The following is a 57,671-nucleotide window of genomic DNA, read 5'->3' as shown; positions in this document are numbered from 1 at the left end:
CTAGCACGCTCACGACTGTTGCCATCATAGTCCTGAACTTCGACGCTATCAGCCTTGACGATTACCAACTCTTGGTCATGGATTTCCATGTATTGGTTGGTCTCACGAATCATAGCCATGGCATCTGAGCAGACCATGTTGTAGCCATCTCCAAGACCGATCAAGAGAGGTGATTTGTTCTTGGCCACGTAGATAACATCTGGATTTTCAGAGTCGATCAAGGCAAAGGCATAAGAACCACGGATGATGTGAAGAGCTTTTTTAAAGGCTTCAAGTACTGACAAGCCGTCTTCTTCTGCAAATTTCCCAATCAAGTGAACAGCGATTTCTGTATCTGTTTGTCCCTTGAAGTTGTGTCCTGCAAGGTATTCTTCCTTAATTTCAAGATAGTTTTCGATCACCCCATTGTGGACCAAGACAAAACGTCCTGTCTCAGAGCGATGTGGGTGAGCATTATCTTCTGTTGGTTTCCCATGAGTGGCCCAACGAGTATGTCCGATACCAGTTGTTCCCTCAACCCCAGCTGTCTTAGCAGACAATTCTGCGATACGTCCAACAGCCTTGACCAAATGGCTTTCAGCACCACCTAGAACAAAAATCCCCGCAGAATCATAACCACGGTATTCGAGTTTTTCAAGTCCTTGAATCAAAATGTCAGTTGCATTTGTGTTTCCAACAACACCAACAATTCCACACATAGTATATACGACACAGACCAGCTGTGCTTTCTCCTTAAAATTGGTATAGTCTGATTTTCTGTTTTTAGAATCAGCGAAAACAGTATATAATTGTTTCTTTCACTTGTCAAGAATAAAAATTGGTATAGTTCAATTGCTTTTAAACAGCAAACAAAAAACCATTCAAGAAACAGCTCTTGAACGGCTGGAAATTATAGTTGTTTTCAGTGTTATTATTGCAACAAATATATCTAAGATAAGAATTTTTACTAATGATTTCGTCCCAGCCCAAGATAGGTATAGGTTCGAGTACGTGGACAGTCTTTTTCCATCCTCACTCTAAAATAAAATCGATGTTCCCTTCCGTCCTTGGCATTTTCCTTGTTCAAGACAAAGTAGTTCTTTTGGTTAATGACCATGGTTCGCAGAATGTCGTCAATCAAGAAAGTCAAGGGTACATTCATGGCAGAGTATTTTTGGAAATCTTCCTCAAAACGAATATAGTCATCTGAAAAATAATCCATCTGCAGTTTGTTTTCATATAACTCTTTTCTAGTCATCAACTTCCTCCTGACACAGTTGGATTGCGAGAATATCATCTACCCTTATTAATCGATAGCCTTCATCCGTTCTAACAGAAATTTCTTGAGGAGATAATTCTCTTACTTCACCCAATATCGTGCTTTTATAATTTTTCTCCTTGACCATAAAAGAACCTTTTAGTCGTCCAACGTAGAGCTGGGAAAGCAGCAACAACTTCTCGACTGGATTCAAATCTGTTGATAAAGCAACACGATTTTTTTCTGCACTGAGTGAACTCGTATGCTCCGATAGAAAAAAGCCCATCCACTTCTGCATGCCTGGATCTTGATAGTCCTTCGCGGATTGAAAGGGCAAATAAGAGCGATCAATCATTTTAATCCATCTAATCCTCCAGCAGAGTGCCCTCCGATGAGCTTACTTCTGACAATACTTCTCGATGCATCCTCTAAGGCAGTCGCCTTCAAAAGAGAAGTAAAGCCGAATTGTTCTCGAATGGAATCAATGGCAGTCTGGAGCCTTTCTTCTTTTTCTACTTTATCAACATCATCAAAAAGGGAAATCAAACCAAAGGATTCGTCCACAAATCCTGAATAACTGACAGCAACACTCCTAACGGCCCCAGAAGTATATTTGCTATGGAATAATTTCAGTACATAACTGACTAAAAGACCGGTATTATTGGTCGGCTCCACCTTCATCTGGGTATGGATGGAGCGTTTTTGTTCCTGCTTAGAAAAACCAAGATGAATAGACACAACTGTCGTCTTCTTTCTGGCCCGTCGAAGCCTGATAGCCACCTGTTCAGCCATCTCTCGAAGGATAATTTCGATGTCTCGCTTCTTGACATAATCTCTAGGTAAAATTTGTGAATTGCCTAAGCCGTGAGATTTGGCTTTATAGGGCTTGTGAACATTACTCTCGTCTATTCCATTGGCATGAAACCACAAGCGAAGTCCAGCTTGGCCAAGTTCCTTCTTCAGGAAATCCGGATTGCTATTGGCTAATTCCTTAATCGAATAAATCCCCAAGCTATTCAAGCGCTTCTCCATCCGATGCCCAATCCCCCAAAAGTCGGTCATCTTTGGAATGGACCAGACCTTGTCTTCCACATCCTGGTAAGACCAATTGGCTCGCATAGTCGGTGTGTGCTTGGCTTCATTATCCAAGGCCAACTTAGCAAGCAGAGGATTGGCATTCGACATGCCGACCGTCGAGTAAATCCCCGTCTGCCGCCAGATATCTCTCTGGATCCGAGCCGAAAGCATATCTAGCTTATCTTTGCGAGAAATCTGCTGATCTGGGACAAAATAATTGAGCGAACTGGTTAGATCAATAAAGCCTTCATCAATGGAATAAGGATAAATATCATCTGGACTGCCATAATTCTGGAAAATGCGCTGAATTTCCATATTGACCGCGATATACTTATCCATCCGGGGAGGGACAATGACGGTCACCCGAGCCCAATCTTCGATAAATCTCACATAGGCTGGGTCTGTCCGTAAGCCTTGTTTTTTGGCATTATAGTAGGAAAATTTACGCGTCTTGATATCAAAGGGGAGGTCATAGGCACGCCCTACATTTGCTTTCCCAAAGACCTTTTTAAACATAGGTGAGGAGGCAAGAATAAGCCCAACAGAATTATCCGCCCGACTCATGACACAAAGGGAGGTTTTGAGGGGATGGAGCCCTCTTCCTACACACTCAACGCTAGCATAAAAGGACTTCATATCGACAAAGGCAATATCACTTTTGGGCTCTCTGGAATAATCAAAGTAGCCCATAGACTATCCCTCCATGGGTACAAAATTGCCCACGATAATACCCACAATCCGCGGATCTTCCTCATAAGAAATGTGAATATCCTTATATTTAGGATTGATAGAGACCAGACGCAGACCATCTTCTTCTCGATAGACTCGTTTGATATAGGTCTGGTTATTGCAAACCACTGCATAGACAGCACCGTCATAATCAAATCCGGTCTCTCGAATCAGAGCTACTGAACCATTCTGATACTTAGGTTCCATAGAATCCCCAGACACCCAGGAAGCAAAATCATGTGCCAGTTCTTCATTGAAGTAAACCGTATCAAAATTTCGATCATCATAAACCGAAGCACCGATACCAGCCGACATGCGTTCATAGACATGATACTCGTAGAGTTTTTCTGAAATAGCAGTCACCTTCTTGGCTTGTTCTTCTTGAGCCAAGTTGCGAGCATAGACTATCACCTTTTCTTTTCCTTTATTGGAAAGGCTATTATAGAGACGGACAATTTCGATTTGGGTGAAATAGCCTTTTGGTACTTTTAAAATCTCTTCTAGCTGTTTAACTTTTTCTTTAGAAGGCTCCTTGACTCCACGCTCCCAAGCCGAATAAGCCTGAAAACTAATGCCAAGCTGCTCTGCAATTTCTTTCTGTGTTAGCTTTAACTCTTTTCTCCGAGCTTTGAGTTTTTCTGGTTGGTACATATTTTACCTCCTAGCGTGATGCTTTCATCGTAGGTTGACTTTATTTTAAAAATTCAACCATTTTGGTTTAGTTTTATTATATAAAAAAAGTAGACGAATGTCTACTAGAAATGTTGAGTTTTGGCAAACGACTGGTAATGACGATGCTATAGATTCCTTATCTCAAATACTGCCGTATGAATCCACTCGTTATGCATTTGAAAGTCATTCTCTATGATTCTACTAAAGGTGAAACCATTTTTTAAAAGCACTCTCTGAGAGATCAGATTGTCCGTTGCCGTCCCTGCGATAATCTTATGTAAACCATAAGTAGTAAAGGCCTTTTCTAAAACGAGTTTAACCGCTTCGCTGGCATATCCTAAATTAGTAACATTTTCTCCGATCCTATATCCAAGTTCTGCTGTTTTTCGATCATCCTCTAAGACACTTAAATTGACTCTTCCGACCATAGTACCTTGTGAATCTCTAATAAGATGCATGTAGACATCATGATTCTCTTGTTCCCTTAACAATTCCCTTGTAATTTCTTTAAAACCTTCTAAGTCAAAATAGTGGGCTGGTCTAGGAGGTAAATTCCGCTCAAAATACTCCCGATTTTCTTTTTCAAAAGAATAAACATCTATGCTATTTTCTTCAGACATCAGCTCTAAACTTATCATTGTAAACCACCTCCTATCATTCTATAAATTCAAATATACTCATGTTCACACAAAGTGACATTTACAGAATTTACAGAGATATCTTAATTTATTCATATCGTATCTACATTATAACACAACATACTATGAAGAAAAATAATACCCGTCAAGGTCCTCATAAATTCCAACATCTTGCTAAACAGGCTGGAACGCCTATGGAAGCTATTTTTAAACCCTACTTACTTCATCTTCATAACATGATCATGACTCACAAATAAAGAAGAAAACCATCTCAAATTTGATGAGATGGTTAATCATTTAGTCTACTTTATAAAAAACTTGTTCTGATCTGGTTGGAGCTGCTTGACCAGCAATCAGCCTATTTTTAGTTAAATCAGTATCTAACCCATCCATAATAAGTCCAGCAGGATAAATACTCATTCCATAGCCTGAGATACCATCTCTAATGCTGAATTCAATCGTTCCATGGCTACCCATTCTCTTTTTTTCAATGTTTCCACTGTTTACTAGTCCATTTTTATCGAATGTAAACTCTTGCCCAAGTCCATTTCTCCATGTTCCAACTAGAGTCGAGAAATCTCCATTTAGAATGGCTTGCTCATCTATTTTTTGTGATTTAGCATTCGTTTGCTCTTCTTGTGTCGAGAGTTTTTCCTCAGTAGTCGTAACACTATCTTGGGTAGTCGTTAAACTAGTGGTTGTCGAACTAGTCGTAGCCGTACTAGTAGTAGAAACCTGTTCCGTTGTGGCATTCACTACTTCTGCATCTTGCTTCTTATGATTAAAGAAGAACACAAAACTTATCAGTACTATAGCACTTAAGCAACTAAACAGAATCAAAATCCAATTGATGCCTTTTCCTATTTTCATTTATAACTCCTTTATATTATTCGTATTTAATTATATCATACTAAACTGATACTAGGAAGAAATTGTATAAGACAAAGACTAGTGGTGTGATTTTTGGGGGTGAACTCTCTATTGAGGATTAAAAAAGAACACCACGAAAGGTGTTCTTTGTAAATATAGTCATTCTTTCGAAGAACGTCTACTAAATTGTAATACTTTACAAGCTTTTTTCAATCCTGGTTTGAAAAGTCTGGCTTTTAGGAAAGCTCAAAATCACTCGATAGCAACCATCAGAAGAGTTTCTTCTGATTTCGATTCCAAGAAATAGGAATAGAGATATCTATAATAGTGCAATTTCTTAACGCAAAACTTTCAATCCTATCCTCTTCCTTCTTATCCTAACAAAGTTTGTAATATTGGAATAACAACGATAAATAGAACCGTACTTAGAGTCACCACATTCGTAGAGAATTCCACATCTCCTTTGCCCTGATTAGCAAGGATCGGGAGAACAGCTAGAGCTGGTGTCGCGGACTGAATCATAAAGGTCTTAAATTCTACTGTCTCCATATTTGGTGCAAAGAACTTCAATACAAGAAGCATGATTAGAGGAGCTAGGATAAAGCGCCCAACTAAAGTGACAATTGTATCTTTATCAAAAGTAATAGTATTCAAGCCTGCCTTTGCAAGAACGATACCAATATAAATCAGAGATAGAGGAGTGACGATATTTCCAACATAGGTTAAGGTATTCGTTGCGAAATCTGGAATAGAGATTCGGAGAATCAAAAATAGCAGAGCCACAAGAAAACCTACAAGCGGAGCTGGTAGCAATTTCTTCCAGTCAAATTTACTTGTCTCCTTGCTTTGACCCGATTTACTGTCACTCGTCATCAAATACACGCCCAATGTCCAGGTGGAAATCGTGTTGGTGATATAGTAAATTAAGAAATAAGGAAGAGCCTGATCCCCAAAAAGAGCAACGTTTAAAGGTAAACCAATAAAAATAGTATTGGCATTCACAAAGGTATTAATCATGGTTCCTCGCCGTCCTGGACGAACCTTAAAAACCACAACTGCAATATAAGCTACAATATAGCCCAAGATAAAGGCCACAAATGTATAAAGGAGACCTCCAGAAAGACTAATTAGTTTATCTAGTGTTAGGTATTTCATCACCGACACAAAGATTGACGCTGGCAAGGCTACATTCATGATTAAACGAGATAGGTTAGGTCCAAAGGCATCTCCAAACCATCCCTTCACCTGAAGAATATACCCCAAAACAATGATAGCGATAATCGGAATGATACTCGTAATCGAGGTTAAAAAGAGTGACATAGGTATCCTTTCTAAATTACTTAAGTCCACAGCCTATACAAATCTGTCGCTAGTGAAGGATAGACAGCAACAATGAATTATTTATACTCTGGATACCACTTCAAATCACGAACTGCTTTGGCCATATCTGTTTCCTTAGCACGCGCAAGACCTTGCTCTTGTGCTTTTTTAGCGACTGCTTCTGCTACTTTAATAGAAACATCTGCTACATACTTGAATGGTGGCAAGACAGGAGCTCCTGGTTGGCCTGGATTGACAATACCACTCAATGAATGAGCCGCTGCTCCGATCATTTCATCAGTCAAAAGACTTGCTTCAGAAGCCAGCATACCTAGACCAAGACCTGGGTAAATCAAGGCATTATTGGCTTGACCAATCACATAGTCGACACCTTTATAAGGAACCGTATCAGCAGGAATTCCTGTTGCGACAAAAGCTTTGCCATCTGACCATTCAATCAAATCTTTGGCACTAGCTTCAGCTAGTTTGGTTGGATTTGACAAAGGGAAAATCATCGGACGCTCTGTATTTTCACACATAGCCTCTACTATTTCTTTAGTGAAGGTATTAGGCTGAGTCGAAGTTCCTACAAGAATGGTTGGCTTCACAGTCTTCACTACTTCAAGCAGGTCAGTCAACTTGTCTGCGTTACTAAAGTCAGCACGTTTCTTAGCAAATGGTTTTTGCTCTGGTGTCAAGTCATCCATGTCATCAAAGAGAAGACCTTGTTTATCAACCATAAAGAAACGTTTATAGGCTTCTTCTTCAGAAAGACCTTCACTTACCATTTCACGAAGAACACGAGCGGCAATTCCTGCACCCGCAGTACCACCACCATAGCAGAGATAAACTTGATCTGTTAATTTTTCACCACTAATATCCAGTGAACCAAAGATACCACCTAGGGTAACAATTCCTGTACCTTGAATATCATCATTAAAAGTTGGAATTTGTTTCCGGTATTTTTCAAGAATATTGGCAGCATTCGAGCGGCCGAAGTCTTCCCAGTGAAGGTAGAGTTTAGGAAAGAGACGTTCTGCTGTTTGAACAAATTGGTCAATGAAGTCGTAGTAACGATCTCCGCGAACCCGTTCGTGACGATTTCCTAAGTAATTAGGGTTGTTACGAAGTTCTTCACGGTTAGTTCCTGCATCAATAACTAAAGGAAGGACCATAGAAGGATCGATTCCAGCAGCACCCGTGTAGACCATCAATTTCCCAACAGAAATATCGACACCATTTGTTCCCCAGTCACCGATTCCAAGGATTCCTTCTGCATCTGTTACAACAATGAGACGAATCTCGCGATCCCCAGCAGCATTTTTCAAAGTGGCTTCAATATTTTCAGGATGATTGATATCAAGATATCCCGCATATTGGGGATCTACAAAGAGGTCACTATAGCCTTCAATGGTATCTGCAATGGTTGGATCGTATACAATTGGATTGAATTCCTCCAAATGTTGAGAAAAGAGGTAATAGAAAAGAGTCCGGTTGGTATTAAAAATTTCCATTAGGAAAAGACGTTTTTCCAAATCATTGGCTTTTGTTTGCATTTGTGCATAAGTTTGCGCCGCTTGCTCTTCAATCGTTTGAACATACGGTGGCAGTAAACCAATAAGACCTAGTTCCTTTCGCTCCTCTAAGGTAAAGGCAGTCCCTTTATTGAGGAAAGGGTTGTTTAAAATATCATGTGCAGTCATAGTGCAACCTCCTTTTTACTTCTATTATACCACTTAAAATGAATTGTTTGGAAAACTTTGTTGTTTAAAAAATACTATTGTGTACGCATATGTTATAATGAATCTACGAAGACAATTTTCTAATAAGCTCTTTTATACTTAAAACACTATTGTTAATGGCACTTTAAGTTATTATATTTTATAAAGTTCTGAACTCATAAAACTCTCGATGATCACTCTTTACTAAAAGTTTCGAGCAAAAGAAACTAATCATACAAATTGGCAATCCGAATTAAAATAAATATTATATAAGTTTGTTATACAATACTTTGTATTTTTTAAGATGTTTTTTTGTCATGCAAAACTTGTATTCTATTTATATGACGAATAAAAACTATTTACAACAATATATTTCCCAAAAAGTGAAATATTTTCGAACACAGAAAAAAATGAGCCAGGAAGAACTTTCGGAACAAGCGGGGCTCGGGCTTAAGTATATCAATCAACTTGAAAACCAAAATGTGAATCTGACCATTCACAGTCTTGAAAAAGTGATTGTCGCCCTAAAGATGACCCCAGAGGAATTTTTCAATTTTGATAGCCTTGAATCAACCTCTGATAAGACCGATAATCTTTCACTCAAAAGAATCAACATGAAGATTAAACAGCTCCCTATTGATAAACGAGAAAAGATGTTGGTCATTTTTGAAAGTATCTTAGATAACCTTTGATATCCCTGACTCACTTACATTTTAACCGGCGAATACTCGTATAGTCAAATTGTGGGATACGGATAAAAATTATTTATCTGGTGATTTCCACTTATTTTCCTTCTCCAACTAATGAAAGTGAGCCCATATGAATTTAAAAGATCTACAATATTTTTATGACCTCTGCCAGCTTCAATCCTATACGGAAGTAGCAAAACAACACAAAGTCAGCCAACCATCTATTTCTTATGCCATCAAACGCTTAGAGGAATCTTTTAATTGCAAATTGATTCACCACGATCCCTCGCATCGTTCCTTCAAACTAACTCCTCAAGGACAAATCCTTCTAAAGCATACAGAAAAGATCTTACCTGAGGTTATTTCTACTCGCAAAGAAATCAATCGTTCCTTGGCCCAATACTCTACTGTAGGATTTCCTCCTATTATCATTCAGTATCTCTTTGCTGCCTTAAACGAAAAAGATAAATTCGATTTTTTAAAAAAAGTACGCCCTATCCGCGGTGGCTCCGTAGAGTTATTAAATCTTCTCCTCAAAGGAGACCTTGATGCAAGCCTACTCGGCTTGATTAAACCACTCAATCATCCTTCAATAGAGACACATGAGCTCTTTCATAAAGAACTGTATGTCGTTTTATCTAAGAACCATCCTCTTTCTACTGCTCCTTCCCTCGCTTTTGAAGAATTAGTAGATCAATCTTTTATACTCTTAGACGAACACTTTGTTCACCTGAAAGCTTTTGAACTACTTAATCAAAAGCATCAAAACAAGGCAGAAATATTCTTCAAGAGTGACGACATTGTCATCATTAAAGAACTTTTAAAGAAAGGGATTGGCCTTAGTTTGCTGGCTGATATCGCACTTTCTGATGAAGATGATGATTTAATAAAAATCCCTCTAATACCTGAGGACCAGATAACATTTACAGTTTATTACGCTTATCTCAAATCGGCTACACTGTCATCAGAAGTAGAAGCCTTATTTAATCTCATTAAATCATATGAATAGAAAAAACTCTAACTATCAACTACCTGATAGCTAGAGTTTTTTTAAGACCTGGTTTGGAAAGTATGAATTTCAGTTGGACTAAAAACAGCGTAATATCAAGACTTTTCTCCGCTTTTATAAAAGCGTTTTTCCAATCAAATTCAACTAATTTTATCTAAATGGTGTGGATTTTACCCCCAAAATTACAGAGAATGGAGCTGATAAACACTAAACGTTCACACCATTAGTTAAATGATTTTTTTCATCATTTTTCTTAGATGATAGAACTTCTAATTTATTTCTTATTCAAGCAAAAACAACCTGCTATAAGTAAGAAAGAGGAAGATACAAGAAAAACACGGCGTAAAAACCGATTCAGTTCATTGTCCTCAATCCTTGTCTGCTTCATTTTCTTTTACGAGATCGTTTTGTGAATCTTTTTCAGAGAGTTTTTGATCAATATACTTGTCAATGTTTTCATAAAATTCCTTGGTCGCTTCACTATCTAATGTTGGCGAGTTCTGAACTTGATTCACTTTCAATTGAACAGATTGAATACCGTAAGAGGCTTGTTTTTGGTGGAGTGTTTCTAATTCTTCTTCTGAAATCGGATCTCCAACAACCGTCAATACCAATTCATTATTACTTGACTTGTAGACTTGATTAATGACCGTATGATTGGCGAATTCATTTCCTACAAACTGTTTGATTCCTTCTTTTCGCGCTTGATCCATCGTCAGAGTGACTGCTGAATAGCTAGCTGGAAGAATCAACAATACAATCAAAGAAATCAAGCCAATTCTCATTTTAATGCTCAGCTCTTTAAATGAAGTTAAAGGAGATTTTCTCATCAAAATTCTTGTTCCAACAATGTTGATTAGCATGATAAAGACACAGTTGATCAAGAAAAGATAAAGGGCCCCAAATAAAAATCGTACATTCCCATTAGCTAAACCATAGCCTGCAGTGCAGATAGGTGGCATCAGAGCTGTAGCAATGGCTACTCCTGGCACGATATTGTTTGCTTCTTTTTTCCTTGAACCGATCACACCAGCAATCCCACCAGCAATAGCAATGAGGACATCCCAAATGGTTGGAGAGGTTCGTGCAATCAACTCGCTACTTGCATAAGACAAGGGAGAAATCCAGAAATACAGAGTCGAGACAAGCAAACTGACCAACACTTGAGTCAATAAAACCTCTAGAGATTGCTTGATTAAACGCGTATCAAAAATAGCTAAACCGAATCCCAGTCCAACAATCGGTGTCATGAGAGGTGAAATCAACATGGCTCCTATAATGACAGCTGTTGAATTCATATTTAGTCCGATAGAGGCAATAAAAATTGCACACATCAAAATCGCTGTATCTCTCAATCGAACATGAAGGTCATCGTATAATTTCTCACGGTATTCCCGTGTTGAATAATTGGCAGTCATTTGTCCTCTCCTCTTTCCTTATTTAAATTGGTATAATAATTAAAAATAACAGCTGATAAACAGCCAAAAAATATGAGCCCATAAAGCGTCAAGAAGACACTGGTAATCCTTCCAATCAAGGTCACAGCTAGGAGATCCCCGTAGCCGACAGTCGTCGAAGTCACAAAAGCATACCAAAGACCGTCTCCGTAATTTGTGATAGCAGGTTCAACTAGGAAAAGCACGCCTCCTGACCCAAAAACAAAGGTCACAAAACTCAGAGCAAACCGAGTAAAACCCGTAACCTGCATAATATGCCATAACATTTTTAAACGTTTCATTTGTTCTCCTTATTCATACTAGCTCCTGACCGAGCCGTTTTTTTCCAATAATCAAAGTGAAGATAGGACATGATCTCCATCAGAGAAAGATAGACAAACTGATAGATCTGATTTAAGCTGATTATCAACTGATATTGTTTGAAAAATGACTGGAAGAAAGACCAGATATGACTGTCTTGAATCAGTCCCTTCTTAATATCAGACAGGATATTAGCTAAAGCTCCCAAGGACTGAAACGGTAAATCCTTGACATTTATATAGATCCGGTCCACCACATCATTCAGACTGGTATCTTGGATGGCATGAAATTCTCCAAAGAGAACTCCTGCCGCTCCAAGAGTAGAAACAAATTCCACCAAATAATTTCTGAGGAAATTTTCTCAACCTTTTCCCATAATGTGTTTAGTGCCATCCATAACGATCCCAACCAGAAAAAGGAAAGAAAACAAGCAAAGAAATTTTGCCGTAAATCCCAAAAAGCTTCAAGACTTGGTGTTGTTGGTTTTTCTAACTCTAAAACCAAGATGGTCATAATAATTGCTAGAACAGCATCTGTCAATACAATTAATCTGTCTTTCTTCATCGGATTGCATCCCCTTTCTTTTTTGTAACATTCTATCTTATCGCATAATATTGGATATTCTTTCATAATCCGACTACAAACAAAAATAAACCAAAAAGTATGTCCCTATTATACTATATTTAACTCTAGAAGTATTCATCCATCTAATTAATAAATATATCATATTTCACAATAAGTGAATACTATCAAAGATTCATCCCCTTTCACTTCATCATGTAGTGTTGCTTAGATTTATCAAAAACAACCAAATTTGTATTAATTTCAAGTATCACCTAGTTACAAAAATTTGGGGTGAACAGAAAAAGCATCCCGTATTTTTGATACGAAATGCTTTCAATAAGTTTAAATAAGTTTTAACGTTTACTAAATTGTGATGCTTTACGAGCTTTTTTCAAGCCTGGTTTGGAAAGTATGGATTTCAGTTGGACTAAAAACAGCGTAATATAACGGCTTTTCAGAACTATATCTACTAATTAATTTCATAAAATATGAATCAATATCTTTAAAATAGGGGAATAGTTTAGGTCTGTAAGAATTAACTTATACACTTACAAGGTTTATTCTGATCGACTTTATAACTGTCTACGAAAAAAAGACAGAAATGAGAGATTGAGTGTGGGGAAAAAACTATTAGGTGTAGTTTCAATACTTCTACTAATGCTTTTGCTTATATTTAATGCAAGTAAATAGTCAATTCGTCCGAGCATTTCCTTCTCCATCTCCGTAGCAGAAAGTTGAGTTTATTTAACAAACTGATAAAATAATAGAGAAACTAGTTATTTCGAGGCCCAATCATGAACCTATCAAACGTATTTCAAAAATTATCCCCAAATACTCCCATCTTACAAGCTACCTTTGGTCTGGAGCGCGAATCTCTACGAATCAATACTGAAGGCCGTGTCGCTCAAACGCCACACCCTGAAAAATTGGGTTCTCGCAGTTTCCATCCCTATATCCAGACAGATTATAGCGAACCTCAACTAGAGCTCATTACACCGGTAGCACAGTCGACCACGGAAGCTCGTCGCTTCCTCGGGGCCATCACCGATGTGGCTATTCGCTCAATGGATAAGTCAGAATATCTTTGGCCTTTATCCATGCCACCTGTGATTGTAGAAGAAGAGATTCAGATTGCCCAGTTGGAAAGTGACTACGAGTATCAATACCGAGTTGGTTTGGCAGAACGCTACGGCAAATTGCTCCAGTCCATATCTGGAATTCACTATAATTTTGGACTCGGCAAAGATCTGACCCAGCAGCTCTTTGAAGTCAGTGACTATGACGATTTACTGACCTTCAAGAATGCCCTCTATCTCAAGTTAGCTCAGAACTTCTTGTGTTATCGCTGGCTCTTGACCTACCTTTACGGAGCAAGCCCGCTAGCAGAAAAAGGGTTTTTGACAGATGAAATTGGTTGCGTGCGGTCGATTCGTAACTCCAACTACGGCTATGTCAATGCCCCCGATGTTCACATTTCCTTCTCTTCACTGGAGCAATACGTGACCGACATCGAAAACGCTGTTGGATCTGGGCAACTGTCCTCTGAAAAAGAATTTTACTCTGCCATCCGTTTACGCGGTGCTAAGACTAGCCGGGACTTTTTGACTAAGGGCATCTCCTATCTAGAGTTCCGCAACTTTGACCTCAACCCCTTTGAGCCACTGGCAATCAGCCAAGAAACACTAGACACCACCCACCTCTTTGCACTCGCACTCTTGTGGCTAGACGACATGGAGCAAGTCGACGAAGAATTGGCAGTAGCTGCTACTCTCAACAACCAAATCGCTCTCAGCCATCCCCACACACCACTTCCTAAAGAGGCTGACCCTAAACCTATCGTGACAGCCATGAAGGACATCGTCGCTCACTTTGGACTGGATGACTATTATAGCCAGCTTATCACTAAGGTGGAGGCCTCTCTTCTTGATCCACGTTTGACCCTTTCTGGAAAAATAGCAGAGCAGGTTGAAGAAGGGTCCCTTGAAAAATTTGGCCAACAACAAGGACAAGCCTTTCATGACTATGCTTGGACAGCACCTTATGCCCTCAAAGGCTATGAAAACATGGAACTCTCCACCCAAATGATTCTCTTTGACGCCATTCAGCTGGGCTTGAACGTAGAAATTTTAGATGAGGAAGACCAATTTCTCAAACTCTGGCATGGTGACCATGTGGAGTACATTAAAAATGGCAACATGACATCCAAAGATAACTACGTAATTCCACTGGCCATGGCTAATAAGGTTGTGACCAAAAAGATTTTGGACAAGGCTGGTTTTCCAGTACCTGCGGGAGCAGAATTTGCTAACAAGGACGATGCCTTGCGGTACTACGGACAAATAGCCAACTCTGCTATTGTTGTCAAACCCAAATCCACCAACTTCGGTCTGGGCATTTCCATCTTCCAAGAGCCAACAAGCCTTTCTGGCTATGAAAAAGCCCTAGACATCGCCTTTTCGGAAGATAGCCATGTGCTAGTCGAGGAGTTTGTGGCAGGGACCGAGTACCGTTTCTTTATCTTGGATGGAAAATGCGAGGCTGTCCTGCTCCGCGTCGCGGCCAATGTCGTAGGCGACGGAAGCTCAAGCATCCGAGAATTAGTCGAAAAGAAAAACCAAGACCCTCTGCGTGGTCGCGACCATCGCTCACCTCTTGAAATCATCAATCTGGGTGATATTGAATTACTCATGTTGGAACAGCAGGGTTACACACCTGATACAGTCTTGCCTAAAGGTAGCCAAACCTTTCTGCGTGGTAATTCTAATATCTCAACTGGAGGCGACTCCATTGACATGACTGACCAGATGGGCGAGAGTTACAAACAACTAGCTGCCGATATGGCGACTGCTATGGGGGCTTGGGCCTGTGGAGTCGATTTGATTATCCCAGACTACACCAAGCCTGCTAGTAAGGAGCTACCAAATTGCACCTGTATCGAACTCAACTTCAATCCTGCCATGTACCTGCACGCCTATACTTACGTAGGGCCAGGACAACGTATCACACCGAAAATTTTACGGAAGTTGTTTGGAGAGATATGAGAATAAGATCAGAGATTTTCTGAGCTTACTTTTTTATATTTGATAAATGGTAAAATATAGTGCAACAAAAAACTCATAGAGCCCAATCTCGTGTAAACTGTAAGTAACCACACTAAACAGAACACGGGAGAAATCTATAAGCTACCATCATATTACCATAATTGAGCGAATTAAGATAGAGACTTACCTAGAATTAGGTCTCAAACCCTGCCAAATAGCTAGAAAATTAGGCGTTCACAAATCAACCTTCTCAAGAGAATTAAGTGTGGTAATGACACTTACTCTGCACAAGCAGCACAAACACACAATGAACAATTGGCGAAGCAGAAGGGAAGAAAATCGAGTTAGACTCCTGTGAATTGAAGTAGGAAATTAAAGAGCGATTACAATCTTCATGGTCTCCAGAACAAATTTGTAGTCGTTATCAACTTGAAAATAGGTCCATGGTGTCCTTCAAAATCCAATTTGTAAAATTAAGCTAGAAAAAAGCATCTCGTATTTTTGATACGAAATGCTTTTAATAAATGTAAATAAGTTTTAACGTTTACTAAATTGTGTCGCTTTACGGGCCTTTTTCAAGCCTAGTTTGGAAAGTATGGATTCCAGTTGGACTAAAAACAGCGTATTATCAAGGCTTTTCAGAACGATATCTACTGATTAATTTCATAAAATATGAATCAATAGATTATAAATAGGGGAATAGTTTAGGTCTGTAAGTGTTAAAATAATACACCTAACTTTGGTCACCGTTTTTTAGTTATTCACTCTTTTTTCAGATAGTGTTTTTAAAGTTATGATGTAAAATGCCGCAATTAAAACACTATACATCATAATCGGAGGATAGAGAATTAAGGATAGAATCAATCCCACTCCTTTAATTATTAGGTCAGGTATCAATAACTTTCTATATTGTGCGGTAGCTTCAAGTAATTCTTTCTGATCTATATTGGGTTTATCAATTACTTTATGTAAAAACCAGTTTGCTACCGTAATAAATTAAAAATCGTCTACTTCTACCAACACGATTTTACAAAGAGCCAGTACTTACATCTCTTTTTCTCCTGTAAAACTATTATATCTTGATACTTTAAGGAGTTTCAATCATTCAATCTGTTAACCGTTATTTTTTGGATCTAAACGTAATAACATAGCATTAATGGCGACGATGACTGTTGACACAGACATTAGGATTGCTCCTAATGCAGGGCTTAATGTGATACCAATAGGAGCCAAAATTCCTGCAGCTAGAGGGATAGCTATAAAGTTATAACCAGCTCCCCAAAATAGGTTTTGTTTCATTTTACGAGTTGTTTTGTGTGCTAAATCAATGAATGATCCAATATCTCCTGGATCGGATTGAGTCAATATGACATCAGCTGAATCCAACGCAACTTGAGTTCCAGCACCTATAGCTATACCAACATCTGCTAAGGCAAGAGAAGGAGCATCATTTACACCATCACCTACCATGATAACTTTCTTTCCTTCATCTTTAAGTGTTTTAACTAACTCATATTTGTCTTGTGGAGATTGATTTGATCTATATTCAATCCCTAAATCTGCTGCCGCGCCTTGAGCCGCTTTTTCATTATCACCTGTTGCCATAATTGGTCGAATATTGTTCTTTTTAAGAGCTTTAATTAACTCTTTACTTGTTGGTTTTAATTCGTCCCCTAAAGCTACAGCACCAATGGCATCATCGTTTTCTACTAAGACACTAAGAGTTGCTCCTTTTGGAGTATCCATATCAAGATTACGTCCATAGGCTTTTTGACTGATTAATTGGTAACGGTGCCCACCTGCTTTACCCTCTACTCCAGAACCGGAAATCACATCAATCGAATCAAAAGATGCTGGACGTATATTTTGCTGCTCGGCGAAACTTACAATTGATTGAGCAATTGGGTGGCTAGATCCTCCTTCAATACCTGCCAATAAGGCAATGATTTCCTCTTTTGTATATTTGTCATTAAGAAGTTTTACATCTAATACTTTAAATTCACCAGTTGTTAAAGTACCCGTTTTATCTAAAATCATCACATCTGCATCTTGAGCTATTTCTAAGGCTTGGCGGTCTTTTACTAGTAAGCCACGGCTAGCTCCTAAGCTTGTGCTACGGGCGGTTACCAATGGAATAGCCAGACCCAATGCGTGCGGACAAGCAATAACTAATGTAGTAATAGTAAATATAACTGCCGTTGGGATATCTCCAATAATCATCCACACTACAAAAGCAATTAGCGCGACAATAACAGCAATATAGAAGAGCCACCCTGCAACCTTTTGCGCAATATTTTCTGCCCTGGAAGGCTGACTTTGAGCTTGGCTGATTAAATTCTGTACTTGAGAGATAAAGGATTGATCACCTGTCTCAAGCACTTTAATATAAAGAACCCCTTCTCCATTTGTTGAGCCCCCGATTACTTCATCACCAGGGCCTTTTTTTACTGCTTTTGACTCCCCAGTTAGAAGAGCTTCATTTAAACGTGATTCGCCACGATCGATAATCCCGTCTGCTGGCACATTTTCTCCGGCTTGAACACGAATTAAATCACCTACCTGTAAGTCAGCAACTGGTCGTGTTTCAATTGAATCGTCTTCTAATACAACGTGAGCATCTTTCGGCACTAACTTAGCCAATGCTGCTTGTGCGTCTCCTGCTTCTCCAATAGCTTTCATCTCAATCCAGTGACCTAATAGCATGATTAATAGTAATGAAGCAAATTCAAAGAAAAAGTCCATCAAGTGTTCACCCGTTACGTAGGTAATGATCACAGCATAAATACTGTATGAATATGAAACACTTAAACCTAAAGAAACGAGTGCCATCATTCCAGGTTCTTTTTGTTTAAATTCGTCAACTGCACCTTGATAGAATGGACGTCCACCATAAATAATTAATATAGTAGATAAAATAGCTACTACAATATCAGAATATGGAAAAGTAAACTGGAATGGTAGTTCAAATCCATGCAAAGGGACTAAGAGCATAATAATGATTCCTAGTGGCAATGACTTTAAGAAAAGTTCCTTAAAGCTTCCGTGATGATGGTGGGCATGCCCTCCGTGCCCACTGTGGTCATGCCCACTGTGCCCGCTGTGATTATGCCCGCTGTGATCATGCCCACTGTGATCATGCCCAGCATGATGTTCTTGATGTTTATCCTTATGGTCTCCATGTTCATCTGTGATTCCATGCTCGTGTTTTAACTTATCCATGTTGTCATTATTCATTTTAAATTCCTCCTTATGCTAAATGATGATGTAAATGACATTCGCATTGTCCTTCTGGACAATTGCAATCCACTTCTTCTAGTGCGAAAGATTTTTTCATCTCTAATATTTTTTCTAGTCGTTCTATATCATCGAAGCTTAAAACATGATCGTCAATGATACTTCTTATTACATTTCCGACTTTCTTATTGCAAATACGGTTAAAAATATCTTCTGCATCTGTGATATAAGTATTAAATTCTATTGTGCTCATTCTCCTTTCCCCCTAGTTGTCTACAGATGTGAACAAACATGTTCGAAGTAAGTTTACTATTGTAAACAAATTGTGTTAAGTATTTTTAACAAATGTAAGGAACGCTTATAGCTTTTTATCTCTCCCCTTCTATCTCATAATAATTTTCATAGTTTTTCCTATACTGAACAAGGTCAGAAAATTGTTCTTTTTTTCTTGCAATTTATCGAAGTTTGATAGTATTTCTTTTGTTTTTGGTAGCTTTTTATAGTTTTCTAAAATTTCTTTAGCGGCAATTTTATATACGGGAAGTTCGCTATAATACTCCTCTGCAAATTGTTTATCTTCAAGATTTTTCTTGTGGTATTTATAGATTTCACGATACTTATTTATAGTATTTATATTTTCCATATCTTGAGATAAACTCTTCATTTTAGTTTCAATGTTCTTTATTTTATCTAACAAATCTTGTCTATCATCGGCAGATTTTTTGATTAGATCATCGAGCTGGGTAATGGAATTAATGCCTTGTTCTCTTAATTTAATTATTGAATCTGCCATTGTTTCGATATTATGTTTCCTTGCCCAAACTTCATAACCTTTGGCACTGACCCCCGTAAATGAGAATTAAATAAAAACACCCAAAAAGTTAGATTTTCTGTCTAACTTTTTGGGGTCAGTACAACCATTTTAGAACCTATTCTTTGATTTTCAATAAGCGTAAACTGTTTAATGTTACAAGTAAAGTTGCTCCCATATCAGCAAATATCGCTATCCAAAGTGTTAACCAACCGGGCATGACCAAAAGTAATGCCACTAATTTAATCGCCAAAGAGAAGGTAATGTTTTGCTTGATGATTGCTAAAGCCTTACGACTTAATTTTATTGTATATGGCAATTTACTCAAATCATCAGACATTAAGGCGATGTCAGCCGTTTCTAAAGCTGTATCAGTTCCAGCACCACCCATTGCTACACCAACGGTAGATGCCGCAAGGGCTGGAGCATCATTCACGCCATCTCCGACCATCCCCACACTTTGATGTTTTTCTCGAAGTTCTTTAATAAAATTAAGCTTATCTTCTGGAAGTAAGTCAGCTTTAATATCCGAAACACCAACTTGTTTTCCGATGGCTGTTGCCGTTCTTTGGTTATCGCCTGTTAGCATCACTGTTTCGATTCCCATATTGTTCAACTTGCCGATAACTTCTTTAGACGATTCCCTCATTTCATCGGCTACGGCAATAAACGAAAGAATTTCTTTTTCTGTTCCTAACACCATCACCGTTTTACCTTGAGTTTGCATATCGGCAATTTTTTCTTTTTTATCGCTTGAAATGCTTCCGTGTAATTCCTCAAAAAGATTTTGACTTCCCACATAATACATTTCATTATTTATTTTGGCTTTAACGCCTTTACCTGTAATGGATTGAAAATCCTCTACTGTTACTTCATTGAATTTTAATCCATTTTCTTCTGCTTTTCGCATAATCGCTGAAGCAAGAGGGTGCTGCGATCCTTTTTCAATGGCTGATGTTATGGTTATTAATTCATTTTCATTTCTACCATATGTCACAATGTCTGTTACAGCTGGAATCCCTTTGGTTAATGTTCCTGTTTTATCAAAGGCTATCGCTTTTAAGTGTCCTGCTGCTTCTAAATGGATACCACCTTTAATTAATACACCATTTTTCGCTGCATTTCCTATTGCTGTAACCACAGCAACTGGAGTTGAGACTACTAAGGCACAAGGACAACCAACCACTAATACAGCTAATCCTTGATAAATCCATTGGCTCCAGTCTCCGCCAAATAATGGTGGAACTACTGCAATTAAAAGAGCTAGTATGACAATAGCTGGTGTATAGTATTTTGCAAATTTCTCGACAAACGCTTGAGAGGGGGCCCGTTCTGCTTGGGCTTCTTCTACCAAGTGAATGATTTTTGAAAGAGTGGTATCTTCAACTCGTTTTGTTACTTTAACCTCAAGTAACCCTTCTTCATTCAAGGTTCCTGCAAATACTTCATCATTTGTGATTTTCGTTACTGGAACACTTTCACCTGTAATCGCAGCCTGATTTAATGTCGATGTACCTTTAACCACTATTCCATCCATTGCTAACTTTTGACCGGGCTTAACTATCATGATGTCTCCAACTTGAATCTCATCAACATGAATCATCATTTCTTCATTGCCTCGTCGAATTAACGCTTCTTTTGGGGCAATATCCATTAAAGATTCAATAGATTGACGTGCTTTATCCATTGAATAACGCTCTAATGCTTCACTAATCGCAAATAGGATAACAACGGTTGCCCCTTCACCCCATTCACCAATAATTGCAGCTCCTATAATGGCAATAGTCATAAGCGTATTCATATCGAAATTTAATCTGCTTAAATTTTTGAGACCTTTAATAAATAACGAATATCCACCGATTAAAATGGACGCTGCATAACCAATTGTCGGTAGAACATGCTCTTCACCATACTGCTCTCCTAAGAACCAGCTAACTACAAGTAAAAGAGCTGATATATATACCTTAATGTTTTCTTTCTGCTTCCAAAAAGGTTCTCCTTCTACCCTTTGTTCTTTTTCATCTCGAATTTTTAAATTTTCAAATGCTCCTGCTTTTTCTAATTCTTCAATGGTTGTAGTCCCTTTAACATAAACTTTAGATGCTCCGAAATTTACTTTCGCATCCTGAACACCGGGAAGTTCTTTAACATTATTTTCAAAAATGGCTGCACAGTTCGTACAAGTAAATCCTTGAACACGATAGGCTTTCATTTCTTCTTCGAACTGTTTTGCTTTCCCACTAGACATTGATCTTCACCTCTTTCTTAAGTGCCAATGCAATCATCATAATTTGTCTGATATGCTCATCATCTAATGAATAAAATGCAAGTTTTCCCTCTTTTCGAAACTTAACAATCCCTTGCTTATGGAGCGTTCGTAGGTGATGAGAGGCATTTGCAACCGTAACACCTATAATATTTGCAATATCACACACACACAGTTCGTCATCTTGACACAATGCATAGGTAATTTTTGCTCTATTTTTATCTGCAATAGCTGTTAACATTTGGGCAACACTAGAAATATCTACTGTCTGTAAATTCCCTTGTATTCGATTGACCTTTTCTTCGTCATAACAATAAATTTCACAAGTATCTTTGTTAATCATATTCTCACCTCAATATCATTCAAGTATTTGCTTGAACATAGTATAACCCTTTTCATTAATTAAGTCAAGTGTTTTTTGGCACTGACCCCCGTAAATGAGAACTAAATAAAAACACCTCCAAGTTGGATTTGACACAATATAATCAAATGCACATGGAGGTGTCTTTTTATTAAATTCTCACTTTTTGGGGTCAGTCCCTTAAAACATGCTATTTTTATCATTGATAAATATTAATAGCTAACTTTCCGAAAAACAACTATTTTTTATACAAACAAAGTATAAATTTCTAATTATCTTTTTATATTTTCTTAAATGCTCGTAAAGCCTTATTCTATGTGCTTTCGAGTATTTTTACTGTAGGAAGATACTTCACGTTTCTTTGCATATTTCCTCATGTCTTAGCTGTCAGAAGTGGTAAATAAGTAGTAAATTCATTTGTACTACTAAGCAACAAGACGCTCCTGTTGCTTCTCTTTATTCAAGCGTTTCATTTCTGCCATTGCAGAATCGAATGTTGCATGTGCGTAATAGTTCAGCGTCATGGCTATATTAGCATGTCCCATAATGTACTGTAATGCCTTTGGATTCATTCCTGCATTTGCATAGTTGGTACAGAATGTATGTCGCAAACTATGTGGAGTGATGTGTGGCAATTTATCCTCGTTATACTTATTGTATTTCTTAACAAGACCTTTCATCATGCCGTTGTAATCACTTGCCACTTTTGGATAGTTCTTTCTATTAAGAAAGAGGAAATCACTATATCCATCAATCTCAACACGCTTATCATTCTTTCGATTCGCTAACACTCGCTTAAATGCTTGATAGGCTTCTTCAACCATAGGAACTTGACGTTCGCCACTTTTGGTCTTTGGTGTTTCAATGTAGTACCCAATTTCAGTATCTCTCAATAGCTGATGGTCTATATTGACAAGACGATTCTCAAAATCTAAATCTGGAAGTGTCAAACCACCAAACTCTGAAATACGAAGACCTGTTTTTAAGAGTATCAGAATTTCATCATAATTTTTGCTGTAGGTTTTATCAGCTTTTGCAAAGGCTAACAGTTTTTCTTCCTGTTCTTCTGTTAGTACGGTCTTAGGGACAGTATCATCATCAAGAACTGCTTTCAGTTGAAAGTCAAATGGATTCTTCCGAACACAATCATCTTGTATAGCAATATAGAATGAAGCCTTTAAAGAACGTTTGTAGTTATTGATGGTTTGATAAGCATAACCATTTTCACTCATTCTAATAGCCCATTCTTTAGCGTCTGATGGCTTAATACTGTCAATACTTCTTACACCTAACTTGTCTTTCTTCAAAATATCCATAAGATATTTGCGTCCAGTTTCAGTGTTTTTTCTAACCTTTGGTCTTTGAGCGTTCTGTTTTGCGTAAAGCTGGCAGAGTGTCATTTTCTTTCCTACAACATCAATACCATCATGAATGTCTTTCTGTAACTCTGCGATTTTCTCTCTAAGTGAGATACAATCACGCTTTCCTGCTGGTACTCGGTCTGTAGCCACAAGTTTCCACGAGTAAACAAATTGCGGTTCTCCAAATGAATCTATATATTTGTATAAGTATCTTCCGTCTTTTCGTTGGCTCTCTCCAGTCTTTAAGATTCGACCTTTATTGTCACGTCTTTTTTCTGACATGGCATTTGCTCCTTTCCTTTATGGAAAGAGCCTTGATACGACTTAATACTATTTTATCATATACAAGACCCTTTGGCGACGCTAGATTGCGTCCAATGTATCTATAATTTTTTCAAATTGTTTTCGTTTAATCTGAATACGATTGCCATTCATAATCAGCCAATTTGCATTTTTATTTTCCTCTGCCAAGCGTCGTAGCTTGTTTTCGCCAATACGAAAATATTTTGACGCTTCTTCAATGGTTAGGGTATAACGTTCCCAAATAGGAATGTCAGTCTGCTTCATAAAATCCTCCTTTCCAAATCACTTATTTGGATTTCATAAAAGTTGTTTTACCAGCAATCGAACAGCTTTAGCAAAGCTCACGGGAGTTCCACCCCTGCATGGTTCTCATGTAGCCATACTCATTGCCTGCGACGGTTTTATCACGCTCGGACTATTGACTGTATGGGAGTATCATTATCACGATAAGAATGTCGTTGCAGGCAATCCTGCTAAAGATTGCTTCTCGGATCACTAACATGAATCGCTCGCTATCTTTATAAGATAGGTCATGGCGGTTAGTTCCGTTGGCTCTTTTCTTATCGAAACGTATTCGATTACTTTTATTCAGTTTTCAAAGAACAATGGCTCGTTAGCCTATCAAAACACATTGAAAGCTCAATATGCTTTGGTGGAATAACAAACCTCCCTGTTCGGGAAGCGTGGAATGGTTTAGCACGCTTCCACGAAAGGAGAGAGGATATTACTTAATTTCAAATGACAAAATCTTTGTAATCAGTCTGGTTTCCATTCTTCCACGTAAGACTTCATCAACGACCATACTTTGATTGCCATATTCATCTTTCATAAGTCGTAGGGAACGCTTCGTTATGTACCCTCTGTAATGATGTAGAATCTGGTTAATCGCTTCGGTATCGCCATCTGTTGCCTTTACAATGAGAGGAAAGGGAATCATAGGATATTGTGTTTTCATTCTTCAAATTCCTCCATAAACTTTTTAATTAAGGCTAGTCCACTGGTTCTATGCCGATAGACAGTAGAACGGTTCAATTTCAACAGGTCTGCAATTTCTGAATCGCTCATGTCCATAAAGTAAAACAGCAGTAGAATTTCACGTTTCTTGTCTGGCAACTCACGTAATGCTTCACTCAACAAATCATTTTCAACGCCTACTGATAACCCATTGAGTGTAAAAATCTGAAAGTCAGTTGAATAGTTATCTGTTGTCGCAAACTGGCTAACAAGATAATCGCCAACATCCGAAAAGGACACCTCACGCTTTGCAATCCTTGAAAGATAAAGCATATAATTCTTTCGCTCGTCTTCCATAGCACGTTTACAGATATAGTCAAACTGATTTTCTATTGTGGTCTGAAAAGAAGATGGTTTCATGTTTCTCACCCCCTTTCTGTCTAGGAAAGGAAGTGAGCCTTGCTCGTTTATCTCCTTTCACTCTTAGTCCCAATGTGAAAGGGGGATTTGTTGCATTACTGATAAATAAACTTTGTAAAAAAGTTCTGAATAGCCAAAAAAGCATATAAACAGATTTATTTCTCTGTTTACATGCTTCTGTTATTCTATCTATATGATTTATAAAACCACATTGGTGGACGTACTTATCTATTGCAGATAGACGACTTTTTTTGACAAGAACCCAATGTAAGGAAATTTATTGTATATGATGTACTTCATGGCGACGTTGACCTCCAACAAACCGCCATTTGGAAGTAATATACAATATTTTAACAGCGTAAATAGCACTACCATATAACGGTTTTTTTTATTGGCGTTTAGTAGTGCTTTTTATTAAATATAAACCTATAAACCATATAACACGTTTTTCTATACCTGTTTTTAATTCAGTAGGAACAATAAAATGTATAGAGGTGGTCTACTATGCGTAAAAAAGAAGATAAATATGATTTTAGAGCCTTTGGTTTAGCCATTAAAGAAGCTCGATTGAAACGAGGTTTAACTCGTGAACAAGTGGGAGCATTGATTGAAATTGACCCACGGTACTTAACTAATATTGAAAATAAAGGGCAACACCCCAGCATACAAGTTCTTTATGACCTTGTATCGTTACTTCATGTTTCCGTTGATGAATTTTTCTTACCTGCTAATAACTTGGTAAAAAGCACCCGACGATTACAGATAGAGAAATACATGGATAGCTTTACAGACAAAGAACTATCCTTAATGGAATCTTTAGCCAGCGGTATCAACGAAGCAAGAAACATCGAAGACTAATTAAAAGAATCCATACATAACGGAAAGAGCCGATAAAATGAGATTGTATTAATCTCATTTTATCGGCTCTGCGTCTTTGCGTCTGGCTCTGTAATCACAGTTACTTTGAACTGCTTTATTTCAATTAAATTTTCTTGTCTGCATTTCGGACAATAGAGGGGGAATTTTTTTAATTCAGTATCTTCCCTTATCTTTAATCGTGTTTTATTTCCACATACAGGACACAATATCCACTTGTAGTTTATAATAACTATCTCCTCCTTTACACTTTAATTCAAATCTTTATTAAAAAATATTTCATCTTATTTAACAAGAAACCATATTTATATAACAACATAAAATACACTAAGTTATTTTATTGAACATATATCGTACTTTATCTATCCGACTATTTGGACGACGGGGCTGGCAAACAGGTTCACCGGTAGTAACATGGTACCCTTTTAACTCTGTTAAACAAACACTACGTCCATTTGTAAAGAAAGTTAAATCACTACGATATTCTTGAATACACCGAGCAGGGATTTCTCCACTAAGAATGACCTCATTATTTTTCAATTGAGTGTCTACGATGTTCGCACAATATTTAGGAGCATCGTTGTATGCTCGTGAAAGATATTCCTGTGGCGCATAAATTTTAAAACTAAGATATGGCTCTAACAATTCTGTTCCAGCTTTTTTTAAGACTTGTTCCAATACAATAGGAGCAAGCATCCGAAAATCTGCTGGGGTACTAACAGGGCTATAGTATAAGCCATACTTAAAACAGATTTTACAGTCCGTCACATTCCAACCATACAATCCTTGTTCACAGCCATAGCGTATCCCCTCCATAACTGCATTTTGAAACGATTGATTTAAGTATCCAAGAGAAACCGAGCTCTCATACTGTACTCCGCTCCCTAATGGAAGCTGTGCTACAGATAGACCAATGGAAGCCCAGAAAGGATTCGGTGGAACTTCGATGTGAATGGTATACTCTGCTTTTTTTAACGGTCTTTCCATATAAATGACTGTAGGCTCTTTTATTTCTATCTCCACATGATACTTTTCTTGCAGCAGAGCACAAGTCACTTCCATTTGTACTTTCCCTAAGAAAGAAAGTATGATTTCATGTGTCGCAGAATCCACATAATATCGCAGAAGCGGGTCACTGTCGGAGATTTCTAAAAGTGCATCAAGTAACATTTCCCTTTGTTGAGGTTTGCTCGGTTCAACAGTCGTTTGCAGCAGAGGGAGGGGATTTTCAATTCTCTCTCTCTGTGGCAATAGCTTTGTATCTCCAAGAACACTATTTAACTTCAAAAACTCATTCTGCAAAATAACAATTTCCCCGGAATAAGCCTTATCGATTTTACATAATTCACCATTTATTGAAGTATACATTTCTGTAATTTTTATTTTTTCCTTTTCCGATATTCTAACCGAATCTCGCAAATGCAGTACGCCACTATAAAGACGTATATATGCAAGACGCTGTCTTTTTTCCGAATACTCAATTTTGAAAACTTTTCCGCAAAGTTCAGACTGACCTCGATGTGTTGATGAATAAAATTTATTCGTAATCACTTCTATAAGGTTATCAATCCCTATATTACTTTTTGCACTTCCATGATAAAGAGGGAACAGAGAACAATTCTGAAATCTTATGCTTTCCTCTTGTTCGAGTTCCAATGCTTCTAATGATTTACCGGACATATATTTCTCTAAAAGGTCATCGTTTCCCTCTATTACCGTATCCCATTGTTCAGATTCGGTAAAGTTCGTCACACACATATTAGGATACAGTTCTACCTTCTGTTTGATTACAATTTCGGCAGAAAGTTTCTCTTTAATATCCTGATAAACCGTTGATAAATCAATTCCATTTTGGTCAATCTTATTGATAAAAAAGATTGTGGGAATCCCCATTTTCCTAAGTGCATGAAATAATATACGAGTTTGTGCTTGTACGCCATCTTTTGCAGAAATCAGTAGAATTGCCCCATCTAAAACTGATAATGAACGATATACTTCTGCTAAGAAATCCATATGTCCTGGCGTGTCTATGATGTTCACCTTCGTATTTTCCCACTGAAAAGAGGTTATTCCTGTCTGAATTGTAATTCCTCTCTGACGTTCTAAAAGCGTATTATCCGTCCTCGTTGTACCTTTGTCCACGCTTCCTAATTCTGTAATCGCTCCACTGTTATATAATAAGCTTTCTGTTAAGGTAGTTTTTCCTGCATCAACATGAGCTAAAACTCCAATATTAATAATTTTCATGTGATTTTCCTCCATTCAAAAACCCAAAAGGGCATAAAAATCCCAGTGATAAATACTTTTATCACTGGGATTTTTATGCATAACCATAGGTATACAAAGCATACAGATATTCTCTGGATACTTTAGAATCACATGATAAAGGTATTCTTAAACTGGGTACAAAAAACTAAGCCCTCCTAAAAAAGGACATCTAATTATTTGTTCCCGCTATCAAATTGACAGTTTATTTAAGAATACCTTGCCGCATATTTATTAACTCCTTTTAAATAGTCACTTAAATAATAGCACGTAAGAGCATATTTGTAAAGGAATCTCCAATTTTTTATCAAAAAGAGTACATGATTACAAAGTATCTGTAATCATGTACCAATATTTGTTATTTTACAATCTTCCAATTATCTTGTTTTTCTAATATCAACTCAAATTGCGAGATTTGGGTTGCCTTTGTTTCTTGATCTAAATATTTCACAGCGACATTCACGATTACTTGGTTATCTTTTCTGGTAAAGATAGGATTCACCAATTCCTCGAAAACATATTCCTTGTTAATCATAGGTAACACATGATTACTTACATAGTAAGTCAATTCTTTTTCTGTGGCGGTAGGATAGAGCTTGAAGAACGTCGTTAAAAACTCATTGATTTCATTGGTTGTAATGGAATCAACCGTCCCCTCACTTTCAATGGCTTTTGGTTTATAACTTGATTTCTTAGGTATGTTGGTAATGGTCGGATTCTTAACCAGTACCATATTTCCAGAACCATCTACATAGACACTCACTATATAAGCAGAGTGGACGGTCTTTGTATTTTCTCCCTCTGTAATGAGCTGGTCTACACTGTAGGTTACATTAAACTCATTGTCGCCAGTTGGCTCTACCGTCCATATCTGAAATCCTCTTACAGAAGACGATACAGGAATATCTTTGCGTACTGTATCAACATTGAGAGCTTGAAGTTCATCTGTCAGATAGCCTTTTAGACTTTCCATTCGATTATCAATGGACTTATCGGATTGCTCCCATGAATAGTAGACTTTCGCAAAGTTCTCTACAAAATTTTCTACATGATGAGTATCAACGTATTCCTTTTCTATGATAGTTGTTTCGTGAATAGTATGAGTATCTATAGCTGTAAAGTGCTTGAATATCGCAAAGCTGAAACTAAGCCCTAAAAGTACCCACAAGGCAATCACAACCTTTTTATGAGGATTGACCTTATAGACACGAGGTTTCTTTTCCTTTGGTATCTGTTTTTCTTTATTCTGATTTTTTCTAAATTTCATCATTAAATCTTCCTTTCTCATTGTTTGATTCGTCCTGCTCCCACTAAATGCTGTTGCCAGTAGGGGCTTGTTAAGTCGGCATAACCGATTGGGTCGCCTGCATGAAACATACGGTTATTGCCAAGGTATATCCCAACATGAGTAATATAAGAGCCAGCGTTATAGGTAGAATGAAAGAAAACCAAATCGCCAGCTTGTGCTTCCGATAGTGGGATATGCTGGGTCACATCATATTGCTGTTGTGCGGTTCGTGGTAAGTTAATTCCAGCTTTTCCATACGTCCATTGTGTCAGTCCGCTACAATCAAAAGAAGTAGTCGGGGAAGCTCCACCGTAAACGTATCGCCAGCCCTCATATTTCAGTGCTTCGTCCATGATGGCTTGTACCGTATCATCATCAAACTCTGTTGTGACAAGATACTGCGTTACCAGTTGCACATAAAACATATTGCCATAGTTGTATCGCCAGCCCCCATTGATAGGTATGGCTATGGGATTGGGGTAAGACACTTTTTCGCCACCTGAATACTCTTTTGAGAAACTTTGAGCCAGTTCAAAGGTATATTTATTTCCACGATTAGCCACATACCCTAAGAAACCACCACCATAATTGTAGGACTGGATAACCGATTCTAAATCTACACTGAGCCTTTCGCTACTGGCTAATAATTCACTGAAATACTTCACACCTTGCTTAATGGATTCTTCTGTACTCAATGAATTAGGTGGAAGACCGAGGGATTCCGAGGACTGCATAACATCTTCCGCAGTACCGCCCGATTCCACCTGTATAATCGCAAGAAGTATGTTGACATATTCTTCAACGCCATATTCTTTGGCATATTTTTCTACCATAGGCTTATGAGCCAGCACTTCTGCGGAAACATTCACACCTCCATAATGAATATTGGAAATTCCGCTGTCCTGTTCATCTGAAAATAAAATGGCAACAAACAGAAGCAGTGAGAAGACCATCAAGAATAATCCAGAACCACCAATCACTAAAGTTTTCAACTTCATGGTTTCTTACCGACTTTCTTAATGGTGGCGGTTTTGATTGGTGGTCTACTTCTTGTATTTTGTAGTGGTACTCTTTGAACAGTAGACGGACGTTCTTTTGTGATTGGACGTTGTGAAGTTCTATCTGCTGTAGTGGTTGAAGTTGCTGGCTTTTGAACGGTTTTTTCTTGAACGGTATTGCCTTGGCGTTCCACTTTTGGACTTGAAAAATCGGACTTAACTGCTGGACGCTCTTGTTTGGCTTGTTGAGATTCCTTATATGAAGTCTGAATATTAGACTGTTTTGAGGTCTGTTCATCATGATATTGTTCTTGTCTTGTAGTCGGTCTTTCATGAACAGAAGAAGCAGGCTGTTTTTTCTGTTTGACCTGTTCCATTTCAGAGCGACGCTTCGCAATGGTTTTTCGCCTTTGTTCCTGCTGTTCCTTGCGTCCACTGGCTCTGTCCGCTTTGGTTTGAGAAATACTACTGGTTAAATCACGGACATTCTCTTTTACTTTGGATTTTCCTTGATATACTGCATATCTTGCATTGGTCGGCAAATCTTTAACCTGTTCTTTCAAACCACTAGCAGTGTCTACCATTCTGTCTTTGGTATCAGCTACTGTACCGATGGTTTGACCGATACGTTTTCCAAGTGTTGATTTTTCCTTTCCGTCTGGTCGGGAGTGATCTGCTTGTGTCCTTGCAGAACTCCCCGAACCCGACTGTCCTTTTTTACCTGTAACAATGGCAGACCCAGCCCCTAGAGTAGTCATGGAACGTCCAAGTTTCCGCTGTAGACGGTGCATGTGAGCGTGCATAAGCATACGAGGTTTTCTCATCACACGACTTCCCACACTTTGAGAATCGTTACTCTGTAGAGAAAACATACTCATTAAATCGCCCAGCTTGAAGTAGATTCCTGCAAAGGTCACAATCTGTAGAAAAGCAATCAAAAAGAACGGATAACCAGCCGATAAGGTATAGAGCATGGTTGAAATACTAAATGCTGTCGTAATAATCAATGTGATTCCAGCTCGTGTCAAAATGGTATTAAAGAGCTTTGTTATGGCTCGTTTTGACATACCATCAAATGATGGAATCATGCTTAAAATAAAGCTCACAGGCAGAAACATAGCATAGATGATAAAAAGTACCTGCGAGAAAATCATGATTCCTGTTAATAGGAATACAAATATGGAAATCCCAATATTGAAGACAAATAGGAAGAAGACTGTACCTAAACGGTTAATGGTCTTTGTAATGGTTAGATTGGTATTGCTTCTGTCTTCAATTTCTTCCGCAACAATTTTTTCTCTGTCTTCGCCATTGTTGGAATCTGGGCTGGTGGAGAGCAGGCTTTCCACACGGTCAATACCGATACTTTCAATGTCTGAACTGTTGTATTGAAGCAGTAGCCACGGTTGCTGAACCTGTATGGAAAACAGGCTATCTCTGATTAAGTCCACGCTGTCCTTGCCTTGACTATCGGAATGGGGCATGACAATCTTCGTGCCAAGTGATAAACTGGCATTACTGATGTCTGATGAAAAGTCATTGATTTTTTTAATGTAGTCGGGAGCGTAGGCAATAAAGGAAGCCGATAGGATAAACACCAGCACAAAATTCATAATGGCATGAATTGCCTTTGTGGTTTCTCTCTTTATCAGTCCCGTATAGGCAACATAAACCCCAAGAACCAAAATCAAGAGTAAGAGGAATCCAACATAGAAACCCTCTGTTGAAAATCCGTTTGCACTCACACCAGCTAAGGTCTGCATATTCTTACCAATGGAATCTGCTGTAGCGGAAATGAAGTCTAAGGAATAGGCTTCCTGTACTAAGTAACCTGTCGCATTGGAAACATACAAACTGATTGTCCAAATAAAATTGGTAATGGCATATAGTCCATACATGACCTGTTTTCCAATCCCGTCCGACCAGTTCCACGGAAGCCAGCCCCAGCTATTATCCACATAAAAATCCAGTTGATAGTTTTCAAGTGGGTATCGGCTGTATTCATTTGCCACATTGACCGTATCATCTACCAAGCCCGCAGCTTGAACCACCGTTCCCAGCATGGCTAAAAGAAAAATGGCAATCACAAGTGTGAAAGCCACTGTCATTGCCACTTTACCTAGACGTTTCAGCGTCCAGTTTGATTTTATTCTGTTTACTATTGATGGTTTCACATTTACACCTCTTTTCGCACAGGTGGTCTGGTATCAAAGGCATGGAGCAGTTCTTCAAATACAGGGTGGAACTGTATCACACCGACACGACCATATAAATCACTGATAAGGCATTGCCCGTTTTCCAAATCACGCAATCGCTTCTGATTGTTTTCGTCCTCTGGGTCTACACCAAAAAAGGCTAAGGTCTTTTTAATCTCGTTAAGGTCAGTGGAACGAAATGCAAATTTTAAGCCGAGGTTATTTTTCAGTTTTTCATCTAAGAGGTCGTCTGTATTTTGGGTCACGAAATATACCCCAGCGTTCATAGCACGACCAGCCCGAACCAGCTTCATAGATAGTGTTTTTCCTTGTGCTACCTGTAAAAAGCTCCATGCTTCGTCTAAATCTACAATCTTGAAAATGCTTCGGTCTGTATGGATAAAGTCTAAAGCAAAGGTACTAATGACAATCAGCATAGCAACGGATAAAAGCTCCATAGTGGTATATTCCTCAAAGGAAGTTTCCTTGTCGGGAAGTACCAAGTCCGCAACCTGTATAATGTTCAGTTGTTTTTCTAAGCTGATAGACTGCTCCACATAACCATTACTGAATAATAAATGTGCAAAGTCATAGTCTGTAAAACTTTCGATATGGTCGGCTATACTGGTACTTAGTGGCGTATTCTCAACCCGTAATTCCTCAATCACTTTCATCAACCCTCGTACTTCACTATTGGTTACTGCACGAATGGCTTTTCTAAGGATTGGGAAGCGTTCCCCATCACGAGAGGAAATCCCCGTAAGGAATGTCAGAATATCAATAGCCAGTGATTCAGAATCTTTGGGATTTTTCATAATCACATAAGGGTCAAGTAAGCCTTTGTTTTTCTCATCAGAAGTCAGAGTGACGATATTGATTTCATGGGAAATCTCTGGCAAGGTTTCTTTCCATCTGCCACGTTCTGCTTTTGGGTCTACAATCACTGCTTGTGCCCCATAAAGCACCGCATAATAGACGATAAGGTTATTCGCAAAGGATTTACCACCACCCAGCGAACCAACAAAAGCCGACGCTAACGCATTGGTTACTGAACCCTTAACCCCTTGACTGGCAAGAGCAGGTTTCAGATAGACATTGCGTCCAGTATCTAAGCTGTAGCCAACATAAATCCCCTCATTTTCCCCCAGCATTTGAGTAGCACCAAAACCTAAACCAGCGAGGAAATCAGAGGTCACGTATTGAATATAATCATTCATATAACGCTTGCTGGCAGGTAAAAATTCTTCATGTAAGCCGAGCATATCCCCAAATGGTCGTACCAGTTTTACGCTTAAATCGTCATAAAAATCTTTCACTTCATTACAACGACGTTTGAGTTCGTCAAGATCATTTGCTGATACCCTTACCACATAAGACAGCTTGTACATAGATTCCTTGCTTTGGTCTAAATTGGTTTCCAGCTCATTCACACTTTCCAGAGCTTCCGCCACATTGGAGCTGGTTTCATTATCACTTTGCCAAGCGTGGTTATCCAAGTCTTTCAGTTCTTTCTTTTTATTGCGGACAGTAGATAGGGCTTTACGATTCGCTACAATTTCCACATTCATTGACGTATCAATCGGGAATGTAAATTGCTGTTGCTGGTAGTAGAAGATTTCAGAGGACGGGAAGTCCAGTTCTCCGACAATGCTGTTAATGGTAAAGTAAGCTACATAGACGGTTTCATCTTCCTGCTGGATTTTCAAATATCGCTGTTTTTCTTCCACCAAACAGCGAGTAGGCTTAATCAAGTCATAGTATTTAATCAGCGTTTCATTATCCAGCTTTTTCTTTGATAGATGGTACTCATACTCTTCATAGGCAGTGCCTGTCTGTCCGTAAAGGTGTTCAATCAGATAGCCGAAGTCGTCCTTATCTAACCTGCGGATTTTGAAACGACGAGAGATTTTATTTTCTAAGAGCTTTTCCATCTTCTGAAAACGCAGGATTTCATCATTACTCATACTAACAAAATCGCCCATCAGCTTATGGTTCACATCATAGACAAAATCAGACAAAGCATTTTTTGCTTCAACGGTAAGACTTTTCATAGAAAACTCCTGATCGTTGAGAAGCAACTTAAAGCCGATAAAGAAACGGTAGTTCACTTGATTTTCGCCAATCATGGATATTAAAGCGTCTGTCTGTTGGTCGATTTTGTCATAGGCAACCGCTTTGAGCTTGCCAGTGACTTCATTTTTGGAACGCTCTTGTGCAGAACGTATGCTGGATTCTGTACTGATTTGTAAAGCATGAATTTTGCCATCACGATTTTGTGCGATAAGCTGTCTGAAAGAATCATGCACTTGTATTTTCTGTTCTGGACTTAGAAATGAGTAATTGTAAAGAACAAGCTCATAGTAAGCATAACATTCCCCGTCTTTATTCCAGACGAGATTGTTTTCAATGTATTTAATTGGATATGCCATAAAATTCACTCCTAACTGCTGTAATGGCTTCTTGTGGCTGGTTTCTGCCAAGCGTTACTTTTTTTCCTGCATAGGTCAGCTTTGGTCGCAGTGCATAAGCAATGACAGACTTCAAAAATCCATAAGGCTTTTTACCATCAAAAGTTTTTGTAGACATAAACCATGTGAAAGCCACAGGAATCCCAAAGTATTTGAGAAATGCTCCCTCTATCATGGAAAGAGGGGGCAAGTTGCCAAGTATCATCACTGCAAAGAGTGACACGACAAACCATGTCATTTGCGTAAAGGTTATGGGAAACGGAAGTCTAAAATCATTGATAGAATACAGTACCTTTTCCACAGACCAGATACTGGTATAGCTTCGTATTTTCTTCATGTAATCAATCCTTTCATAAAAAATAGGGGTAGCTGATTGAGCCACCCCGTAAAATAGAAAATCTTCCAGTAGTAATGTACCGACAGATTTAATAGACGATTTCAAAAATCCCATGATTGGTTGAGATAAACGTTCCTGAAAGGTCTAAATCCCGACCATAGGCTTGATAATCAATATAGTTTTGAAGACTAGCTGGTACTTCGCCTAAAGCACCCGTTTCTTCAATGTAGTAGCGTGCCACGTCATACATATCATCACAATCGGAATGAATGATAATATCCTCTTGATGTTCGCTTAGTTCTTCAATGCTTGAAAAATGAGTGAGCAGAGCAGATAGCTCCGATTGTAATTCTTCGGGTAATTCCGATACCATTTCCCATAGTCGATTGAGTTCGCCAATGGAAGTGTATTCGTCAACCGTAAAGGGTAACTCGTAGTCATGAATGGCGTATTCCTCATATTCATCATTCAAGCCGATTTTCTCTTTGACTTCCTCAAAGTCAATGGGAAAGGTAAACCACGCACCGACCAATTCGCCCTCATTGTATTTGCCTAAATTCGCAATATAGACTTGCATATCGTCCATATATTCACGTCCTTTCTTTGTAGAGATTCAAAAATCCCTACCGCACTTCGTTTGGTGTACCATTCCTTTGCGGAACATAAGAAAACCACTTATATTCCACAAAAGAACGGTTTTATTTAAGCACCAATAATGCGATTGAATAGCTCTAGTAAAATGTCTTTTACTCCAGCAGCGTTGAAGACTAAGCCAACCGCAATAATCGCAATAATTAAAAAGCCAATCAGTTTGCTAAACTCACGCTTGAAGCCAAGATACAAGCCAATCACAACGATTGCTAAAAGCACCAGTGATTGAGCGTTTGATAGAAACCAGTTATAAAGGTTTTGTCCAAAATTCATAAAAATGTTCTCCTCTCTATATTCAATGAATTTGTATTTGAGTTATTTTTTTGGGGTATACACTTTCTGGTATGGATAGAGATTCCATGCCAGATTTTTTTATACAAAAAAGAGGACATTTGCTGTCCCCTCGTTATACAATCAATTCACCACAAAAATCATGAAAGAAGGTTAAACAAATGTCCCATAATGATTCTATCCTAAATATTCTTGGAATTAAAGATAAAAATATTAAAATTATTTCTGTTGAAGAAGCTGAACACAACAACGATTCTGTTAAAGAGTATATAACGCTAATAACAGCTACTCTTTCTTATCCGATTAATCGTTGTCGTAACTGTGGCTTTCCCACAGTTAATAAGGATGGCTTTCGCAAAACTCATGTACGACTGGCAAGTTTAAATGGGAGAAGATATGAACTAGAGCTTCGTAAACAACGCTATAAATGTAAATCATGCCATACTACTTTTGGTGCTATTACTAATTTAACCAAAGAAAATCAAACCTTATCCAGTGATCTCAAAAATCAAATCATGCTTTTAGCTCGTAAAGGCTTATCTGGTCAGCTTATTGCTGAAATGTGTCACTGCTCTCCTAGCAGTGTTCGTCGAACAATCTTAGAGCGCATGGAACCACACTATCGTGTGGCTAAGTTGCCTAAGCATCTATGTTTTGACGAGTTTCGTTCAATTAAGTCTGTGATGTCCTTTATCTGTTGTGACGCTGAAACCCACCAAATTGTCACAAAGTTACAGGATCGTCTATCACCTACCATTGTTGATTATTTTGAAAGTCGTTATTCAAAAGCCGAACGCGAATGCGTTCAATCAGTTGTAATTGATTTAAATGCTCAATATCAAAGTTTTATCTATCGCCTTTTCCCTAATGCCAATATCATTATTGATCGCTTCCACCTTGTACAATTAGCTGGTCGCGCTTTGGACAATTGTCGTATCTCTATCCTAAAGCAACTTGATAAACAGAGCCAAGAATATAAAATTATGAAGTCACATTGGAAGCTATTCCATAAAAAAGCTGAAGATCTTCACCCTGAAGAAGTAGTTTTTCTTCGCGGCGTTAAACAATATATGACTCGCCAAAATGCTGTTGATCTCATTACTAGTAAATTTTCCAAGTTCGCTGAAGTATACCAAACTTACCAAGATATCACGAAAGCCCTAAACGAGCGCAATAGTGAATTACTAGAGTCAACCATCTTAGACTACCAAAAAACCAATACAGAAATGGATACTGCTATTCAAACCCTTCGTCAAAACAGAAAATATGTCTTAAATAGCGCTAAATTTGAATACTCTAATGGTCCTTTAGAAGGCATCAATCGCAAAATCAAAACCCTAAAACGAACTTGTTATGGTTTTGCCAATCAAAAATTTTTCTTTTTAAGAATCGTTTGTATTTTTTCGTAAAAAAATACCCCCTACATTTTCGTAGGAAGTATTTTTAGTCAACCATACCAGTTGACAGATATCCCACTTAGGACATTTTCCTACAAGGGGTCCCGAGCGCTTAGTGGGAATTTGTACCCCTTATCGATACAAATTCCCCGTAGGCGCTAGGGACCTCTTTAGCTTCTTGGAAGCTGTCAGTAGTATATCTAATAATTTATCTCCATTCCCTTTAGTAACGTGTAACTTTCCAAATTTAAAAAAGCGACTCATAGAATTATTTCCTCCCGTTAAATAATAGATAACTATTAAAAATAGACAATACTTGCTCATAAGTAATGGTACTTAAATTGTTTACTTTGGCGTGTTTCATTGCTTGATGAAACTGATTTTTAGTAAACAGTTGACGATATTCTCGATTGACCCATTTTGAAACAAAGTACGTATATAGCTTCCAATATTTATCTGGAACATCTGTGGTATGGCGGGTAAGTTTTATTAAGACACTGTTTACTTTTGGTTTAGGATGAAAGCATTCCGCTGGCAGCTTAAGCAATTGCTGAATCGAGACTTGAGTGTGCAAGAGCAACCCTAGTGTTCGGTGAATATCCAAGGTACGCTTGTAGAATCCTTCTTCAACAATCAGATAGATGTCAGACGCACGGCTTTCAAAAACCACTTTTTTAATAATTTGTGTGCTTAAATGGTAAGGAATATTCCCAACAATTTTATACCTCTGTTTGTTAGGGAATTGAAACTGTAGAATATCTTGGTGAATTAAAGTGACACGAGTATTCAGTTTTAATTTTTCTGACGATAAGTTGAATAGATGACTGTCTAATTCAATAGACGTTACCTGTTTACTTATTTTAGCCAGTTTCGTCGTTAAATGCCCTTTACCTGTTCCAATTTCGTAAACGGTATCGGTTTCTTTTAAATTCAATTGTTTTATTATTTGGTTGAGTACTTTTTCACTCGTTAAAAAGTTTTGAGAATATTTTATATTTTTGTTCATGTAATCTCTCCTGAAGTGATTACATCTATAAACAAATACAGAAGTTAAACGATTTGTTTGTAATTTTAGTTATCTGTTTAAAAAGTCATAAGATTAGTCACTGGTAGGAATTAATCTAACGTATTTATTTATCTGCGTAATCACTGTTTTTAGTCTGTTTCAAAACAGTAGATGTTTTATCTACATTACGCATTTAGAACACCAACATGACGAATCCCTCCTTCTTAATTACAAATTTTTAGCATCTAATTTAACTTCAATTCCTATTATACAAAATTTTAAGATAATGCACTATCAACACACTCTTAAGTTTGCTTCTAAGTCTTATTTCCATAACTTCTTTTACGTTTCCGCCATTCTTTGCTGTTTCGATTTTTATGATATGGTGCAAGTCAGCACGAACACGAACCGTCTTATCTCCCATTATATCTTTTTTTGGATATCTGTCAACTGGTATGGTTGACAGATATCCTTTTTTTGTTGTTATCACGTCCTGTTCTTTTACTGACTGTTGCTTCAAAATCTGCTTGTGTCGGTCTGTCAGTTTCGCATGGTCGAGAATGTCTTTTACAACCTGCGTCTGGTTGATTTCATCAAGTTTAATCGCAACCTTTAAGGTCGGGGCAACTTGATGAGATAGCCAGTTCAGCGTCCTTTGGAAGGAGTAAGGCTCTGGTTTTGTGGTTAGTTTTAATCGTTCACGATTGTTCCCAATAAACCAAGCCCATTCTTCATTCAGTTTCCAATCAGAACGAGGTTTGGAATCGTCTTTATCTACAAAACGGATATACCGATTGATAATTTTAAAGGCGGTATGCTCTGGATTGTCATAGACGAGTAAATCACGGACTGCATAATAGGCACGCTCATTTTTCAATCGAATCTCAAAACGGTTTTTTACTTCTGCGTCTTCAATGGGAATATCATTTTTCTTGTACTGCTCGTAGTCCTTTTCATAGATACAGAAATAAACTTCACTTTGTAATGAACCGATATAGAGGGTGTTTCCCATACATTCCTTTTCCTCTTTGCGTACCAGTTCGCCACTGCGATAGCTTTTAAAACTGCGGAAGACGGAGATACATTCTTCCTGTTGGCACTTTTCAGTGAGTACAGGGATATTCAAAATCCCTGTCTTATCGTTAATGGCAAGGTCAAGGCGTTTCATCACACCGCCAGCCACCAAAACGTCCATAAAGAACTCATACCAGCTTCTTTGTTGTGCCAGAAGATAGCTTTCAAATTGTCTGCACCCACGACCTTTCAATTCCACCAGAACTCCTTTGTCCAGTTCATGGGAGCAAAGGACGAATATGTCGCCTAAAGCATAATGCTCTGAATAAGAATAGAAACCATAGTCCTCATGAAGAAAATAGGACAGTTTCAGTTGTAAGATGTTTTCGACCACCTGCTGTACGTCTGTTGTCGGAAAGCGAATCCTTACATAATCAAACAGCATTTCAAGGGGAGCGTCGGGATTGAAGCGTTCCAGAGCTTCCCAAAGGGACTGCTGTAAATCCTCTGATGGCTTGACTTTTCCTGTTTCAATATCGCTTAGATACTGCCTTGTAATACCAGTCGCAACAGCTAAACGGTTTTGAGATAGTCCATAAGCCAAGCGTTTTTCTTTTAAATGCTGTAACCAAGTTTGTTCATTCAGTAAAAATCCCTCCAATCAAAAAGGCGTATGTCAACTTTTAAAGCCCATTTGACATACGCTGAAATTTTGTAAATCCCTTGTAACCAAAGGATTTTCTAATGTTTTTTTGACTGTTTCCTGTCGATTTGTACCCCCCTGTTAGATACGGGGGGTTAAGTGCTGGCGTGGCTATTGCCACACCAGCCAGCAAGATCAGTCCACACCTGCGACTTCCGCTTCGCACGTCGCCTGCGTGGACTGTCTGCTGTTGGATAACTTTTTAATTTCCTCCAAGAAATCATATCCTTTTGGTACAAGGGGAGTATAAAACTCTGATATGACACTTGTTCCTACATCAACATAGCCACGACCTTTGATTCGCTTTAAGAAGAAATCCTTTTGTACGTCACTGCCAAACATCATGCCATAGCCCATTTCAGACATACGACCTAAAGCCACTCTGAAATTAAACTGATCACGGATTCCGTCGCCTAAATATTTTGCGTCTGGACGTTGACAAGCCAGTATTAGAAAGAAGCCAGCTTGACGACCTAACATGACAATCTGTTTCAGCTTATTCATAACTGCGGTGTTTTCTTTTGTTCCCAGCATTTCCATGAAAGCGACGTATTCATCAAAGATTAAGAAGTGTGCCGGGAGACCTAAGTAAGCATAATTTTTGCCAGTCTTATAGTTCTTCATCTGCTTCATTTCCTCACTACGTTTCATCATTTCTTCATAGAATGTTTCAATGCAAGAAAGCAAGTCTTCTTTTCTATAGTAGACATTTGCCATCACAGAACCTAAGTCCGCAAGGTCAGCATTTTTCGGGTCAAGAATATACAGTTTTGAATCTGTATGAAGCAAGGCTTCAATCAGTGTCAGTATAAAGTAAGTTTTACCGCCACCTGTACCACCAGCAATCAACATATGAGGGAGCTTATCATATTCCCACCATACGTTTTTCATTAAGCGAAGTTTACCATCTTTAGCTTCTACTTCATCAATAGAAATACGACTGGCTATGGTGTCATAGAGCAAAGTATATTCCACATAGGAATCCTTTAACTCTTTATCCGTCAGCTCACAGTACAAGCCACTCTCTAATTTCTTTTCCAAGTGTAAGAGTTGGTCTTGATATTTTCCCAGCGTGATTTCCACCCGTATCTGTATCAAGCCATTTTTAAGTCGATAATACATTTTAGGGAAGTAGGTTATCTTTTCCTTTGTACGACCAGCACTATCTTTAAAGAAACCCTCTGTTTTGACCTGTTCAGATTCATACCACTTGTTTTCAAGTATCAGCTTTGCCAGTTTTTGACGGTGGTAAAGTTGTTTAACCGTATCATAGCGAACCCGTTTGAATACAAACGCTACCAGCAAGCAGATAAGAATTGCGACACTGAAACTGATAATTAAATAGGGAATGTCAATCTTATCTGCTTGTGATAGGTTAAAATCCTGCCAGTTGATCTGCTGGATTGTCTTCACATGAAACAGTCCGACAACCAGCAGGAAAACAGGCAGGAGTGACGCTATCGTAAAATGAAAGACTAAATCTTTACCAGATGGGCGAATCCTTTTACCACGCTGTTTCATGCGAAAAAGTCTCCTTTCTACCTAGCGACTATTTGTCTTGTGTCGGTTCTTTCTTTGCTTGTGGTTGAGCTTTGAATGAACTAGAATCCTTTGTCAGCACAATATCGTCTGCCTTGATATACCAGTCAACATCTGCTCCTTGATAGGTGGCAGTAGCAACGGTGTCCGCAATGGGATTGATAAGTTCCACCCGTGCGTTATAATCAAACTCTTTCAAAGGCACGCTGGCAGGAATACTTACTTGAATCATGCGTCCTTGTCCTTTGGATTTTAAGTCATAGGTACGTTCCTTGATTTCATCTGAAACCGACCCGTCTTCATTTTGGATTCTCACTTCACGACGTAGAGCAGAGAATTTCAATTCTCCAAAAGTCGTGTCTTTATCTAATACAATGCCATTTGCTAATCTCATCATTTTTCCTCTCTTTCTTTATTCTTTTATCATGTCGTCAGCATGTAAAAGGTAATTTGTAAAACCACGAGTGCCGATTTTGTAGCCCTCTGCGGTAATACGTGGATTGACTAACTTCACACGTTCCTCAAAGCCGAAATGTTTTTCGCCAGCTTCAGCAGGAAGCACCACCACAATATCATCTGCTCTTTGAACATCAGAATAGAGATTATAGCTTCTTGATAAGACAGTTAGCCGTCCGTTGATTCTTCGCTGAACGACTTTATCCTCGCCAGCAAATTCTAAATTGCCGAATGTTTTTTCCATGTTGGGAATCACAAATTTAAGTTCCATATTTTTACCTATCCTTTCTTTTTTATTGGCTGAATGAATGTTTGATGGTCTTAAAGAGTGGGGAACGACCTTTTGATTCTTGATTTTTTGTTTTCATAAGTTCACTTCCTTTCAAAATCGGGTAAAAAAATAGACACCTCATTTTTTGAAGTGTCTACCTATTAAATATTCAAATTTTATTGGAAGTATCTTTATATCTTCACTTTTCAAGGATAAATCGTCGTATCAAAGCTCATTCATAAGTAGTAAATTAGTAGTAAATTGAGTGGTTTTGACCTTGATAAAGTGTGATAAGTCCAGTTTTTATGCGGATAACTAGATTTTTATGCTATTTTTTTCAAAAAAAAGACATCCAAGAGAAAATTCTTGAATGTCTGTAAACGTTGATATAATCGTGTTGATTAACGTTTTGAGAATTGTGAAGCTTTACGAGCTTTCTTAAGACCTGGTTTCTTACGCTCAACTTTACGTGAGTCACGTGTAAGAAGTCCTGCGCGTTTCAATGAATCGCGGAAGTCTGGGTCTACTTGAAGAAGGGCACGAGCGATACCGTGACGGATAGCTCCTGCTTGACCAGCGTAACCACCACCTACAACGTTAACGAAAACGTCGTATGAACCTACAGTTGAAGTAACTGCGAATGGTTGGTTGATTACAAGACGAAGGTCAGCGTGTGGGATGTACTCTTCAACATCTTTTTTGTTAACAGTGATTTTACCAGTTCCTGGAACAAGGCGAACGCGTGCAACAGCGTTTTTACGACGTCCAGTACCTGCATATTGTGCTTGTGACATACTTTATTGTTCCTTTCCTTAGATAAGTCCTGAAATATCAAGAACTTCTGGTTGTTGTGCAGCGTGAGTGTGCTCAGCTCCAACGAATACTTTCAATTTCATACCTTGAGCACGGCCAAGAGTATTGTGTGGAAGCATACCTTTAACTGATTTCTCGATCAAACGTACTGCATTTTTAGAACGAAGTTCACCAGCAGAGATTGATTTCAATCCACCTGGGTGGTTTGAGTGAGTGTAGTAGATCTTATCAGATGCTTTTTTACCAGTCAATTTAACTTTTTCAGCATTGATAACGATTACGAAGTCACCTGTATCAGTGTGTGGTGTGAATGTTGGTTTGTTTTTTCCGCGAAGTACGCTAGCAACAACTGCTGAAAGGCGTCCAAGAGGTACATCAGTTGCGTCAACAACGTACCATTTGCGTTCTACTTGGCCTGGTTTAGCCATGAATGTAGTTTTGTTCATGATTTCTCCTATATGAATGTCGTTTTTGTTTACAGGGCGGATGTTCCGGTCCGCAAGTTATTTGAAAGGTTCCGGGGCCTTACAAATGGGGTAAACAATACCGCCTACTATTGTATCAAAATTCTCAGATAAAAGTCAAGCGGTTGGGAAAATATTTTTTCATTTTTGCCAGATTCGTAGTCTTCTTTCACCCTTCTCCTCAAGCATTGTCTGAAAAGCCTTAGAGACTAAGTAAATGGCACAAGTCAAGAACAACGTAACAACTAGATAATTGATCAAATGACCGTGGTTTCCAACCAATGGTGGTTTTGTCAAAAATCCATAATCTCCACCCGTCATTAGATTAACCACAAATATCACAGCATTAAGGGAAGTTGTGATGACTAGGATTCGTTTGAAATCTAATAAACTGGCATCGTAGTCCTTCAAAAGATAAATCAAGGAATTTCCAAGAAGGGCTAAATGTCCGAAAATAAAGGACAATATAGCGATGTGGGGGAAGGGATAGGGATCTGGCACTGGATAAACAAAGGCTGCCAAAGTCCCGAAGGTTCCCAGCACAGCAAAGTACTGTTTAACTCTAGAGACACCTGGTGTCAAAAGCACTACAAACATTGCTAAACGGCAATGATAAAAAGGCAGACTTTCTGTTAGAGGCATCTGATTAACCAAATACCAACCGTAGAGCAGAATTAACTGTACCGCCTGTAAAACCTGGAAAAATCGTTGACAAGCTTTTTTATCACCATAGCGATAAGCAAGGAATACAGTCACTGCCAATAATGTAAATAGACTTCCATACCAAAGAAGGTCAAATTGGGGTGGCTCCGTCGGCTGGGTTGTAAATAAAGCATCCCAAACATTCATATAATTTTCCTCATTTTCATATAAGCCACCTCTTACTTATCTCCATAGAGCCTAGCTTACATTTATTTCTTATATTTTTGTGTCCCAAAGAAGCTGATTCTTCGAGACAAATTAACTCTTAAAAATTTTTTCTTAATAGAATACCATTAGTCTTCTTGCAAACTTTCTACTAGCTTAGCTAGGTTCATAGAGTTGGAACCTTTAAGTAGAATTTGGTCATTTGCACCAAGACTTTCCTTGACTTGTTTGACCATGGCTTCAAATTGGTCTTCCTCAGCTGTTTTCTTGAAGTAGTAAACATGGCCGATGGGGAACATTTGACTGACTAATTGAGCCAATTCAGCAATGTCTTCACCGTAGAAAATAACGGTATCAAGGGCATCGGGTGTAATGCTCAAAATCATTTGATTGTGGAGTTGAACAGACTGTTCTCCAAGTTCCTTCATATCCGCCAGAACTGCGATTTTCTTTCCATCTTCATTAGCTGGAATGGCAGAAAAAGTCTCTAAAATCAACTTCATAGCAGTCGGATTAGCATTGTAGACATCTGACAAGATATCTGCTCCATTGGCAGCCTTTTTCCACTCGGTACGATTGCGGGTCAACTCTAAATTTTGGAAGGCTTGGCCAATCTGCTCCTCAGATACTCCTTCTTGCAGGGCAACATAAGAAGCAATCATAGCATTGGTCGCATTGTACTTACCTGTTACTGGTAAATCAAGGGATTTCTCCAAGAAATTAGCCTTAAAACTCAAGCTATCCTTGCGCTCAATTAAGTCTGTAATTTCGAGTTCTGCACCCGGACCAAAACGAACTACTTTTTGGTCAGCAGGTAGGTAAGCCTCTACAATGGGATCAGCTGGCGCCAAGAGCAATCTACCTTTCTCCATTCCATCAGCAATCTGTAATTTACCTTTGGCAATCTCAGAACGGTCCTTGAAGAAGGCTAAATGTGCCTCTCCGACCAGAGTCACAATAGCTGTTTTCGGATGAGCCAGTTCAGACAAAAGATGAATATCTCCCAAGTGATCCTGTCCCATTTCCAAGACTAACTTCTCAGTGTCATCTGGCATATGAAGAACTGTATAGGGTAAGCCAATCTCGTTATTGTAATTTCCTTGTGTTTTGTAGGTTTTGTAGCTTGTAGAAAGCAAATGAGCCAACATATCCTTAGTTGTTGTCTTCCCATTCGAACCTGTAACAGCAAAAACATCTACTCCTGTTTTTTGAAGGTAATAAGCTGCAAGAGCTTGAAAGGCTGTCAAAACATCCTCTACTAAAATGTAAGGATGATCTGCTACTTCCTTCTCTGACAGGGTTACAGCAGCGCTGTTTTCAAAAGCCGTCTCGATAAAGTCATGACCATCACGCGCCCCCTTGAGTGGCACAAATAGATCACCAGGTCCAATCAAACGACTATCAAACTCTGCCTTAACTAGTGGGCTGTTCGCATAGCTTGTCACATCATTTTTTGCACCGACAGCACGCGCAACTTCGTGAATCGTAAGTTTCATGTTTACTCCTTTAAAAAGGGGCAGGGAGTCTTGCCCCGCCCTTATAGCTATCTTTACAATAGGTGCGCTTCACGCTTGTTAAAGCTTTCCTTAGCAAGCTCAACCAAACGCTCGATTAGTTCTGGATAGCTAATCCCCATATTGTCCCAGAGCAATGGATACATAGACCACTGGGTAAATCCTGGCATGGTGTTGAGCTCATTTAGGAAAACTTCTCCCTTATCTGTATAGAAGAAATCACAACGTGAGAGACCAAGTCCGCCAATAGCACGGAAGGCAGCTTCTGCATTTTTACGCATGACTGCTACTACATCATCACTAATCTTAGCTGGAATATCCATCGTAATCTTGTTATCGATGTATTTGGCTTCATAGTCATAGAAGGCTACGTCCTTGACAACTTCACCAGGTAAAGTGCTCTTGACATCATAGTTTCCTAAAAGACCAACCTCGATTTCACGTGCATTGACTCCTTGCTCTACCAAGACACGACTATCGTACTTGAAGGCAAGCTCTAAAGCTTGATGGAGTTCTTCTTTATTTTCAGACTTAGAAATACCGACACTAGAACCCATATTGGATGGTTTGGTAAAGACTGGGTAGGTTAATTTATCCTCAACTTCTGCAATCTTAGAAGTCAAGTCATCCCCTTCAACAATCGCTACGTAAGGGACTTGGGCAATCCCAGCAGATTCCAAGACACGCTTAGTTGTGATTTTATCCATGGCAAGGCTTGAAGATAGGATGTTACAACCGACATAAGGCATTTTCAAGACTTCTAAGAAACCTTGAACAGAACCATCTTCCCCCATAGGTCCATGAAGAACTGGAAAAACAACCGCTCCTTCTTCGTAGATGGCACTTGGAGCAATTTTCTTGTCCCAATCAATCGTTTCATTGGTCATGAGACGTTCATCTTGTCCAGGAGTTTGGGTAAATTCTTGGGTTTTGATGAAATCACCGGACTGGCTGATAAAGAAGGTTTTGACTGCGAAACGATCATAGTTGACCGCACGCATGACACTCTCAGCTGACAATACAGACACTTCACGTTCTGCACTGCGTCCACCATATAATAAAATAATTGTTTGTTTCATATGATTGTCCTATTTCTACTAGAATACTTGCTCTTTAGTATATCACATTTGTCTCTTTTTTTAAACTTGAATAGCAAAAAAGAGACTAGATTAAAAACAAATCCAGTCTCTATGTTTCTTAAAATCTTATCTACTAGCTAATTGCTTCTATCATTAATCTTACAGACTAGAGTTCTGTACGATTTTCGATAGCTCTTAAGAGCGTTACTTCGTCCGCATATTCGATATCAGCTCCGACTGCTAGACCTCGCGCTAGACGAGTAACCTTGATCCCTGCGGGTTTGAGAAGTCGAGAGATATACATGGAAGTCGCCTCACCATCAGCAGTTGCATTGGTGGCTACGATGACCTCTGAAACCTCGCTATCCATGAGGCGCGTCATGAGACTCTTGAGATTGATGTCATCTGGGCTAATCCCATTCATAGGGGAAATCAAGCCGTGTAAGACATGGTAAAGTCCGTGGTACTCTTGGATATTTTCCATGGCAGCGACATCGCGACTATCCTCAAGGACCAGAATCGTTGACTGATCTCGGCTAGGATCAGTACAGATAGAGCAAGGATCCTCGTCTGTCAAACGTCCACAAATAGAGCAATAAGTCAATTCTCGCTTGGCTGCAAGGAGATTTTTTGCAAATTCATTGACATCGTCATCCGGCATCCCAATGGTATAAAAGGCCAGTCGGGTCGCTGTCTTAATCCCAATACCAGGAAGTTTGGAATAACTGTCAATCAACTTAGCAATAGGTGTTGGATAAAGCATGGCTTCCTTTCTAATTCATTGGATGGTGTTGGTTGTATAGATTGATAATGTCGCGAGCAATTGCTGGCCCAACATTTTTGGTTAAATTGGTATTATGAGGAAAGACTACTGCAACTGCAATTTGAGGATTTTCTGTTGGAGCATAGGCCACAGCATTGGTATTATTAGCTTCTTGACCACCAGCTACATAGCTTTCAGCTGTACCGGTCTTACCACTGATAGAAACAGTGGCGCCATCTAAAAACGCCCGTCCTGTCGTAAGGGGACTAGTTCCATGCGATACTTGGTAAAATCCTTGGTGCAAGATTGCCATATCTGATTCAGAAATATTGACCTTGTTGATTTCCTTGGTATCTATTGCTTGGATTAATTCCCCAAGGCCACCCTTATCATTGTTGTCGTATATTCCCTCGACAATATGTGGAGCTAGACGAACGCCATTGTTAGCAATCGTTGCAACGTACTGGGCTAATTGCATCGGTGTGTAGTTGTCAAACTGGCCAAAAGCATTAGTTAAATAATTAGCCAAGTCAAATTTTTGGGGGATAAATCCTGTCGATTCATCTGGCAAGTCAATCTCAGTAGAAACTCCTAGTCCATACTCTCCAAAGGTAGCACGAAGTTTACCCATAGCAGACTCAAGTTGGTTGGTTTTGACTGTCATATTTGGTTGATAGGTCTGACCCATCATTCCTAGCGCAGTTTGAACCATGTAGGCATTTGATGAATATTCTAGAGCCTCAACGGCTGTAACCGGGAAGGAACCGTAATAAGGGGTATACCACGAATTGATAGGAGCAGAACCTTGGAAGACGATTGGTTGGTCTGTCAAGGTTTGGTTGCCTGACAAGACCCCATTTTCCCAACCAGAACTGATGGTTGCCGCCTTAACGACAGACCCTGGTACAAAAACATTGGTCACTGTTCCTAGTGAGTCTGGTGTCAAGTCTCCTGTTTCTAGATTGTGTTTAATTCCTGACATTGCCAATACAGCACCTGTCTTAGGATTAAGGGCTACCGCATAAACACCTTCTGAGTATTTAGCACCACCATTTGCAAGTTCAGAATTAAAATAACTCTTTAAGAGGCTGTCTACGCTATCTTGGAAGGCCAAATCAATGGTTAATTTGATGTTTTTTCCCTTGCTACCTTCTTCTATATTCTCTACGCTCTCCATGTCTCCATGCTTGTCCAAATGGATTTCCTTGACGGTCCGTTTCCCTTGCAAGACTTCTTCGTATTGTTTTTCAAGATAGGAAGTCCCGACGCGATCATTGAGCGAATAACCTTTTTTCAAATAAGCGTCTACTTCTTCTGCTGGAAGACCTGATTTTTCACTAGAAACAGTTCCGACAATAGATGAAAGAGAAGTTTCTAAGACCTTTCGATCCCATGAGGTAGAGATAGAAATACCTGGCAATTCCTTTGAAGCAGAAGCAATTACAGCTACCTGTGTATCACTCAAAGGATCTGTTTGAATATTTCCTGTAGCAAAATTTCCAACTGAATTGAGCTGGCTAAAGAGATAGATGGCCTTCTTTTCATCCTCGGAATAGTCCATCTGATTAGCTGCAATACTATTAGCAGCGTTGTTATAGAGTTCAGATTCAGAAAGTTGATTGCCATCTGAATCATACCGTTTATCTTTTGGAAGAGCTTCAACTGTTTTCTTATAAGCTTCGGCATCCGCCAAGTAGTAGTCTGCCATTTGTCGGTCCGTCAACTCTGGAGAAGTGACTGTGACATAAGTCAACAATTTTTTAGAAATATCCTTCAAATCAGCCGCAGTCATCTTGTTACTTCGTGTGAATGAAACAACTTGTTTAACGGTGTTTTGGACTAAAGGTTTTCCTGTTGCATCATAAATTTCTCCACGAGCGGAACCCATGGTTACTCGAGTTTGGCTAGCAGAAGCTAGTTTATTTTCATAAAAATCCTTATGAAGAACTTGCATATAAAGCAAACGGCCAATAATTGTTAAAAAAAGCAAAATGACGATTGCAAATAACAAATTAAGCCGTATCGGTATCGAGTGGCTATTGAATTTTCTCATACACATCAATCTCATTTCTAATCAAAATCACACTCTTAATTGTACCATAATTTAGGTAGAAAATTATGGAAAAAGAAAAGACTTTCCCTTTTTGGTCCAAAAATTATTTTCTATGATATAATGGAGGTAAGCGCTATTTTATTTGTTAGATTTATCAAATAAATTCTGGCAAATAGCTATCAAAGGAGTCCCATGAATAAGCAAGATATTTCTACAATCATTGAGCTTCACTTTGAAGAAATGACCGATTTAGAGCAAGAAATTGCTCGCTATTTTCTGCAGGCAGATACCATAAACGATGACTTATCCTCTCAGCAAGTTACTCAAAAACTTCATATTTCCCAGGCAGCGCTCACTCGTTTTGCCAAGAAATGTGGTTTTAAGGGCTATCGAGAGTTCATCTTCAAATACCAACAACAAAAAGACACTCTTTCTACTCCTCAACAGGATATGAATCCTTTGACTCAGAGAGTCCTTAGAAGTTATGCAAACCTGCGAGAAATTTCTCAAGGATTGATTGACGATGAGCAGCTGGAACGCGTGGCTCAGATGATTGACCAATCCGAACGCGTGTATTTTTTCGGAACTGGGAGTTCTGGTCTAGTCGCACGTGAGATGAAGCTACGTTTTATGAGATTGGGTGTCGTCTGTGAAGCCTTAACAGATCCAGACGGTTTTGCCTGGACGACTAGTATCATTGATGAAAAATGTTTGGTCTTTGGTTTTTCCCTCTCAGGAACAACACCGTCCATCATCGATAGCCTATTAGATGCCCAGGACATGGGAGCTAAGACGGTTCTATTTACAAGTTCACCGAATAAGGATACTCAAGCATTTACAGAAACCATTTTGGTCGCAAGCCAAAACCAAGCATCTTATATTCAACGAATTTCTGCTCAGATTCCAATGCTGATTATCATTGATTTACTCTACGCTTATTTCCTAGAGATTGATCGCGAAAGTAAAGAAAAAATCTTTAATAGCTATTGGGAGAATAATAGACTGAATGGTTATCGTAGAAATCACAGAAAGGGAAAATCCTAAATTGATAAAATCAATTTAGGATTTTTTATCATTCAAAATTTTTTGCATAAAATCTCGATAGACATTTATCTATACTCGCTAATTTTTCTAAAATAATTCAGCTTTCATCACTCGAATCGTAGCTTCTGAAGCAAAACCAAGAAGGGAATTGTCAGAAACGCTAGTCATTTTCACTTTGAAGTCAAAGATTGAATCAGCTTGCTCTGTAAAGTCGATCGTTGGAATCGTGATTGTTTTCTCAGTTTCACCATCTTGGAAGGTTAAGTCAGCTGTTGTGTCCTTGTACACTTTACCATGAACCCCTGTTCCTGGCTCTGTTACAACATGGACTGTTGCTGTTCCTTTGCTACCACCAACACGCTTAATTGTTACAGTAACCGGTTGACCTTTTTGAACTTCATAGGTCGTTTCTTTCATCTCAAACATACCTTTACCAGCATTGTTGAGCGTGTAGATACCTTCCGTTGCAATAGCTTTACCAGTTTTGTTAACGAGTTTGATGGTATGTTCACCTGGAGCCAAGTCTTCAGTTTCATAAACCATCTGGCTACGTTTACGAGCTGCATTATTCGTTTGTACGTCTGCAACCTTTTGACCATCCACGTAAACGGACATTTCACCGTGGTTTGGATCAACTGTAGACACTACATATGCTTTTGTTCCAGCGAAACGGTAGGTTACGCTAGCATCTTTTTGGTTAGTCCACATAGATGTTCCGCGGACGCCTTCAGATTCATCATACCAAGTTGTATTCTCTTTATCAGCAGTTGTATTTGAATGGTAATCTAGTCCTAGAGGGTAACCATCTGTCTTCTCGATACTGCTTGGTGTCTTATAAACAGAGAAGTTTGTCAAGATTGGAGTCGCTTGTGCACCAGTAATAGTTACACGAATCTTTTGTGCCTCTACTGGTTGACCTTGGATAAGACGACGATAACCAACAGTTGACCCTTCACCATATGGAACCCAACGACCATTGAGTTCAACTTCAACCTTGAAGCCAGAGATACGTTGACCCTTAGCGATATCTTCTTTGAGTTCGACTACGTCAAAGCGTCTCTTTTGTCCAAGATCGACAGTAAATTCACCTGTCTTAGCATCATTTGCTAGTGCCCAGCTCGTATCATCCTTACCATCTGTCAAATGACTTGCTTGATACAAGTGATTCTTACGAGTAGAGCTTGCAGTTACAGTTGCTCCCTTAGCGAAGTCAGTCGCATACATTTGATCCAAGGTTGCTCGGAATTCTTTCAAGCGAGCCACATCTGCTTCTGCGAATTTACCTTCTTTATTAGGTGGAATATTGAGGAGAAGTGGCGTTCCACGACCAACAGACTTGAAGTAGATATCCATCAAATCTTTGATTGATTTTGGCTGTTGATTGTCATGGTAGAACCAACCTGATCGGATAGAAACGTCTGCTTCACCAACTGAGTACATATCTCCTTCTGGATCTCCATGGTTGAGATATTCATTCTTCACATCATCAGTGATTTTAGCTTTCTTGACCTTATGCCAAACTGGATCTCCGGCGATACCACGTTCATTACCGATCCAACGGACACTTGTTGGTTGAGCAGAGAAGATGGCGATGTCTCCTTCAGCTTCCTTGATGTACTTGAACCACTCATCAAAGGCATAAGTTACTTTTTGAGCTCCGCTACCACGCGCACCGTCCATCCAAACTTCGATAAACTTACCATTGTTTCCGTATTTAGGATTTCCAAGGATTTCCTTGAGTTGGTTGAGGTAGTATTCGTTGTACTCTTTCTCAGTTGCAACATGATATTTAGGATGGTTGGCATCCCATGGTGATAGGTAAACACCCATATTCATGTCATACTTAGTCGCTGATTTAGAGATTTCTTCGAGAAGGTCACCCTTACCATCTTTCCATGGACTTGCAGCCACCGTATGGTCTGTATATTTAGATGGATAAATCACAAATCCGTCATGGTGTTTTACAACCATGATTGTTCGTTTGAATCCAGCATCCTTCAAAGTCTTAATCCACTGATCTGTATCAAGATTTGTTGGATTGAAGTTTTGAGGATTTTCTTGACCATCCCCCCACTCAGAATCAGTATAGGTGTTCATACCATAGTGGATGAAGGCAGCCAATTCCTCCTTGTGATAATCCAATTGAGCCTTGCTCGGAAGTGGACCGTAAGCAGCAATTTCTGTTTCTTGATCCTCAGGGGAGCTTACTTTACTGTTATATTTTTCTTGTTGATTATAGGTCAATGATTGCTCTCCTTTAGTCCATATCTATTGGTGTTACTGATATATATTTGAATTAACTTAAATATACTATATCGAAGTCAAAAATGCAAGATACCTTGCCAGCAGTAAGCAAGTTAGTATTTGCCTTTATTTAAAAATCCTAAATTGGCAAGGCCAATTTAGGATTGTTTTGTTTTGAAATGATAATAAGCACCGAGCATGCCAGCAGTATTCTGATGGTGGGCAAATTCAAGTCGAGTCTTGTCTGCTAAGCTTGGAACAAGCGAATCTTTCAAAGCCTTACGGATTTTTGGTTTCAAAATTGCTTCTTGCCCCATGATCCCACCACCAAGGATGACAACTTCTGGATTGGCAACATAACAAATATTTGCGAGACCCTTACCAAGGTAATCCACCATACGGTCAATCCCCTCCATACAGAGTTTATTGCCTTCGGTAGCTTCTTTGAAAATTCTGCGACCGTTCCACTGTTCCACTTCATCTCCATGTGCATCAGCCACATACTTAACAAGAGCTGTCGTAGACGCTAAGTCCTGGAAGGCTCCATCCTGCATGTGCAGATAACCAACTTCACAGGCAGAATTACTAAAGCCATGGAAAACTTGCCCATCAATGATTAAGCAACCACCGATACCAGTCCCAATCGTCAAGCAAAGGGTAATACTTGCACCCTTTCCTGAACCAGAGACAGCTTCAGCAAGCCCTGCACAGTTAACATCATTTTCAATTTCACAAGGAATGTTAAAGCTTTCTTCAATTTCCTTTTTAAATTGGGTTCCGGCATAATTTGGAATCTGTGGACCAGCGTAGAAAATCTCACCCTTATCAGGATCAACCATTCCCGCCGAGGAAATTGCTACACCTGACACTGGTCCTTTTTCTAGATAGCTAGCTACGATATCTTTTGTTTTCTGTAAGATGTGTGGACCACCCTTGTGAGCCTCAGTCGCTACTTCGTTAGACTCTACAAGTTGTCCATCCTGATCAATTAAACCATATTTGATATTAGTTCCACCAATATCAATTGCAACGTAATTAGTCATAAAGCCTCCTATTGATTAGAGGAAACGCTCCTTAGATTCACGAATCAATTGAGCAGCTGCTTCTACAACTGGACGATCTTCTTCGGTCACTGGTGTAAGTGGAGAACGAACTGATCCGATGTTAAGTCCTTCATTGATTTTCAAGACTTCTTTAATCACACAGTACATATTCCCATGAGCTGCAGTCAATTTACCGATGATAGCGTTGATAGCGTATTGCAATTCACGCGCTGTTTCTAGGTCTTTATCCGCAATCAATTGGTTGAGTTTCAAGAAGAGTTCTGGCATAGCACCATAAGTACCACCGATACCAGCTTTTGCACCCATGAGACGTCCGCCTAGGAATTGTTCGTCTGGACCGTTAAAGACGATATGGTCATCGCCACCAAGGCTAACGAATGTTTGGATATCTTGAACTGGCATTGAAGAATTTTTAACACCAATGACACGTGGGTTTTTCAACATTTCTGTGTAAAGACTTGGAGTCAAAGCAACACCTGCCAATTGAGGAATGTTGTAGATAACATAGTCTGTGTTTGGTGCAGCAGCACTGATGTCGTTCCAGTATTTAGCAACTGAGTACTCAGGCAAACGGAAGTAAATTGGTGGGATTGTTGCGATAGCATCTACTCCCAAACTTTCTGCATGACGAGCCAGTTCAATACTATCTTTGGTATTGTTACAAGCTACGTGAGCAATGATGGTCAATTTACCTTTGGCAACTGCCATAACTTCTTCTAAGATCAATTTACGGTCTTCTACACTTTGGTAGATACATTCACCTGAAGAACCGTTGACATAAAGCCCTTGAACACCTTTATCAATAAAGTATTGTACCAAGGCACGAGTACGTTCTGGGCTAACTTCACCCGCATCATCATAACATGCGTAGAAGGCAGGAATGACACCTTCATATTTTTTTAAACCTGACATAGATTTCTCCTAAGATTTCTTTTTTCTGCTTTGAGCAGATGATTTTTTACTATTTTAGTATACACCTTGTAAAAAGCGCTTTCAATACATCTTAGCCACTTAGATTTTAATTTCTATTCATCTCCCATAGCTTTTCTTGTTTGAAAGTAGTTTCATATCGTTTTCAATCTGCTTGATATTTAGCAAACAATTTTTCCATTAATCCAGCTTGGCAAAAGGCAAGAAGACCAAAGCCAAAGAGTAGAAATGCTGAACCACCAAGCACTAGAGTAAAGCCTGATAGATAAAGAAGCATAATGATTAACAAAATAATTGCAAGCATCAAGAAGAACCATACGAAGTTAAAGCTGACCAAAAGCAAGCCCTTTTGAAGAACTTCTTTCCAAGTTAATTCATAGCGTGCAGCAATTGGATAGCTAGCCAACATAACTAAGGTTAAAAATATCAGAATTCCCAAGCAAATAGCTTTAATGAGCTGAAAGGCAACACCAGTTTGACTCCAAAATAGTGATAAGTCAACCACACTGATTAAAAAGATTCCTAATTCCAGCAAACCTAACTGAAAACCTAATTTCAAATTTTGCTTAAAGGCTCTAATATAGATTTTGAAAACAGGAATACGACGGCTGCGCTTCACTTCAAAGATTGTCTGATAGAGACTGATTTTAGCTACTCCAATAGTTACAATAGGTAAACAAGACACAACAAAGAGTAGGTTAACCGTCACGATATCTAAAACTTTCTCGCAAAAACGCATCAGAAAGTTATCCGTATCGAATGCCGCTTTTATCAATCCAGATCCTTTATGTGCCATTGTTTCTCCTCCTAACTGACTAATCGATTAAAATTTTAAATAAATATTTGCGAACTTTATCTTCCATACCTGCATAACCGTTAGGCTGATGAGGTTCTCCTGGGAAGAAAACTGCAAAATTGTGATATCCCAACAAGAGTGGGTATTGTTCGTGACAATGAACAAAGCCAATATCGCTAGCTTCATCAAAGGCTACAGCCTCATCTTTTATACGAGAACCGTAGCTAGAATACTCATGTCCTTCAACTAACAAATGTAAGTCTGCATAGTTTTTATGATGCTCAAAGCGATCATTTTCTTCTTTGTTGAGAACATTTTCTTGCACAACTAAGAAGACCTTATCTCCATCAATATCGTATTTCCCTAATTCAAAGTTATCTTTACGATGCTCATAGAGATAATCGATGGCCTTATCGAGATTTGGGTGAATTCCCTTGTAAAAGCTAATGTTTTTTAAATCATCAAAAATCATAGTAATTTCCTTTACCTGATTGTTATCTTCAGACACAAAATGTCTAGCCAGTAAGTTTATAAGTGTCTAACAAAACTTCGTGAAGTAACCAACTCCTCTCCATTTTGTAGACACTTATATATCCTGTATTCTCTTAGTCTATCAACTATACTTCTGCATACTGATAAACAGATTGTACTATATTCAATTTTCGCAGAGTATTAACCTTTAACGGCTCCCATAGTAATACCTTGAGTGAAGGATTTTTGGAAGACAAGGAAGACTGTTACGATTGGCACAGCTGCAAGAGCAGCCCCTGCCATAATTAAACCATAGTTGGTTGCCATCTCAGCCTGCATAGTCGCAACCCCGAGTGAGATGGTCAAGTTGTTACGAGATGTCAACATAACCAACTGCATAAAGTAGTCATTCCATGTATTGATGAAGGTAAAGATTGCAAGAGCTGCAAATCCTGGCTTCACGATTGGGAAGGCTACGCTCCAGAAAGTACGAATCTCACCACATCCATCAATCTTAGCAGATTCGAGCAATTCTGTTGGAATGTTTTCACTGAACTGTTTCATGAGGAAGACCCCAAATGGCCATCCGATTAAAGGCAAGATAACCGCCCAAAGAGTGTCATGGATTCCCATGAAGTTGACGATACGTACCAATGGTACTAGGACAACTTGTTTTGGAAGAGCCATGGCAGCGATAAAGATAGCGAATAGAATGCGTTGTCCATAGAAACGTTTCTTAGCCAATACATAACCTGCTAGGGAAGAAGTTGCACAAACCAA

53 protein-coding genes and 7 pseudogenes (2 of these 60 only partly in view) are annotated in these 57,671 nt (G+C 38.8%); 7 read left to right on the top strand and 53 right to left on the bottom strand.

What is annotated here, in order from left to right; translation table 11 throughout:
- The 9 genes from glmS to SPAR10_RS03695 all read right to left on the bottom strand — a co-directional run.
- Positions 1-698: the start of a glutamine--fructose-6-phosphate transaminase (isomerizing) gene (glmS, locus tag SPAR10_RS03735; RefSeq protein WP_004250899.1), read on the bottom strand. The gene continues 1,111 nt to the left of window position 1, outside the view; 698 of the gene's 1,809 nt are visible here — the first part of the coding sequence; the start codon lies at positions 696-698; its stop codon lies off the left edge, out of view.
- Positions 699-946: 248 nt separating this feature from the next.
- A complete protein-coding gene (locus SPAR10_RS03730) occupies positions 947-1,237 on the bottom strand; it encodes a DUF5960 family protein (RefSeq protein ID WP_004250898.1) in 291 nt (96 codons plus the stop codon).
- Positions 1,230-1,592, bottom strand: a complete 363-nt coding sequence (locus SPAR10_RS03725; protein WP_025170525.1) for a hypothetical protein — start codon at positions 1,590-1,592, stop codon at positions 1,230-1,232. The genes SPAR10_RS03730 and SPAR10_RS03725 overlap by 8 nt, the downstream gene beginning before the upstream one ends.
- Positions 1,589-3,004 (bottom strand): Y-family DNA polymerase, encoded by a 1,416-nt coding sequence (locus SPAR10_RS03720; protein ID WP_004250896.1) that lies wholly within the window; start codon positions 3,002-3,004, stop codon positions 1,589-1,591. Before SPAR10_RS03720 ends, SPAR10_RS03725 begins: the two co-directional genes overlap by 4 nt.
- A gap of 3 nt (positions 3,005-3,007) precedes the next feature.
- Positions 3,008-3,694 carry an XRE family transcriptional regulator gene (locus tag SPAR10_RS03715; RefSeq protein ID WP_004250895.1) on the bottom strand — a complete coding sequence of 229 codons (687 nt, stop codon included), beginning with the start codon at positions 3,692-3,694 and terminating at the stop codon, positions 3,008-3,010.
- A gap of 146 nt (positions 3,695-3,840) precedes the next feature.
- On the bottom strand, positions 3,841-4,353 hold the full coding sequence (locus SPAR10_RS03710; RefSeq protein WP_004250893.1) for a GNAT family N-acetyltransferase: 513 nt from the start codon (positions 4,351-4,353) through the stop codon (positions 3,841-3,843).
- A gap of 297 nt (positions 4,354-4,650) precedes the next feature.
- Positions 4,651-5,148 carry a DUF6287 domain-containing protein gene (locus SPAR10_RS03705; protein WP_232672987.1) on the bottom strand — a complete coding sequence of 166 codons (498 nt, stop codon included), beginning with the start codon at positions 5,146-5,148 and terminating at the stop codon, positions 4,651-4,653.
- Positions 5,149-5,595: 447 nt separating this feature from the next.
- On the bottom strand, positions 5,596-6,543 hold the full coding sequence (locus tag SPAR10_RS03700) for an AEC family transporter (protein WP_004250860.1): 948 nt from the start codon (positions 6,541-6,543) through the stop codon (positions 5,596-5,598).
- A 77-nt stretch (positions 6,544-6,620) separates the two neighbouring features.
- Positions 6,621-8,246 (bottom strand): malolactic enzyme, encoded by a 1,626-nt coding sequence (locus SPAR10_RS03695; protein ID WP_004250858.1) that lies wholly within the window; start codon positions 8,244-8,246, stop codon positions 6,621-6,623.
- Between the two features lie 359 nt (positions 8,247-8,605).
- On the opposite strand from SPAR10_RS03695, the gene SPAR10_RS03690 reads away from it, so the two are divergent.
- Positions 8,606-8,956: a helix-turn-helix domain-containing protein gene (locus SPAR10_RS03690; protein ID WP_004250856.1), complete on the top strand. Its 351-nt coding sequence runs from the start codon at positions 8,606-8,608 to the stop codon at positions 8,954-8,956.
- Between the two features lie 127 nt (positions 8,957-9,083).
- The gene (locus SPAR10_RS03685) at positions 9,084-9,962 is read left to right on the top strand and encodes a LysR family transcriptional regulator (RefSeq protein WP_004250854.1); all 879 of its coding nucleotides are present in this window, start codon (positions 9,084-9,086) and stop codon (positions 9,960-9,962) included.
- 368 nt (positions 9,963-10,330) lie between these two features.
- Here SPAR10_RS03685 and SPAR10_RS03680 read toward each other — a convergent pair whose 3' ends face one another.
- From SPAR10_RS03680 to SPAR10_RS0101850, 4 genes are read right to left on the bottom strand one after another with little or no spacing between them, the layout of a single operon-like run.
- A complete protein-coding gene (locus SPAR10_RS03680; RefSeq protein ID WP_004250851.1) occupies positions 10,331-11,380 on the bottom strand; it encodes a DUF389 domain-containing protein in 1,050 nt (349 codons plus the stop codon).
- Positions 11,377-11,700 (bottom strand): potassium channel family protein, encoded by a 324-nt coding sequence (locus SPAR10_RS03675; protein ID WP_004250850.1) that lies wholly within the window; start codon positions 11,698-11,700, stop codon positions 11,377-11,379. The genes SPAR10_RS03680 and SPAR10_RS03675 overlap by 4 nt, the downstream gene beginning before the upstream one ends.
- Positions 11,697-12,056, bottom strand: a complete 360-nt coding sequence (locus SPAR10_RS0101855) for a hypothetical protein (RefSeq protein ID WP_000397555.1) — start codon at positions 12,054-12,056, stop codon at positions 11,697-11,699. Before SPAR10_RS0101855 ends, SPAR10_RS03675 begins: the two co-directional genes overlap by 4 nt.
- Positions 11,981-12,283 (bottom strand): TMEM175 family protein, encoded by a 303-nt coding sequence (locus tag SPAR10_RS0101850; RefSeq protein ID WP_006151097.1) that lies wholly within the window; start codon positions 12,281-12,283, stop codon positions 11,981-11,983. Before SPAR10_RS0101850 ends, SPAR10_RS0101855 begins: the two co-directional genes overlap by 76 nt.
- Positions 12,284-13,077: 794 nt before the next feature.
- Between SPAR10_RS0101850 and gshAB the strand changes: the two genes are divergently transcribed.
- Positions 13,078-15,324 (top strand): bifunctional glutamate--cysteine ligase GshA/glutathione synthetase GshB, encoded by a 2,247-nt coding sequence (gshAB, locus tag SPAR10_RS03670; protein ID WP_001054315.1) that lies wholly within the window; start codon positions 13,078-13,080, stop codon positions 15,322-15,324.
- Between the two features lie 136 nt (positions 15,325-15,460).
- Positions 15,461-15,782 (top strand): annotated as a pseudogene (locus SPAR10_RS11330) (transposase); the annotation flags it as partial.
- Between the two features lie 295 nt (positions 15,783-16,077).
- Here the strand turns inward: SPAR10_RS11330 and SPAR10_RS11325 are convergent.
- The 10 genes and pseudogenes from SPAR10_RS11325 to SPAR10_RS03630 all read right to left on the bottom strand — a co-directional run.
- Positions 16,078-16,314, bottom strand: a pseudogene (locus SPAR10_RS11325) (TMEM175 family protein); the annotation flags it as partial.
- A gap of 123 nt (positions 16,315-16,437) precedes the next feature.
- Positions 16,438-18,558 carry a heavy metal translocating P-type ATPase gene (locus SPAR10_RS03665; RefSeq protein WP_004250845.1) on the bottom strand — a complete coding sequence of 707 codons (2,121 nt, stop codon included), beginning with the start codon at positions 18,556-18,558 and terminating at the stop codon, positions 16,438-16,440.
- 13 nt (positions 18,559-18,571) lie between these two features.
- Positions 18,572-18,775, bottom strand: a pseudogene (locus tag SPAR10_RS03660) (CopY/TcrY family copper transport repressor); the annotation flags it as partial.
- A 151-nt stretch (positions 18,776-18,926) separates the two neighbouring features.
- Positions 18,927-19,399: pseudogene (locus SPAR10_RS03655) on the bottom strand (hypothetical protein); the annotation flags it as partial.
- Between the two features lie 88 nt (positions 19,400-19,487).
- Entirely contained in the window at positions 19,488-21,617 is a 2,130-nt protein-coding gene (locus SPAR10_RS03650; RefSeq protein WP_002926019.1) for a heavy metal translocating P-type ATPase, read from the bottom strand.
- Positions 21,610-21,978: an ArsR/SmtB family transcription factor gene (locus SPAR10_RS03645; RefSeq protein ID WP_002926021.1), complete on the bottom strand. Its 369-nt coding sequence runs from the start codon at positions 21,976-21,978 to the stop codon at positions 21,610-21,612. Before SPAR10_RS03645 ends, SPAR10_RS03650 begins: the two co-directional genes overlap by 8 nt.
- Positions 21,979-22,421: 443 nt before the next feature.
- Positions 22,422-23,639 carry a tyrosine-type recombinase/integrase gene (locus SPAR10_RS03640; RefSeq protein WP_001291561.1) on the bottom strand — a complete coding sequence of 406 codons (1,218 nt, stop codon included), beginning with the start codon at positions 23,637-23,639 and terminating at the stop codon, positions 22,422-22,424.
- Positions 23,640-23,720: 81 nt separating this feature from the next.
- Positions 23,721-23,924 carry an excisionase gene (locus SPAR10_RS03635; protein WP_000814511.1) on the bottom strand — a complete coding sequence of 68 codons (204 nt, stop codon included), beginning with the start codon at positions 23,922-23,924 and terminating at the stop codon, positions 23,721-23,723.
- A gap of 460 nt (positions 23,925-24,384) precedes the next feature.
- Positions 24,385-24,615 carry a helix-turn-helix domain-containing protein gene (locus SPAR10_RS0101840; protein ID WP_000857133.1) on the bottom strand — a complete coding sequence of 77 codons (231 nt, stop codon included), beginning with the start codon at positions 24,613-24,615 and terminating at the stop codon, positions 24,385-24,387.
- Entirely contained in the window at positions 24,612-25,034 is a 423-nt protein-coding gene (locus tag SPAR10_RS03630) for a sigma-70 family RNA polymerase sigma factor (protein ID WP_000804885.1), read from the bottom strand. Before SPAR10_RS03630 ends, SPAR10_RS0101840 begins: the two co-directional genes overlap by 4 nt.
- 504 nt (positions 25,035-25,538) lie before the next feature.
- Between SPAR10_RS03630 and SPAR10_RS03625 the strand changes: the two genes are divergently transcribed.
- Positions 25,539-25,892, top strand: coding sequence for a helix-turn-helix transcriptional regulator (locus tag SPAR10_RS03625; protein ID WP_001227347.1), 354 nt, complete (start codon positions 25,539-25,541; stop codon positions 25,890-25,892).
- Positions 25,893-25,951: 59 nt separating this feature from the next.
- Here the strand turns inward: SPAR10_RS03625 and SPAR10_RS10705 are convergent, their stop codons facing one another.
- The 10 genes and pseudogenes from SPAR10_RS10705 to SPAR10_RS03585 form a co-directional block, all read right to left on the bottom strand.
- Entirely contained in the window at positions 25,952-26,137 is a 186-nt protein-coding gene (locus tag SPAR10_RS10705; RefSeq protein WP_011058338.1) for a cysteine-rich KTR domain-containing protein, read from the bottom strand.
- A 100-nt stretch (positions 26,138-26,237) separates the two neighbouring features.
- Complete coding sequence (tet(M), locus tag SPAR10_RS03615) at positions 26,238-28,157, bottom strand: tetracycline resistance ribosomal protection protein Tet(M) (RefSeq protein WP_000691741.1); 1,920 nt, start codon at positions 28,155-28,157, stop codon at positions 26,238-26,240.
- 15 nt (positions 28,158-28,172) lie between these two features.
- A pseudogene (locus SPAR10_RS11355) lies at positions 28,173-28,220 on the bottom strand (hypothetical protein); the annotation flags it as partial.
- 313 nt (positions 28,221-28,533) lie between these two features.
- Complete coding sequence (locus SPAR10_RS03610; protein ID WP_025170523.1) at positions 28,534-29,463, bottom strand: conjugal transfer protein; 930 nt, start codon at positions 29,461-29,463, stop codon at positions 28,534-28,536.
- The gene (locus SPAR10_RS03605; RefSeq protein WP_000769868.1) at positions 29,460-30,461 is read right to left on the bottom strand and encodes a bifunctional lytic transglycosylase/C40 family peptidase; all 1,002 of its coding nucleotides are present in this window, start codon (positions 30,459-30,461) and stop codon (positions 29,460-29,462) included. Before SPAR10_RS03605 ends, SPAR10_RS03610 begins: the two co-directional genes overlap by 4 nt.
- Positions 30,458-32,635 carry a CD3337/EF1877 family mobilome membrane protein gene (locus SPAR10_RS03600; protein ID WP_000804748.1) on the bottom strand — a complete coding sequence of 726 codons (2,178 nt, stop codon included), beginning with the start codon at positions 32,633-32,635 and terminating at the stop codon, positions 30,458-30,460. Before SPAR10_RS03600 ends, SPAR10_RS03605 begins: the two co-directional genes overlap by 4 nt.
- Positions 32,636-32,637: 2 nt before the next feature.
- Complete coding sequence (gene tcpF / locus SPAR10_RS03595; RefSeq protein WP_004250836.1) at positions 32,638-35,085, bottom strand: conjugal transfer ATPase TcpF; 2,448 nt, start codon at positions 35,083-35,085, stop codon at positions 32,638-32,640.
- Positions 35,069-35,461, bottom strand: a complete 393-nt coding sequence (locus tag SPAR10_RS0101835) for a conjugal transfer protein (protein ID WP_000723888.1) — start codon at positions 35,459-35,461, stop codon at positions 35,069-35,071. The genes tcpF and SPAR10_RS0101835 overlap by 17 nt, the downstream gene beginning before the upstream one ends.
- A gap of 88 nt (positions 35,462-35,549) precedes the next feature.
- A complete protein-coding gene (locus tag SPAR10_RS03590) occupies positions 35,550-36,047 on the bottom strand; it encodes an antirestriction protein ArdA (RefSeq protein ID WP_000342539.1) in 498 nt (165 codons plus the stop codon).
- 116 nt (positions 36,048-36,163) lie between these two features.
- Complete coding sequence (locus SPAR10_RS03585; RefSeq protein ID WP_001009056.1) at positions 36,164-36,385, bottom strand: hypothetical protein; 222 nt, start codon at positions 36,383-36,385, stop codon at positions 36,164-36,166.
- Positions 36,386-36,564: 179 nt separating this feature from the next.
- Between SPAR10_RS03585 and SPAR10_RS03580 the strand changes: the two genes are divergently transcribed.
- Positions 36,565-37,812: an ISL3 family transposase gene (locus SPAR10_RS03580; RefSeq protein WP_004250832.1), complete on the top strand. Its 1,248-nt coding sequence runs from the start codon at positions 36,565-36,567 to the stop codon at positions 37,810-37,812.
- Positions 37,813-38,068: 256 nt separating this feature from the next.
- Here SPAR10_RS03580 and erm(B) read toward each other — a convergent pair whose 3' ends face one another.
- From erm(B) to pbp2b, 14 genes and pseudogenes are all read right to left on the bottom strand, one after another.
- A complete protein-coding gene (erm(B), locus tag SPAR10_RS03575) occupies positions 38,069-38,806 on the bottom strand; it encodes a 23S rRNA (adenine(2058)-N(6))-methyltransferase Erm(B) (RefSeq protein WP_001038795.1) in 738 nt (245 codons plus the stop codon).
- Between the two features lie 124 nt (positions 38,807-38,930).
- Positions 38,931-38,999, bottom strand: coding sequence for a 23S rRNA methyltransferase attenuator leader peptide ErmL (locus SPAR10_RS10695; RefSeq protein ID WP_011100846.1), 69 nt, complete (start codon positions 38,997-38,999; stop codon positions 38,931-38,933).
- A gap of 63 nt (positions 39,000-39,062) precedes the next feature.
- The gene (locus SPAR10_RS11210; protein ID WP_148842514.1) at positions 39,063-39,296 is read right to left on the bottom strand and encodes a peptide-binding protein; all 234 of its coding nucleotides are present in this window, start codon (positions 39,294-39,296) and stop codon (positions 39,063-39,065) included.
- Positions 39,279-40,481 (bottom strand): annotated as a pseudogene (mobT, locus tag SPAR10_RS03570) (MobT family relaxase); the annotation flags it as partial. The pseudogene mobT and the gene SPAR10_RS11210, both read right to left, overlap by 18 nt.
- Before the next feature lie 177 nt (positions 40,482-40,658).
- Positions 40,659-42,044, bottom strand: a complete 1,386-nt coding sequence (locus SPAR10_RS03565; RefSeq protein WP_004250829.1) for an FtsK/SpoIIIE domain-containing protein — start codon at positions 42,042-42,044, stop codon at positions 40,659-40,661.
- 28 nt (positions 42,045-42,072) lie between these two features.
- A complete protein-coding gene (locus SPAR10_RS03560) occupies positions 42,073-42,459 on the bottom strand; it encodes a YdcP family protein (protein ID WP_000985015.1) in 387 nt (128 codons plus the stop codon).
- Positions 42,460-42,474: 15 nt separating this feature from the next.
- The gene (locus SPAR10_RS03555) at positions 42,475-42,789 is read right to left on the bottom strand and encodes a YdcP family protein (RefSeq protein ID WP_000420682.1); all 315 of its coding nucleotides are present in this window, start codon (positions 42,787-42,789) and stop codon (positions 42,475-42,477) included.
- 401 nt (positions 42,790-43,190) lie between these two features.
- Positions 43,191-43,583: a 30S ribosomal protein S9 gene (gene rpsI / locus SPAR10_RS03550; protein ID WP_000075969.1), complete on the bottom strand. Its 393-nt coding sequence runs from the start codon at positions 43,581-43,583 to the stop codon at positions 43,191-43,193.
- A gap of 18 nt (positions 43,584-43,601) precedes the next feature.
- Positions 43,602-44,048, bottom strand: coding sequence for a 50S ribosomal protein L13 (gene rplM, locus SPAR10_RS03545; protein WP_001044622.1), 447 nt, complete (start codon positions 44,046-44,048; stop codon positions 43,602-43,604).
- A 159-nt stretch (positions 44,049-44,207) separates the two neighbouring features.
- Complete coding sequence (locus SPAR10_RS03540; RefSeq protein ID WP_004250828.1) at positions 44,208-44,915, bottom strand: YwaF family protein; 708 nt, start codon at positions 44,913-44,915, stop codon at positions 44,208-44,210.
- Positions 44,916-45,061: 146 nt separating this feature from the next.
- Positions 45,062-46,429: a UDP-N-acetylmuramoyl-tripeptide--D-alanyl-D-alanine ligase gene (locus SPAR10_RS03535; RefSeq protein ID WP_004250826.1), complete on the bottom strand. Its 1,368-nt coding sequence runs from the start codon at positions 46,427-46,429 to the stop codon at positions 45,062-45,064.
- A gap of 53 nt (positions 46,430-46,482) precedes the next feature.
- A complete protein-coding gene (locus SPAR10_RS03530) occupies positions 46,483-47,526 on the bottom strand; it encodes a D-alanine--D-alanine ligase (RefSeq protein WP_004250825.1) in 1,044 nt (347 codons plus the stop codon).
- Between the two features lie 166 nt (positions 47,527-47,692).
- Complete coding sequence (gene recR, locus SPAR10_RS03525) at positions 47,693-48,289, bottom strand: recombination mediator RecR (RefSeq protein WP_000966738.1); 597 nt, start codon at positions 48,287-48,289, stop codon at positions 47,693-47,695.
- Positions 48,290-48,299: 10 nt separating this feature from the next.
- Positions 48,300-50,342 (bottom strand): penicillin-binding protein PBP2B, encoded by a 2,043-nt coding sequence (gene pbp2b / locus SPAR10_RS03520; protein WP_025170521.1) that lies wholly within the window; start codon positions 50,340-50,342, stop codon positions 48,300-48,302.
- Positions 50,343-50,534: 192 nt separating this feature from the next.
- Here pbp2b and SPAR10_RS03515 point away from each other — a divergent pair, with 192 nt between their 5' ends.
- Positions 50,535-51,386, top strand: a complete 852-nt coding sequence (locus SPAR10_RS03515) for a MurR/RpiR family transcriptional regulator (protein ID WP_004250821.1) — start codon at positions 50,535-50,537, stop codon at positions 51,384-51,386.
- 87 nt (positions 51,387-51,473) lie between these two features.
- Here SPAR10_RS03515 and SPAR10_RS03510 read toward each other — a convergent pair.
- From SPAR10_RS03510 to SPAR10_RS03485, 6 genes and pseudogenes are all read right to left on the bottom strand, one after another.
- A pseudogene (locus SPAR10_RS03510) lies at positions 51,474-53,594 on the bottom strand (alpha-L-fucosidase); the annotation flags it as partial.
- A 194-nt stretch (positions 53,595-53,788) separates the two neighbouring features.
- Positions 53,789-54,673 (bottom strand): ROK family protein, encoded by an 885-nt coding sequence (locus tag SPAR10_RS03505; RefSeq protein WP_004250819.1) that lies wholly within the window; start codon positions 54,671-54,673, stop codon positions 53,789-53,791.
- A gap of 15 nt (positions 54,674-54,688) precedes the next feature.
- Entirely contained in the window at positions 54,689-55,606 is a 918-nt protein-coding gene (locus tag SPAR10_RS03500; RefSeq protein ID WP_004250818.1) for a dihydrodipicolinate synthase family protein, read from the bottom strand.
- Between the two features lie 163 nt (positions 55,607-55,769).
- A complete protein-coding gene (locus SPAR10_RS03495) occupies positions 55,770-56,420 on the bottom strand; it encodes a YesL family protein (RefSeq protein WP_004250816.1) in 651 nt (216 codons plus the stop codon).
- A gap of 19 nt (positions 56,421-56,439) precedes the next feature.
- The gene (locus tag SPAR10_RS03490; protein ID WP_004250815.1) at positions 56,440-56,892 is read right to left on the bottom strand and encodes a NanQ anomerase/TabA/YiaL family protein; all 453 of its coding nucleotides are present in this window, start codon (positions 56,890-56,892) and stop codon (positions 56,440-56,442) included.
- 200 nt (positions 56,893-57,092) lie between these two features.
- On the bottom strand, positions 57,093-57,671 hold the 3' portion of the coding sequence (locus SPAR10_RS03485; RefSeq protein WP_004250812.1) for a carbohydrate ABC transporter permease. The gene runs 261 nt beyond the window's last position; the window shows 579 of its 840 coding nt (coding positions 262-840); its start codon lies beyond the right edge, outside the window; the stop codon is at positions 57,093-57,095.

The sequence above is a fragment of the Streptococcus infantis SPAR10 genome (assembly GCF_000279535.1).
GTDB lineage: Bacteria > Bacillota > Bacilli > Lactobacillales > Streptococcaceae > Streptococcus > Streptococcus infantis_I.
The sequence above is the reverse complement of the archived record's forward strand: the minus strand, read 5'-3'. Positions and strand labels throughout refer to the sequence as shown.

Excerpts from the sequence above, each read along its gene's own strand:
- SPAR10_RS03700 (WP_004250860.1), bottom strand. The coding sequence starts at position 6,543 with ATGTCACTCTTTTTAACCTCGATTACGAGTATCATTCCGATTATCGCT.
- SPAR10_RS03605 (WP_000769868.1), bottom strand. The coding sequence starts at position 30,461 with ATGAAGTTGAAAACTTTAGTGATTGGTGGTTCTGGATTATTCTTGATG.
- SPAR10_RS0101840 (WP_000857133.1), bottom strand. The coding sequence starts at position 24,615 with ATGAAAACACAATATCCTATGATTCCCTTTCCTCTCATTGTAAAGGCA.
- SPAR10_RS03630 (WP_000804885.1), bottom strand. The coding sequence starts at position 25,034 with ATGAAACCATCTTCTTTTCAGACCACAATAGAAAATCAGTTTGACTAT.
- SPAR10_RS03590 (WP_000342539.1), bottom strand. The coding sequence starts at position 36,047 with ATGGACGATATGCAAGTCTATATTGCGAATTTAGGCAAATACAATGAG.
- SPAR10_RS03505 (WP_004250819.1), bottom strand. The coding sequence starts at position 54,673 with ATGACTAATTACGTTGCAATTGATATTGGTGGAACTAATATCAAATAT.
- SPAR10_RS03515 (WP_004250821.1), top strand. The coding sequence starts at position 50,535 with ATGAATAAGCAAGATATTTCTACAATCATTGAGCTTCACTTTGAAGAA.
- SPAR10_RS0101835 (WP_000723888.1), bottom strand. The coding sequence starts at position 35,461 with ATGAAGAAAATACGAAGCTATACCAGTATCTGGTCTGTGGAAAAGGTA.
- SPAR10_RS03640 (WP_001291561.1), bottom strand. The coding sequence starts at position 23,639 with ATGTCAGAAAAAAGACGTGACAATAAAGGTCGAATCTTAAAGACTGGA.
- tcpF (WP_004250836.1), bottom strand. The coding sequence starts at position 35,085 with ATGGCATATCCAATTAAATACATTGAAAACAATCTCGTCTGGAATAAA.
- SPAR10_RS03635 (WP_000814511.1), bottom strand. The coding sequence starts at position 23,924 with ATGAAGCAGACTGACATTCCTATTTGGGAACGTTATACCCTAACCATT.
- SPAR10_RS03560 (WP_000985015.1), bottom strand. The coding sequence starts at position 42,459 with ATGATGAGATTAGCAAATGGCATTGTATTAGATAAAGACACGACTTTT.
- SPAR10_RS03535 (WP_004250826.1), bottom strand. The coding sequence starts at position 46,429 with ATGAAACTTACGATTCACGAAGTTGCGCGTGCTGTCGGTGCAAAAAAT.
- SPAR10_RS03610 (WP_025170523.1), bottom strand. The coding sequence starts at position 29,463 with ATGAGAAAGGAAGATTTAATGATGAAATTTAGAAAAAATCAGAATAAA.
- SPAR10_RS03625 (WP_001227347.1), top strand. The coding sequence starts at position 25,539 with ATGCGTAAAAAAGAAGATAAATATGATTTTAGAGCCTTTGGTTTAGCC.
- recR (WP_000966738.1), bottom strand. The coding sequence starts at position 48,289 with ATGCTTTATCCAACACCTATTGCTAAGTTGATTGACAGTTATTCCAAA.
- SPAR10_RS03585 (WP_001009056.1), bottom strand. The coding sequence starts at position 36,385 with ATGAATTTTGGACAAAACCTTTATAACTGGTTTCTATCAAACGCTCAA.
- SPAR10_RS03530 (WP_004250825.1), bottom strand. The coding sequence starts at position 47,526 with ATGAAACAAACAATTATTTTATTATATGGTGGACGCAGTGCAGAACGT.
- SPAR10_RS0101850 (WP_006151097.1), bottom strand. The coding sequence starts at position 12,283 with ATGAAGAAAGACAGATTAATTGTATTGACAGATGCTGTTCTAGCAATT.
- SPAR10_RS03495 (WP_004250816.1), bottom strand. The coding sequence starts at position 56,420 with ATGGCACATAAAGGATCTGGATTGATAAAAGCGGCATTCGATACGGAT.
- SPAR10_RS03650 (WP_002926019.1), bottom strand. The coding sequence starts at position 21,617 with ATGTCTAGTGGGAAAGCAAAACAGTTCGAAGAAGAAATGAAAGCCTAT.
- SPAR10_RS03715 (WP_004250895.1), bottom strand. The coding sequence starts at position 3,694 with ATGTACCAACCAGAAAAACTCAAAGCTCGGAGAAAAGAGTTAAAGCTA.
- pbp2b (WP_025170521.1), bottom strand. The coding sequence starts at position 50,342 with ATGAGAAAATTCAATAGCCACTCGATACCGATACGGCTTAATTTGTTA.
- SPAR10_RS03690 (WP_004250856.1), top strand. The coding sequence starts at position 8,606 with ATGACGAATAAAAACTATTTACAACAATATATTTCCCAAAAAGTGAAA.
- SPAR10_RS03580 (WP_004250832.1), top strand. The coding sequence starts at position 36,565 with ATGTCCCATAATGATTCTATCCTAAATATTCTTGGAATTAAAGATAAA.
- SPAR10_RS03540 (WP_004250828.1), bottom strand. The coding sequence starts at position 44,915 with ATGAATGTTTGGGATGCTTTATTTACAACCCAGCCGACGGAGCCACCC.
- SPAR10_RS03695 (WP_004250858.1), bottom strand. The coding sequence starts at position 8,246 with ATGACTGCACATGATATTTTAAACAACCCTTTCCTCAATAAAGGGACT.
- SPAR10_RS03500 (WP_004250818.1), bottom strand. The coding sequence starts at position 55,606 with ATGTCAGGTTTAAAAAAATATGAAGGTGTCATTCCTGCCTTCTACGCA.
- SPAR10_RS03725 (WP_025170525.1), bottom strand. The coding sequence starts at position 1,592 with ATGATTGATCGCTCTTATTTGCCCTTTCAATCCGCGAAGGACTATCAA.
- SPAR10_RS03645 (WP_002926021.1), bottom strand. The coding sequence starts at position 21,978 with ATGATTAACAAAGATACTTGTGAAATTTATTGTTATGACGAAGAAAAG.
- SPAR10_RS03680 (WP_004250851.1), bottom strand. The coding sequence starts at position 11,380 with ATGACTGCCAATTATTCAACACGGGAATACCGTGAGAAATTATACGAT.
- SPAR10_RS03665 (WP_004250845.1), bottom strand. The coding sequence starts at position 18,558 with ATGAATAATGACAACATGGATAAGTTAAAACACGAGCATGGAATCACA.
- SPAR10_RS03685 (WP_004250854.1), top strand. The coding sequence starts at position 9,084 with ATGAATTTAAAAGATCTACAATATTTTTATGACCTCTGCCAGCTTCAA.
- SPAR10_RS03720 (WP_004250896.1), bottom strand. The coding sequence starts at position 3,004 with ATGGGCTACTTTGATTATTCCAGAGAGCCCAAAAGTGATATTGCCTTT.
- SPAR10_RS03565 (WP_004250829.1), bottom strand. The coding sequence starts at position 42,044 with ATGAAACAGCGTGGTAAAAGGATTCGCCCATCTGGTAAAGATTTAGTC.
- SPAR10_RS03675 (WP_004250850.1), bottom strand. The coding sequence starts at position 11,700 with ATGAAACGTTTAAAAATGTTATGGCATATTATGCAGGTTACGGGTTTT.
- SPAR10_RS03490 (WP_004250815.1), bottom strand. The coding sequence starts at position 56,892 with ATGATTTTTGATGATTTAAAAAACATTAGCTTTTACAAGGGAATTCAC.
- SPAR10_RS03730 (WP_004250898.1), bottom strand. The coding sequence starts at position 1,237 with ATGACTAGAAAAGAGTTATATGAAAACAAACTGCAGATGGATTATTTT.
- SPAR10_RS03710 (WP_004250893.1), bottom strand. The coding sequence starts at position 4,353 with ATGATAAGTTTAGAGCTGATGTCTGAAGAAAATAGCATAGATGTTTAT.
- gshAB (WP_001054315.1), top strand. The coding sequence starts at position 13,078 with ATGAACCTATCAAACGTATTTCAAAAATTATCCCCAAATACTCCCATC.
- rpsI (WP_000075969.1), bottom strand. The coding sequence starts at position 43,583 with ATGTCACAAGCACAATATGCAGGTACTGGACGTCGTAAAAACGCTGTT.
- rplM (WP_001044622.1), bottom strand. The coding sequence starts at position 44,048 with ATGAACAAAACTACATTCATGGCTAAACCAGGCCAAGTAGAACGCAAA.
- SPAR10_RS03555 (WP_000420682.1), bottom strand. The coding sequence starts at position 42,789 with ATGGAACTTAAATTTGTGATTCCCAACATGGAAAAAACATTCGGCAAT.